Annotated in this window: 52 protein-coding genes, 1 tRNA gene and 1 pseudogene; 23 read left to right on the top strand and 31 right to left on the bottom strand. The window is 61.4% G+C overall.

The features are described from left to right. Together B0E42_RS31445 and B0E42_RS09005 are read left to right on the top strand one after the other, a co-directional pair. Positions 1–96 (top strand): annotated as a pseudogene (locus B0E42_RS31445) (IS110 family transposase); the annotation flags it as partial. Between the two features lie 163 nt (positions 97–259). Beyond that, positions 260–1,570 (top strand): sorbosone dehydrogenase family protein, encoded by a 1,311-nt coding sequence (locus B0E42_RS09005; RefSeq protein WP_018610394.1) that lies wholly within the window; start codon positions 260–262, stop codon positions 1,568–1,570. A gap of 145 nt (positions 1,571–1,715) precedes the next feature. On the opposite strand, the gene B0E42_RS09010 is transcribed toward B0E42_RS09005, so the two are convergent. From B0E42_RS09010 to B0E42_RS09030, 5 genes are all read right to left on the bottom strand, one after another. After that, the gene (locus tag B0E42_RS09010; protein WP_018610392.1) at positions 1,716–2,252 is read right to left on the bottom strand and encodes a C40 family peptidase; all 537 of its coding nucleotides are present in this window, start codon (positions 2,250–2,252) and stop codon (positions 1,716–1,718) included. Between the two features lie 164 nt (positions 2,253–2,416). Next, the gene (locus tag B0E42_RS09015; RefSeq protein WP_053189704.1) at positions 2,417–3,043 is read right to left on the bottom strand and encodes a C40 family peptidase; all 627 of its coding nucleotides are present in this window, start codon (positions 3,041–3,043) and stop codon (positions 2,417–2,419) included. 212 nt (positions 3,044–3,255) lie between these two features. Next, entirely contained in the window at positions 3,256–3,960 is a 705-nt protein-coding gene (gene hda, locus B0E42_RS09020; protein ID WP_003178999.1) for a DnaA regulatory inactivator Hda, read from the bottom strand. A 169-nt stretch (positions 3,961–4,129) separates the two neighbouring features. Next, positions 4,130–5,203 (bottom strand): AI-2E family transporter, encoded by a 1,074-nt coding sequence (locus tag B0E42_RS09025; protein ID WP_077506241.1) that lies wholly within the window; start codon positions 5,201–5,203, stop codon positions 4,130–4,132. Between the two features lie 32 nt (positions 5,204–5,235). After that, positions 5,236–6,294 (bottom strand): DUF2066 domain-containing protein, encoded by a 1,059-nt coding sequence (locus B0E42_RS09030; RefSeq protein ID WP_077506242.1) that lies wholly within the window; start codon positions 6,292–6,294, stop codon positions 5,236–5,238. Between the two features lie 366 nt (positions 6,295–6,660). Between B0E42_RS09030 and purM the strand changes: the two genes are divergently transcribed. From purM to B0E42_RS09055, 4 genes are all read left to right on the top strand, one after another. Continuing rightward, positions 6,661–7,719 (top strand): phosphoribosylformylglycinamidine cyclo-ligase, encoded by a 1,059-nt coding sequence (gene purM / locus B0E42_RS09035; protein WP_018610352.1) that lies wholly within the window; start codon positions 6,661–6,663, stop codon positions 7,717–7,719. Beyond that, positions 7,719–8,369, top strand: a complete 651-nt coding sequence (gene purN / locus B0E42_RS09040; protein WP_018610350.1) for a phosphoribosylglycinamide formyltransferase — start codon at positions 7,719–7,721, stop codon at positions 8,367–8,369. The genes purM and purN overlap by 1 nt, the downstream gene beginning before the upstream one ends. 8 nt (positions 8,370–8,377) lie before the next feature. Beyond that, positions 8,378–9,091 (top strand): DUF3108 domain-containing protein, encoded by a 714-nt coding sequence (locus B0E42_RS09045; protein ID WP_018610347.1) that lies wholly within the window; start codon positions 8,378–8,380, stop codon positions 9,089–9,091. 383 nt (positions 9,092–9,474) lie between these two features. Next, complete coding sequence (locus B0E42_RS09055; protein ID WP_053181103.1) at positions 9,475–9,669, top strand: hypothetical protein; 195 nt, start codon at positions 9,475–9,477, stop codon at positions 9,667–9,669. Positions 9,670–9,856: 187 nt separating this feature from the next. Here the strand turns inward: B0E42_RS09055 and B0E42_RS09060 are convergent, their stop codons facing one another. The 5 genes from B0E42_RS09060 to cysM form a co-directional block, all read right to left on the bottom strand. After that, positions 9,857–10,396: a DUF2058 domain-containing protein gene (locus B0E42_RS09060; protein ID WP_003204668.1), complete on the bottom strand. Its 540-nt coding sequence runs from the start codon at positions 10,394–10,396 to the stop codon at positions 9,857–9,859. Between the two features lie 26 nt (positions 10,397–10,422). Next, positions 10,423–11,256 (bottom strand): nucleoside triphosphate pyrophosphohydrolase, encoded by an 834-nt coding sequence (mazG, locus tag B0E42_RS09065; RefSeq protein ID WP_018610342.1) that lies wholly within the window; start codon positions 11,254–11,256, stop codon positions 10,423–10,425. Positions 11,257–11,458: 202 nt separating this feature from the next. After that, positions 11,459–13,705 carry a GTP diphosphokinase gene (gene relA / locus B0E42_RS09070; protein ID WP_014339754.1) on the bottom strand — a complete coding sequence of 749 codons (2,247 nt, stop codon included), beginning with the start codon at positions 13,703–13,705 and terminating at the stop codon, positions 11,459–11,461. A 100-nt stretch (positions 13,706–13,805) separates the two neighbouring features. Next, positions 13,806–15,176, bottom strand: coding sequence for a 23S rRNA (uracil(1939)-C(5))-methyltransferase RlmD (gene rlmD / locus B0E42_RS09075; protein ID WP_077506243.1), 1,371 nt, complete (start codon positions 15,174–15,176; stop codon positions 13,806–13,808). Continuing rightward, on the bottom strand, positions 15,176–16,078 hold the full coding sequence (cysM, locus tag B0E42_RS09080; protein WP_003204682.1) for a cysteine synthase CysM: 903 nt from the start codon (positions 16,076–16,078) through the stop codon (positions 15,176–15,178). The genes rlmD and cysM overlap by 1 nt, the downstream gene beginning before the upstream one ends. Positions 16,079–16,896: 818 nt before the next feature. On the opposite strand from cysM, the gene B0E42_RS09090 reads away from it, so the two are divergent. The 4 genes from B0E42_RS09090 (at position 16,897) to B0E42_RS09105 (ending at position 21,860) form a co-directional block, all read left to right on the top strand. Continuing rightward, positions 16,897–19,647, top strand: coding sequence for a response regulator (locus B0E42_RS09090; RefSeq protein WP_018610335.1), 2,751 nt, complete (start codon positions 16,897–16,899; stop codon positions 19,645–19,647). A gap of 191 nt (positions 19,648–19,838) precedes the next feature. Continuing rightward, the gene (locus B0E42_RS09095) at positions 19,839–20,828 is read left to right on the top strand and encodes a 2-hydroxyacid dehydrogenase (protein WP_046062522.1); all 990 of its coding nucleotides are present in this window, start codon (positions 19,839–19,841) and stop codon (positions 20,826–20,828) included. A gap of 193 nt (positions 20,829–21,021) precedes the next feature. Next, the gene (locus tag B0E42_RS09100) at positions 21,022–21,456 is read left to right on the top strand and encodes a hypothetical protein (RefSeq protein ID WP_024619740.1); all 435 of its coding nucleotides are present in this window, start codon (positions 21,022–21,024) and stop codon (positions 21,454–21,456) included. Continuing rightward, positions 21,456–21,860, top strand: coding sequence for an META domain-containing protein (locus B0E42_RS09105; protein WP_018610330.1), 405 nt, complete (start codon positions 21,456–21,458; stop codon positions 21,858–21,860). The genes B0E42_RS09100 and B0E42_RS09105 overlap by 1 nt, the downstream gene beginning before the upstream one ends. Before the next feature lie 124 nt (positions 21,861–21,984). On the opposite strand, the gene B0E42_RS09110 is transcribed toward B0E42_RS09105, so the two are convergent. Then, on the bottom strand, positions 21,985–22,452 hold the full coding sequence (locus B0E42_RS09110) for a TlpA disulfide reductase family protein (protein ID WP_018610328.1): 468 nt from the start codon (positions 22,450–22,452) through the stop codon (positions 21,985–21,987). Between the two features lie 114 nt (positions 22,453–22,566). On the opposite strand from B0E42_RS09110, the gene arsC reads away from it, so the two are divergent. From arsC to B0E42_RS09125, 3 genes are read left to right on the top strand one after another with little or no spacing between them, the layout of a single operon-like run. Continuing rightward, complete coding sequence (gene arsC / locus B0E42_RS09115) at positions 22,567–22,920, top strand: arsenate reductase (glutaredoxin) (protein ID WP_018610326.1); 354 nt, start codon at positions 22,567–22,569, stop codon at positions 22,918–22,920. Then, positions 22,917–23,522, top strand: a complete 606-nt coding sequence (gene wrbA, locus B0E42_RS09120; RefSeq protein ID WP_003204695.1) for an NAD(P)H:quinone oxidoreductase — start codon at positions 22,917–22,919, stop codon at positions 23,520–23,522. The genes arsC and wrbA overlap by 4 nt, the downstream gene beginning before the upstream one ends. Continuing rightward, positions 23,515–23,940 (top strand): DUF2069 domain-containing protein, encoded by a 426-nt coding sequence (locus B0E42_RS09125; RefSeq protein WP_077506244.1) that lies wholly within the window; start codon positions 23,515–23,517, stop codon positions 23,938–23,940. Before wrbA ends, B0E42_RS09125 begins: the two co-directional genes overlap by 8 nt. A gap of 99 nt (positions 23,941–24,039) precedes the next feature. Here B0E42_RS09125 and B0E42_RS09130 read toward each other — a convergent pair whose 3' ends face one another. After that, on the bottom strand, positions 24,040–24,714 hold the full coding sequence (locus B0E42_RS09130) for a DNA-3-methyladenine glycosylase I (RefSeq protein ID WP_018610318.1): 675 nt from the start codon (positions 24,712–24,714) through the stop codon (positions 24,040–24,042). 67 nt (positions 24,715–24,781) lie between these two features. Beyond that, a complete protein-coding gene (ttcA, locus tag B0E42_RS09135; protein WP_003178962.1) occupies positions 24,782–25,606 on the bottom strand; it encodes a tRNA 2-thiocytidine(32) synthetase TtcA in 825 nt (274 codons plus the stop codon). Positions 25,607–26,020: 414 nt separating this feature from the next. Between ttcA and B0E42_RS09145 the strand changes: the two genes are divergently transcribed. Further along, positions 26,021–26,623: a Yip1 family protein gene (locus B0E42_RS09145; RefSeq protein ID WP_018610315.1), complete on the top strand. Its 603-nt coding sequence runs from the start codon at positions 26,021–26,023 to the stop codon at positions 26,621–26,623. Positions 26,624–26,797: 174 nt separating this feature from the next. Next, positions 26,798–27,292: a SprT family zinc-dependent metalloprotease gene (locus tag B0E42_RS09150; protein ID WP_077506245.1), complete on the top strand. Its 495-nt coding sequence runs from the start codon at positions 26,798–26,800 to the stop codon at positions 27,290–27,292. A gap of 119 nt (positions 27,293–27,411) precedes the next feature. Here B0E42_RS09150 and B0E42_RS09155 read toward each other — a convergent pair whose 3' ends face one another. Then, positions 27,412–28,593: a CaiB/BaiF CoA-transferase family protein gene (locus B0E42_RS09155; protein WP_077506246.1), complete on the bottom strand. Its 1,182-nt coding sequence runs from the start codon at positions 28,591–28,593 to the stop codon at positions 27,412–27,414. Between the two features lie 314 nt (positions 28,594–28,907). Next, complete coding sequence (locus tag B0E42_RS09165; protein ID WP_077506248.1) at positions 28,908–30,260, bottom strand: dicarboxylate/amino acid:cation symporter; 1,353 nt, start codon at positions 30,258–30,260, stop codon at positions 28,908–28,910. 333 nt (positions 30,261–30,593) lie between these two features. Here B0E42_RS09165 and B0E42_RS09170 point away from each other — a divergent pair, with 333 nt between their 5' ends. Then, positions 30,594–31,592, top strand: coding sequence for an AraC family transcriptional regulator (locus B0E42_RS09170; RefSeq protein WP_077506249.1), 999 nt, complete (start codon positions 30,594–30,596; stop codon positions 31,590–31,592). Between the two features lie 189 nt (positions 31,593–31,781). Here the strand turns inward: B0E42_RS09170 and B0E42_RS09175 are convergent, their stop codons facing one another. The 3 genes from B0E42_RS09175 to B0E42_RS09185 all read right to left on the bottom strand — a co-directional run bounded on the left by B0E42_RS09175 (position 31,782) and on the right by B0E42_RS09185 (position 34,507). Next, positions 31,782–33,128 (bottom strand): ATP-binding protein, encoded by a 1,347-nt coding sequence (locus B0E42_RS09175; protein WP_018610300.1) that lies wholly within the window; start codon positions 33,126–33,128, stop codon positions 31,782–31,784. Next, the gene (locus B0E42_RS09180; protein WP_014339772.1) at positions 33,125–33,802 is read right to left on the bottom strand and encodes a response regulator; all 678 of its coding nucleotides are present in this window, start codon (positions 33,800–33,802) and stop codon (positions 33,125–33,127) included. The genes B0E42_RS09175 and B0E42_RS09180 overlap by 4 nt, the downstream gene beginning before the upstream one ends. A 105-nt stretch (positions 33,803–33,907) precedes the next feature. Continuing rightward, positions 33,908–34,507, bottom strand: a complete 600-nt coding sequence (locus B0E42_RS09185; RefSeq protein WP_018610295.1) for an outer membrane beta-barrel protein — start codon at positions 34,505–34,507, stop codon at positions 33,908–33,910. A gap of 144 nt (positions 34,508–34,651) precedes the next feature. Here B0E42_RS09185 and B0E42_RS09190 point away from each other — a divergent pair, with 144 nt between their 5' ends. Both B0E42_RS09190 and B0E42_RS09195 read left to right on the top strand, forming a co-directional pair. Beyond that, positions 34,652–35,440 (top strand): dienelactone hydrolase family protein, encoded by a 789-nt coding sequence (locus B0E42_RS09190; protein ID WP_053181156.1) that lies wholly within the window; start codon positions 34,652–34,654, stop codon positions 35,438–35,440. Positions 35,441–35,643: 203 nt separating this feature from the next. Next, entirely contained in the window at positions 35,644–36,369 is a 726-nt protein-coding gene (locus B0E42_RS09195; RefSeq protein WP_216598580.1) for a 4'-phosphopantetheinyl transferase, read from the top strand. Positions 36,370–36,501: 132 nt separating this feature from the next. Here the strand turns inward: B0E42_RS09195 and B0E42_RS09200 are convergent, their stop codons facing one another. Both B0E42_RS09200 and B0E42_RS09205 read right to left on the bottom strand, forming a co-directional pair. After that, complete coding sequence (locus B0E42_RS09200; protein WP_077506250.1) at positions 36,502–38,112, bottom strand: ATP-binding protein; 1,611 nt, start codon at positions 38,110–38,112, stop codon at positions 36,502–36,504. After that, positions 38,109–38,831, bottom strand: a complete 723-nt coding sequence (locus B0E42_RS09205; protein ID WP_018610287.1) for a response regulator transcription factor — start codon at positions 38,829–38,831, stop codon at positions 38,109–38,111. Before B0E42_RS09205 ends, B0E42_RS09200 begins: the two co-directional genes overlap by 4 nt. 890 nt (positions 38,832–39,721) lie before the next feature. Here B0E42_RS09205 and B0E42_RS09210 point away from each other — a divergent pair. Then, entirely contained in the window at positions 39,722–42,613 is a 2,892-nt protein-coding gene (locus B0E42_RS09210) for a ribonucleoside-diphosphate reductase subunit alpha (RefSeq protein ID WP_018610285.1), read from the top strand. 266 nt (positions 42,614–42,879) lie between these two features. On the opposite strand, the gene flgE is transcribed toward B0E42_RS09210, so the two are convergent. From flgE to B0E42_RS09240, 6 genes are all read right to left on the bottom strand, one after another. Then, complete coding sequence (gene flgE / locus B0E42_RS09215; protein WP_018610283.1) at positions 42,880–44,178, bottom strand: flagellar hook protein FlgE; 1,299 nt, start codon at positions 44,176–44,178, stop codon at positions 42,880–42,882. 28 nt (positions 44,179–44,206) lie between these two features. Further along, positions 44,207–44,929, bottom strand: coding sequence for a flagellar hook assembly protein FlgD (gene flgD / locus B0E42_RS09220; RefSeq protein ID WP_053181162.1), 723 nt, complete (start codon positions 44,927–44,929; stop codon positions 44,207–44,209). 15 nt (positions 44,930–44,944) lie between these two features. Then, the gene (gene flgC, locus B0E42_RS09225) at positions 44,945–45,388 is read right to left on the bottom strand and encodes a flagellar basal body rod protein FlgC (protein ID WP_014339780.1); all 444 of its coding nucleotides are present in this window, start codon (positions 45,386–45,388) and stop codon (positions 44,945–44,947) included. Positions 45,389–45,391: 3 nt separating this feature from the next. Beyond that, positions 45,392–45,799, bottom strand: a complete 408-nt coding sequence (flgB, locus tag B0E42_RS09230) for a flagellar basal body rod protein FlgB (RefSeq protein WP_018610277.1) — start codon at positions 45,797–45,799, stop codon at positions 45,392–45,394. A 358-nt stretch (positions 45,800–46,157) separates the two neighbouring features. Then, positions 46,158–46,985, bottom strand: a complete 828-nt coding sequence (cheR, locus tag B0E42_RS09235; protein ID WP_018610275.1) for a protein-glutamate O-methyltransferase CheR — start codon at positions 46,983–46,985, stop codon at positions 46,158–46,160. Between the two features lie 58 nt (positions 46,986–47,043). After that, complete coding sequence (locus B0E42_RS09240) at positions 47,044–47,970, bottom strand: chemotaxis protein CheV (RefSeq protein ID WP_018610273.1); 927 nt, start codon at positions 47,968–47,970, stop codon at positions 47,044–47,046. A gap of 78 nt (positions 47,971–48,048) precedes the next feature. Here B0E42_RS09240 and flgA point away from each other — a divergent pair, with 78 nt between their 5' ends. The 4 genes from flgA (at position 48,049) to B0E42_RS09260 (ending at position 50,657) form a co-directional block, all read left to right on the top strand. Beyond that, positions 48,049–48,813 carry a flagellar basal body P-ring formation chaperone FlgA gene (gene flgA / locus B0E42_RS09245; RefSeq protein ID WP_018610271.1) on the top strand — a complete coding sequence of 255 codons (765 nt, stop codon included), beginning with the start codon at positions 48,049–48,051 and terminating at the stop codon, positions 48,811–48,813. A 172-nt stretch (positions 48,814–48,985) separates the two neighbouring features. Further along, on the top strand, positions 48,986–49,303 hold the full coding sequence (gene flgM / locus B0E42_RS09250; protein ID WP_018610269.1) for a flagellar biosynthesis anti-sigma factor FlgM: 318 nt from the start codon (positions 48,986–48,988) through the stop codon (positions 49,301–49,303). Between the two features lie 47 nt (positions 49,304–49,350). Next, a complete protein-coding gene (locus B0E42_RS09255) occupies positions 49,351–49,818 on the top strand; it encodes a flagella synthesis protein FlgN (protein WP_018610267.1) in 468 nt (155 codons plus the stop codon). 92 nt (positions 49,819–49,910) lie between these two features. After that, on the top strand, positions 49,911–50,657 hold the full coding sequence (locus B0E42_RS09260; RefSeq protein ID WP_053181165.1) for a flagellar brake protein: 747 nt from the start codon (positions 49,911–49,913) through the stop codon (positions 50,655–50,657). A 61-nt stretch (positions 50,658–50,718) separates the two neighbouring features. Here the strand turns inward: B0E42_RS09260 and B0E42_RS09265 are convergent, their stop codons facing one another. The 5 genes from B0E42_RS09265 to B0E42_RS09285 form a co-directional block, all read right to left on the bottom strand. After that, entirely contained in the window at positions 50,719–52,086 is a 1,368-nt protein-coding gene (locus B0E42_RS09265; protein ID WP_018610264.1) for an MFS transporter, read from the bottom strand. A gap of 70 nt (positions 52,087–52,156) precedes the next feature. Next, positions 52,157–53,398 carry a glutamine synthetase family protein gene (locus B0E42_RS09270; protein ID WP_168188503.1) on the bottom strand — a complete coding sequence of 414 codons (1,242 nt, stop codon included), beginning with the start codon at positions 53,396–53,398 and terminating at the stop codon, positions 52,157–52,159. Between the two features lie 341 nt (positions 53,399–53,739). Further along, positions 53,740–54,432 carry a sensor histidine kinase KdpD gene (locus B0E42_RS09275; RefSeq protein WP_077506252.1) on the bottom strand — a complete coding sequence of 231 codons (693 nt, stop codon included), beginning with the start codon at positions 54,430–54,432 and terminating at the stop codon, positions 53,740–53,742. Then, on the bottom strand, positions 54,425–56,032 hold the full coding sequence (locus tag B0E42_RS09280; protein WP_018612623.1) for a tetratricopeptide repeat-containing response regulator: 1,608 nt from the start codon (positions 56,030–56,032) through the stop codon (positions 54,425–54,427). The genes B0E42_RS09275 and B0E42_RS09280 overlap by 8 nt, the downstream gene beginning before the upstream one ends. Before the next feature lie 351 nt (positions 56,033–56,383). Continuing rightward, a tRNA-Arg gene (locus tag B0E42_RS09285) sits at positions 56,384–56,460 on the bottom strand. Positions 56,461–56,775 lie beyond the last annotated feature (315 nt).

Genomic DNA, 56,775 nt, shown 5'->3' on the forward strand with positions numbered 1-56,775 from the left:
ACAACCGAAGCATTAGTGGCACTGGCCCGCAAGCTTGCCCGAGTGGTATTCGCCCTGCTGAAGAACCAGAGCGAATACTTACCGAAAGGCATTTAAGGGGTAGCCCCGTACCATAGAATCTCCCACACTGGATTTTCAGCAGACACAAAATCCATATGCATCACAGGGACCTGCCTGGCTGACAGTCCTACCCACGGTTGAACCATCACGCGTCTATGCTCCTCTATGATTAACTACATGCATTCATAGGGAAGCCCGCATGCTCAAACCCACCCATCTTTTGATCGTCACCGTTGCCGCAGGACTTGTCGCTTGTGGCGAGTCGTCCACCTTGCAAGTCTCCGACGGCACCGGCCCAGCGCCGAAACTGCCCGAACCGAACAAGACCCTGATCCCCACCCTCAACATCGCCGAAGCCGTCGGCTGGCCGCAAGGCGCCAAGCCAACCCCGGCCCCGGGCCTGCAAGTGGGCGCGTTCGCTGAAGGACTGGACCATCCGCGCTGGCTCTATGTACTGCCCAATGGCGATGTGCTGGTGGCCGAAACCAACGCCCCGCCCAAGCCGGACGACGCCAAGGGCATCCGGGGCTGGGTGAAGACAAAAGTCATGGACCGCGCCGGCGCCGGCGTGCCCAGCCCCAATCGCATCACCCTGTTGCGTGACGCCAATCACGACGGCATCGCCGAAACCCGCACGGTGTTCCTGGAAAACCTCAACTCGCCGTTCGGCATGACCCTGGTCGGCAATGACCTCTACGTGGCCGATACCGACCGGCTGATCCGCTTCCCCTACAAGGACGGTGATACGCAAATCCAGGCGCAGCCGACCAAGGTCGTTGATCTGCCCGGGGGCACACTCAACCGTCACTGGACCAAGAACGTGATTGCCAGCCGCGACGGCAGCAAGCTGTACGTCACCACCGGTTCGAACAGCAACGTCGCGGAAAACGGCATGGAGGCCGAAGAAGGTCGCGCCGCCATCTGGGAAGTGGACCGTGCCAGCGGCAATCACCGCATCTTCGCCTCAGGCCTGCGCAACCCCAACGGCCTGGCCTGGGAGCCCCGCAGCGGTGCGCTCTGGACAGCGGTGAACGAGCGGGATGAGATCGGCAGCGACCTGGTGCCGGACTACATCACGTCGGTCAAGGACGGGGCCTTCTATGGCTGGCCCTACAGCTACTACGGGCAGAACGTCGATGTCCGGGTCGAACCACAGAACCCGGCCCTGGTGGCCAAGGCCATCGCCCCGGACTACGCTGTCGGCCCTCACACCGCCTCATTGGGCCTGACCTTCGCCGAGGGCAGCAGCTTGCCTGCACCGTTTACCGAAGGGGCTTTCATCGGCCAGCACGGCTCGTGGAACCGCAAGCCCCACAGTGGTTATAAAGTGATTTTCGTACCGTTCAACGGCGGCAAGCCGGTGGGACAACCCGTGGATGTGCTCACCGGCTTCCTCAACGCCGACGAAAAAGCCCTGGGGCGGCCAGTGGGCGTAGTGATCGACAAGCAGGGTGGGTTGTTGGTGGCCGATGATGTGGGGAACAAAATCTGGCGTGTTTCAGGTAAATAAGACCGACACACCTGTGTGGCGAGGGGATTTACTCCTGACCTGTGGGAGCAAGGCTTGCCCGCGATGAAGGCGATGCGGTCTTTCAGAGATCGAGGTGCCTGTTTCGCGAGCAAGCTTTGCTCCCACAGATCAGGGCAACAACAACTCAGGGATTGCGCGCCAGGTGTTCCGGCTGCAACACACGCTTGGCGCCCAGATAGGCCTTCTGCCAATAAGCCTTGGACAGGCTATCGAGCTTGACCGTACCACCCGTGGCCGGCGCGTGAACAAAACGCCCCTCGCCGACATAGATCCCGGCATGGCTGACCTGGGAACCGCCGTTGGTGGCGAAGAACACCAGGTCACCGCTCTGCAGCGCGTCCTTACCCACTTCAGGGGCCCGCATGCTGATCATTTCCCGCGTGGAACGTGGCAGAGCAATACCCGCAGCGTCGCGGTACACATAGCCAATCAGGCCACTGCAATCAAAACCCGAATCTGGCGTGTTACCACCCCAGCGATAAGGCGTGCCCACCAGGCCAAGCGCCCGGAAGAGTACATCTTCGGCGGCCGGGGAAAAGGGTTGCGCGGGAGCAAAGACTATCGGAGCCCGCACTGGAGCAGGCGGCGGTGGCGTGCGGCTGGCGCACGCGCTGAGCAGCGCGGCGAGAAACATGAGAGCGAGGCGGGCCGACGTCGACATATGCAGAACAATCCTGATCTGGATGCGGCTTTTCTGCCGTGGGCATGAAAACAAATCCGCCTGCGGAGTACGCAGGCGGATTGCCATCAAACAATGATCAGGATTCTAGCGACTATATGGCAAACTTCAAGTAAGACTTTAAGTTTGCCTTACAAACTGTGTGCTTACTTGCGAGCAGTAACCACAGTCGGTGCCATGGCGAGGGCGCGCTTGGCTTCGATGAAGGTCTTGTTCCAGTAGCTGTCGCCCAGGCTGTCGATCCGCACGCCACCGCTGCGGCGGCTGCTGGAATGGATGAACTGGTTGTCGCCCAGGTAGATACCGGCGTGGCTGACACGACCGCGACGACCGTTGGTGCTGAAGAACAGCAGGTCACCGGGTTCCAGTTGGTTGCGAGCCACCAGTGGGGCGTTCACGTTGATCATTTCGCGAGTGGAACGCGGCAAGTTCATGCCGGCCTCTTCGCGGAACAGATAACCAATGAAACCGCTGCAATCGAAGCCGGCTTCAGAGGTACCACCAAAACGGTAGCGGGTACCGATCAACGACATGCCGCGTTCCAGGATGCTGTCAGCCAGTACTGGAAGCTGGTAAGGCTTGCTGCCGGCGAAGGCTGCGAGCTCTTTGTCGGAGGCCATTTCTTCCTGGAACGCAACGGAGGAAGACTGGGCGGTAACGGTATTCTTGACCTGAGGTTGTGGCGCTTGCTGGGTCACTGGAGAGTGGGCAGCGCAACCAAACAACAGGGTAACGAGTGCGAGAGGCACGAGGGGTGCGAAGCGATTTAGCATGGGCACGACCGTGGCTGAAGTAGTAAAGATGGCGAGACTATGCCTTCTATCAACCTCATTTGCAAATTCAATCGATGCAAATGTGACTTCTCGGTTTTACGTTTACATCTAAGCGCTTAAGCCCATTTTGAACGTCACGTGGCCTGCCGCCCAGCAGGACCGCGGGTTTCGCCGCGCCCAGAGCAGGCGAAGAGCCACTACTTGCAACGGTTCTACCAGCCCAAAGTTTCTTTCAAAAAAGGAATAGTCAGCTTGCGCTGGGCCTGGAGTGAGGCCTGGTCGAGGCGTTCGAGCAGTTCGAACAACGCGCTCATGCTGCGGGTGCCCCGGGTGAGGATGAAATGCCCGACTTCGTCGGTCAGGTGCAGGCCACGCCGGGACGCACGCAGCTGCAAGGCACGAAGTTTGTCTTCGTCGGACAGCGGGCGCATCTGGAAAATCAGCGCCAGGGTGAGACGGGACTTGAGGTCCGCCAGCTTAACCGGCAGCTCCCGTGGCGACGTCGACGCGGCGATCAGCAAGCGCCGACCGCTGTCGCGCAACCGATTGAACAGGTGAAACAGCGCTTCTTCCCAGTCAGCCTTGCCGGCCACGGCCTGGAGATCGTCCAGGCAGACCAGTTCGTACTGCTCAAGGTTGTCGAGGATCTCAACACCGCGGTCGAGCAACTCGGCCAACGGCAGGTACACCGCCGGTTCGCCCAATTGCTCGAACCGCAGGCACGCGGCCTGCAACAGATGCGTGCGCCCTACCCCGTCCTTGCCCCACAGATAGATCAGGCTTTCGGTCCAGCCGGCGTCGGCTTCGCAAAGCCGCTCGACATAGCCGAGTGCTGCGGCATTGGCGCCTGGGTAGTAATTGATAAAGGTGGCGTCATCACGCAGACGCACACCTAGGGGCAGCTGAATCGGTTTCATGCTGACTGAACAGTTCCCAAGGAACCGTTAGTGGCCTCTGTGTAAAGTGCGCAAAGTTTATACCCGTGGCGCGGACCGCACAATGCGCCGGACCACGAGCAAAATCAAAGGTTTGCAGCGGTAAGACAGCGGAGCGGCGGTTTCCCTGACGCTCCGCCCGACATTCGCCCTACAGATCAGGGTCTCCGGCGCCACTATAGATGTCCGAATCCTTGTACAAATCGTGCATATGACGCACCAGCACCATGATCACCGCCGCCACCGGCAGCGCCAGCAGGATCCCGGTGAAGCCGAACAACTCGCCCCCCGCCAGGATCGCGAAGATCACCGCCACCGGATGCAGGCCAATGCGGTCGCCCACCAGCAGCGGCGTCAGCACCATGCCCTCCAGGGCCTGACCGACCATGAACACCGCGACGATGCCCACCATCGGGTACAGGTCGCCGCCGAACTGGAACAATCCGGCGATCAATGCCGCGCCAATACCAATCACAAAACCCATGTACGGCACGATGGCGGCCAGGCCGGCGATCAGGCCGATCAACAGGCCCAGCTCCAGGCCCACCAACATCAGCCCTGCCGCATAGATGAAACCCAGGGCCACCATCACCAGCAGTTGCCCGCGCACGAACGCCCCCAACACTTCGTGGCATTCGCCGGTCAGGGTCATGATGCGTTCTTCACGGTGACGCGGCAGCAGACTGCGAATCTTCGCCATCATCAGGTCCCAGTCCCGCAGCAGATAGAAGGCCACGACCGGAATCAGCACCAGGTTCGCCAGCCAGCCGATCAACGCCAGGCTCGAGGCCGTGGCCTGGCTCAACACCACGCCGACGATGTCGGTGGTCTGGCCCATGTGCTCGCTGATAGCCGCCTTGACCTTGTCAAACTTCCAGAAACCGTCCGCCAACCCCAGCTTCGACTGCACCCACGGCACCGCGCTGTGCTGCAACCAATCGAGCATCTGCGGCGCCAGTTCGTACAGGCGCAGCAGTTGCTTGGCGAGCATCGGGATCAGCACCAGCAACAGCGCGCCCACGATCAAGGTGAACAGCGCAAACACCGCCACCACGCCCCAGGTCCGCGACAGGCCGAGTTTTTCCAGGCGATCCACCACCGGGTCGAACAGATAGGCCAGCAGCAGCGCAACCAGGAACGGCGTAAGGATCGGATGCAGCAAATAGATTAGCGCAATCAGCAGGGCAACCCCGCCCAACCAGAACCAACGCCGCGTATCGCCCATGAACCACTCCTAGCTATATAAAGAAAGAAAACCTACCAGCGGAACCGCAGATTGGCTGCCGGCGCCGGCACAGGTGCTGCAACCGGGGCCGAGCCATCGGCGGCGGGCGGCGCCACGGGCACTGGCGCGACGGCCTCGCCGGGCGGGATCTCCTGCAGTTTCGCCAGGGACAACTGCGCCTTCAGTTGTTCGGCACTGCCGTTGACCCGATAGACGATCCGGTCGCCTTCGACCCGCTGCAACTGCCCACCAAATGGTTCGAGCAAACGCCCAAGCGCCGCATACCGCTCAAGGTTCATGCCCTGCACCTCCAGCAACTGTTCAGTCGCCACGCCCGGCTTGGCGACGAAGCGTGGCGCCAGGCGCTGGTTCACCGCCAGCATCACCGCGTCAGCCAGTGCGGCCGGATCGGCGCCCTGGGCAGTGCCCTGCTCACGCTGCTCGCCCAGCCACAAGCGCCAGGTGCCGTGCCACTGTCCACCCTCTTCCTTGGCATGGACCGCCAGCAAGGCGTCTGTCGCGTAGCGCTCCGAGGCATCGCGCAAAGGCGCCGGGTCGCTGCCTTCCAGGTTGGGTGCGGTGGCAACGATCTGCTCGCTCAAGTCCGCCAGCGGCAGGTGCAATGCCAGCCCCCGATGCTGGGCGGCACGCCGCAATGGCGTGGCGCTGGCCTGGCCATCGCCCACCAGGCTGGAGCCCTCGGCTGAGTCGTTCAGCCACCAGCCCAGGATCGATGGCCGGTTCGCGCTCCACAGCGACAAGCCTGCCGAACGCAATGCCCGGTCGGTGCTCGCCGGGTCGAAGTCCACCTTGAGGCTTTCCGGCGGGCCGGCGTCGTAGCCATATTGAAGAATGATCTGTTGCGGGTCCTTGCGAATCGCCGCCAGGCCAGGATTCTGGGCAGCCTTGGCGTCGCCGGTCAGGCGCAGCACCAGCGTGTCCAGGGCGCGCAGCGTCGCCTGGTTGCGCTCCTCCGGGGTCTGGCTGGCGACCGGTTCGAGCACCTGATAGAGGCCATTGACGGTTTCGGCATGGCTCGCCAGGCTGATCAGCGACAAGCAGCTCACGGACAAGAATTTGAACAAACGCATGGAAGATTCCCGGACATAACGGCTGGAACAGGCCGTGTGAAGAAGATTGAGCATGGCTGTGACCACAGCAACCGGCAAAACATTCACACGCCCGGTGGAAGTTTCGCACGGTCATCACCATAACCGGTTACCGCTACACCTTATACAGACGCGCTACGCAGTACCAATATAAGAAATATCGGTTTTTTTCCGTGGATATGTCCCTGCCCGTCGGCGCGAGGATGGCCGCTGCCCCTCAAGCCTGATAAAATCGCGCGCCTTCGCAGACCGGCAATGGCTGGGCTCCCGGAATAATTCGTACAACGGTTATTCAATGGCCCCGGCGTCGGTCGTTACCCAGAAATCCCCCCCCTAAAGGCCTGGATCATGAGCAAGCAACCCTCCCTGAGCTACAAGGACGCCGGTGTAGACATCGACGCCGGTGAAGCATTGGTCGAACGCATCAAGAGCGTCGCCAAGCGCACTGCGCGTCCGGAAGTCATGGGCGGCCTGGGCGGTTTCGGCGCCCTCTGCGAGATCCCGGCCGGCTACAAGCAACCGGTCCTGGTCTCGGGCACCGACGGCGTCGGCACCAAGCTGCGCCTGGCCCTGAACCTGAACAAGCACGACAGCATCGGCATCGACCTGGTGGCCATGTGCGTGAACGACCTGGTGGTCTGCGGCGCCGAGCCGCTGTTCTTCCTCGACTACTACGCCACCGGCAAGCTCAACGTCGACACCGCCGCCCAGGTCGTGACCGGCATCGGCGCTGGCTGTGAGCTGTCCGGCTGCTCCCTGGTCGGCGGCGAAACCGCTGAAATGCCTGGCATGTACGAAGGCGAAGACTACGACCTGGCCGGCTTCTGCGTCGGCGTCGTGGAAAAGGCCGAGATCATCGACGGCTCGAAAGTCGCCGCTGGCGATGCCCTGCTCGCCCTGCCGTCCTCCGGCCCGCACTCCAACGGCTACTCGCTGATCCGCAAGATCATCGAAGTTTCGGGTGCCGACATCGAAAACACCCAGCTCGACGGCAAGCCACTGGCCGACCTGCTGATGGCCCCGACCCGCATCTACGTCAAGCCGCTGCTCAAGCTGATCAAGGACACCGGCGCCGTCAAGGCCATGGCCCACATCACCGGTGGTGGCCTGCTGGACAACATCCCGCGTGTGCTGCCAAAAGGCGCCCAGGCCGTGGTCGACGTGGCGAGCTGGACCCGCCCGGCGGTGTTCGACTGGCTGCAAGAGAAAGGCAATGTCGATGAAACCGAAATGCACCGCGTGCTGAACTGCGGCGTGGGCATGGTCATCTGCGTGGCCCAGGAGCACGTCGAGACGGCCCTGAACGTATTGCGTGAAGCTGGCGAGCAGCCTTGGGTCATCGGCCAGATCGCTATCGCGGCCGAAGGCGCTGCACAGGTCGAGCTGAAAAACCTTAAGGCGCACTGATGTCCGCAACCTGTGACGTGGTGGTGCTGCTGTCCGGCACCGGCAGTAACTTGCAGGCCTTGATCGACAGCACACGGACCGGCGACAGCCCGGTCCGTATCCGCGCGGTGATTTCCAACCGCGCCGATGCCTACGGCCTGCAACGCGCCAAGGAGGCGGGTATCGACACCCGCGTCCTGGATCACAAGGCGTTCGAGGGCCGCGAAGCCTTCGACGCCGCGCTGATCGAGCAAATCGACACCTTCAATCCGCAACTGGTGGTCCTCGCTGGCTTCATGCGCATCCTCAGCGCTGGCTTCGTGCGTCACTACCAGGGCCGCCTGTTCAATATCCATCCCTCGCTGCTGCCCAAATACAAAGGGTTACACACTCACCAGCGGGCGCTGGAGGCCGGAGACACGGAGCACGGCTGCTCTGTGCACTTTGTCACCGAGGAACTCGATGGCGGACCACTGGTCGTACAGGCAGTAATACCGGTAGAGTTGCACGACACGCCGCAAAGCCTGGCGCAACGGGTTCACACCCGCGAGCACCAGATCTACCCGATGGCCGTGCGTTGGTTTGCCGAAGGAAGGCTGACCCTCGACGATCGCGGTGCCTCACTGGACGGCCAGTTGCTCGCCGCCAGCGGCCATTTGATTCGATACTAGGAGATTTTATGCGTCGCGCCCTGCTCTTCGCTTGCGCTCTGCTTGCCTTGCCCCTGGCACAGGCCGCAGACCTTCAACCGTTCTCCGCCAGCTACACCGCCGACTGGAAACAGTTGCCCATGAGCGGCACTGCCGAGCGCAGCCTGACCAAGGAAGCCAACGGCACCTGGAAGCTGAGCTTCAAGGCTTCGATGATGATCGCCAGCCTGACCGAAGAAAGCACCCTGACCCTGGACAAGGACACGCTGCTGCCACAGTCCTACCACTTCGAACGCGGTGGCCTGGGCAAAGCCAAGAAGGCCGACCTGGACTTCGACTGGAACACCAAGATGGTCACCGGCACCGATCGCGGTGACGCGGTCAAGCTGCCGCTCAACCGTGGCATGGTCGATAAATCCACTTACCAGTTGGCCCTGCAGCACGACGTGGCGGCAGGCAAGAAAAGCATGAGCTATCAGGTCGTCGATGATGGCGAAATCGATACCTATGACTTCCGCGTGCTGGGATCGGAAAAGGTCGACACCAAGGCCGGCCAGATCGAGGCGATCAAGGTCGAGCGCGTGCGCGACCCGACACAAAGCAAGCGCATCACCGTGCTCTGGTTCGCCAAGGACTGGGACTACCTGCTGGTGCGCCTGCAACAGGTCGAGACCGACGGCAAGGAGTACAACATCATGCTCCTGGACGGTACGGTCAACGGCAAGGCTGTGAAAGGCAGCTGATTGACGCCGATAACAAGAAGCCCCGCCGATGCGGGGCTTTTTATTTGCCAGGACTTCATGACCACCCAATGACCCTGTGGGAGCGGGCTTGCTCGCGAAAGCGGTGTGTCAGACAAAGCAGCTCCATCTGATACACCGCTTTCGCGAGCAAGCCCGCTCCCACAGGGGGTTTGCGTTCACTCAAGGATTGGCGCTGCCACATGAAACCTTTTTCATGAACGCCACCTGCGACCGAATGCCGCGCACTGCCTGGCCTGCAGGATTGCTGCGCTTTCCATGAAAATTTCTTAACACGCCGAAGCATTTACTTAGCACGCTACTAAAATCTATAACAAAGCCCTGCACACGCCTTGCTGCAGATAACAGAGATTGGAGCTTGCAAGATGACTGTGAAAGTAACTGAACGCGACGACGCTCACATGTCCCACGAAGGCATTGCCGCCGGTATCCGGATCTGGGATGTGCATCAACAGGATTTACTGGTGGGGATGTTCCACTCCGAAACGGACGCCCACAGCTACAAGGCCGAGCTGGAGTGTGAGGAGCGGCAGCGCTCGCGTGAGATAGCAGAATCCTGAACAACACAAACCCCTATGGGACTTGTGCCTGTGGGAGCAAAGCTTGCTCGCGATAGCACTGTGTCAGACAGAAAAATATTGCCTGATACTGCGCTATCGCGAGCAAGCTTTGCTCCCACAGGCTCCCACAGTTTTTCTGGAGGCCTCTGCAGATGCTCCAAGTTGTGCGTTTAGCTTACAGCCCCGCTTACCACATCAAATCATCAGGAATCTGATACGCCGCGTACGGATCATCGGCATCCACTTCTTCGGTCTGGGTGTTGAGCTGGACGATGCGCTGGGGGTCGCGCTCCTGGATCTTCAGGGCCGCCTCGCGCGGGATCACTTCGTAGCCGCCGGCATGGTGGACAATCGCCAGCGAGCCACTGCTCAGCTTGTTGCGCATCAGGGTGTTGACCGAGATGCGCTTGACCTTCTTGTCGTCGACGAAGTTGTAATAGTCCTCAGTGGTCAGCTTCGGCAGGCGCGAGACTTCGATCAATTGCTTGATCTGCGCGGCCCGAGCCTTCTGCTCGACCTTTTCCTGCTGCTGACGGTTGAGTTCCTGGTCGCGCTTGACCTTTTCGGCCATCGCTTCCTGAGCGGCGCGCTGCTGGGAGTCATCCAGTTCGATCTGGCCTTTGTGGGCCAGGCGTTGCTGCTTCTGTTTCTCTTTGCCGACCTGCTTGGCCTGCTTTTGGTTGACCAGCCCTGCTTTGAGCAACTGGTCGCGAAGGGAAAGGCTCATGGTGCTTACTCACTTAGGCAACGGCCTCAGCCACAGCTGGGCAAATTCTTTTCCTGACGTTTGGCTTCGCCCCACAAGGCGTCCAACTCTTCGAGGGTGCAATCTTCCATGGGACGGTGGGTGTCGCGCAATGCCTGTTCGATAAATCGGAACCGCCGCTCGAATTTTCCGTTGGCGTCGCGCAGGGCGGTTTCCGGGTCGACCTTGAGGTGGCGAGCCAGATTCACCACGCTGAACAGCAGGTCACCGATCTCGTCGCTGATGGCCACCGGATCATTGTCGGCCATGGCTTCGAGCACTTCGTCCAATTCCTCCCGGACTTTGTCGAGCACCGGCAACGGGCCTGGCCAGTCGAAACCAACCTGGGCCGCACGCTTCTGCAACTTCGCCGAACGGGACAACGCCGGCAGCGCCCCCGGCACATCGTCGAGCAACGACAACTGCTCGGGCGCCGCGGCTTTCTCGGCCCGCTCCTCTGCCTTGATTTCTTCCCAGCGCTGCTTGACCTGTTCTTCGCTCAGGCGCGGGATATCCATGGGCGCATACAGATCACCGGTAGGAAACACATGGGGATGGCGACGGATCAGCTTGCGGGTGATGCTGTCGACCACGCCGGCAAATTCGAAGCGGTTTTCTTCCCGGGCCAGTTGGCTGTAATACACCACCTGGAACAACAGGTCGCCCAACTCGCCCTGCAAGTGATCGAAGTCGCCGCGCTCGATGGCATCGGCCACTTCGTAGGCTTCTTCCAGGGTATGAGGGACGATGGTCGCGTAGGTTTGCTGGATGTCCCACGGGCAGCCGTACTGCGGGTCCCGCAGGCGGTTCATCAGGTGGAGCAGGTCTTCAAGGCTGTACATTAAATCCGTCTCATCACACAAAGCCCTGTGGGAAATAATCCATAGGAGCAGCCTGTGGTGAGAGAGCCTGTGGGAGCAAAGCTTGCTCGCGATTGGGGCTGTGGACCCAACCTATATAGAGGCTGACCCACCGTTATCGCGAGCAAGCTTTGCTCCCACAGGTCAGCCCCCACAGGCTTTCTCCCACATTAGTGGTTAGGGATCACCCCGGCGTCCGGTTACGCCGGGTCTCGATGATGTTCGGCAACTGGGAAATCCGCCCCAGCAACCGCCCCAGCGCATCCAGCCCCGGAATCTCGATGGTCAGGGACATCAGCGCGGTGTTGTCTTCCTTGTTCGAACGGGTGTTGACCGCCAGCACGTTGATCCGCTCGTTCAGCAACACCTGGGACACGTCACGCAGCAGACCGGATCGGTCGTAGGCGCGGATGACGATGTCCACCGGGTAGGTGAGCACCGGCACCGGGCCCCAACTGACCTGGATGATCCGCTCCGGCTCTCGACCGGCCAGTTGCAGCACCGAGGCACAGTCCTGGCGGTGAATGCTCACACCACGGCCCTGGGTGATGTAGCCGACGATCGCATCCCCCGGCAATGGCTGGCAGCAGCCGGCCATCTGGGTCATCAGGTTGCCCACGCCCTGGATCTGGATATCGCCGCGCTTGCCTGGCTTGTAGCCGGTGGCCTTGCGCGGGATCAGCTCCAGTTGCTCGTTGCCCCGCTCCGGCTCCACCAGTTGCTGGGCCAGGTTGACCAACTGCGCCAGGCGTAGATCGCCGGCACCGAGGGCGGCGAACATGTCCTCGGCGGTTTTCATGTTGGCTTTTTCGGCCAGCTTGTCGAAATCCACCTGCGGCAGGCCCAGGCGCCCGAGTTCACGCTCGAGCAAGGTCTTGCCGGCGGCGACGTTCTGGTCGCGAGCCTGCAACTTGAACCAGTGGACGATTTTCGCCCGTGCCCGCGAGGTGGTGATGTAGCCCAGGTTCGGGTTCAGCCAGTCGCGGCTCGGCGTACCGTGCTTGCTGGTGATGATCTCGACCTGTTCACCGGTCTGCAGGCTGTAGTTGAGCGGCACGATGCGCCCGTTGATCTTGGCGCCACGGCAGTTGTGGCCGATCTCGGTATGGACCCGGTAGGCGAAGTCCAGCGGCGTCGCGCCCTTGGGCAGGTCGATGGCGTGGCCGTCGGGGGTGAAGATGTAGACCCGGTCCGGTTCGATGTCGACACGCAGCTGTTCGGCGAGGCCGCCGATGTCACCCAACTCCTCATGCCACTCGAGGACCTGACGCAGCCAGGAGATTTTCTCTTCGTAATGGTTGGACCCGGACTTGACGTCGGTGCCCTTGTATTTCCAGTGGGCGCAGACGCCCAGTTCGGCCTCCTCGTGCATGGCATGGGTGCGGATCTGCACTTCCAGTACCTTGCCCTCGGGGCCGATCACGGCGGTGTGCAACGAGCGATAGCCGTTTTCCTTGGGGTTGGCGATGTAGTCGTCGAACTCCTTTGGAATGTGCCGCCACAAGGTGTGGACGATCCCCAGCGCGGTGTAGCAGTCGCGCATTTCCGGGACCAGTACACGAACGGCGCGAACGTCGTAGATCTGGCTGAATTCCAGGCCCTTGCGCTGCATTTTTCGCCAGATCGAGTAGATGTGCTTGGCCCGGCCACTGATGTCGGCTTCCACGCCGGTGGCCTGCAACTCTTCGCGCAGTTGGGTCATCACATCGGTGATGAAGCGCTCGCGATCCAGCCGCCGCTCATGCAACAGCTTGGCGATCTGCTTGTACTGATCGGGCTCCAGGTAGCGGAAGGACAGGTCCTCCAGCTCCCACTTGATGTGACCGATGCCGAGACGGTGGGCCAGGGGTGCATAGATGTCGAACACCTCCCGGGCGACGCGATTGCGTTTTTCGTCATCGGCAGACTTCACGGCGCGGATGGCGCAGGTGCGTTCGGCCAGCTTGATCAGCGCGACGCGCACGTCGTCGACCATCGCCACCAGCATCTTGCGCAGGTTTTCCACCTGGCCCTGGGTGCCCAGCACCATCGATTGGCGCGGGCTGAGGCTGGCGCTGATGGCGGCCATGCGCAGCACGCCGTCGATCAGCTTGGCCACCACCGTGCCGAAGCGCTGGCTGACCACCGGTAGCTGGATCTGCCCTTCGCGCACGCCGCGGTACAGCACCGCCGCCACCAGGGAGTCCTGGTCGAGCTTGAGGTCAGCGAGAATTTCGGCGATCTCCAGGCCCGTCTGGAAACTCGAGGTGCCTTCGGACCACAGGTTCTTCGCCGCGTTGTGTTGCTGCTCCGCCTCGCGAGCGAACTCGCAGGCGGCTTTCAAGGCTTCGCGATCCAGTGCCATGTCGACGCTGACCGCATGATCGAGCCAAGCCTCGAGATTGATACTGCCGTCAGTGTTGATCGGCTGGTGTGCTCTCACCTGTACCATCTTTACTTACCTTCCCTACGACGCAGATTCAATGCGTCAACTTCGCTGACCTTCATGCCCGTGTTTGCGCCCAGGACTGTGGCGGGTTGGCACGAACGGGTCAGTCGGACAAGCCATCCTGGCTCGCTTCAAATAACGCCATGGCCTCGACATGTGCCGTTTGAGGAAACATATCGAGAATCCCGGCACGTTTTAACCGGTAGCCCTGCTTGATCAGTTCGACCGTATCCCTGGCCAAAGTTGCCGGGTTGCACGATACATAGACCAACCGCTTGGCACCCAGGGACGACAGCTTGCGCACCACCTCGAAAGCACCGTCACGGGGTGGGTCCAAGAGTACCGCAGAAAAGCCTTCGCCGATCCATTCGGCATCGGCCAGAGGCTGGGATAAATCAGCCTGAAAAAAGGCAGTGTTGTTCAAATTGTTGCTGACGGCATTGGCCGCCGCACGCTCCACCATGGTTTGCACGCCTTCGACGGCCACTACCTGGCGCACGCTTTGGGCCAGCGGCAAGGCAAAATTGCCCAGGCCGCAGAACAGATCCAGCACCCGTTCCTCGGGGCGCGGCGCCAGCCATTGCAAGGCTTGGGCGATCATCGCTTCATTGACCCCGGCGTTCACCTGGATGAAGTCCCCCGGCCGGTACGCCAGCTCAAGGTCCCAGGCATCGAGGCGAAACCCCAGGGCCTGCCCGGGCTCGACCGGTTGCGGCTCACCTTCACCGTGCAACCACAACTGGGCTTCATGGAACGCGCAGAAGTCCTTGAGGATCGTCAGGTCGGCCTCCGACAGCGGCGCCATGTGGCGCAGCAATACCGCGAGGGACGAACCGGCGAACAACTCCACATGCCCCAGCGCCTGGGGTTTGCTCAAGCGACGCAGCATCTCCGGCAGGCGGCTCATGATCGGCTGCAAGGGCTGTACCAGCACCGGGCAATCACCGATGGCAACGATGTCCTGGCTGCCGACGGCACGGAAACCGACTTCGAGTTTTTTCGCCTTCTGGTCCCAGCGCACCGCCACCCGGGCGCGACGCCGATAACCGAACTCCGGCCCGCTCAGGGGAGCGGCCCATTCCTCTGGCACCACCCCGGCCACCCGCGACAACTGCTCGGCGAGCATGCGCTGTTTCAGGGCGAGTTGTTCGTCATGGGGCAAATGTTGGACGCTGCAACCGCCGCAGCGACCGGCATGAACACACAGCGCCGCACGCCGCAGCTCACTGGGCAGGAACACCCGCTCGGTGCGCGCCTCGACCACTTTGCCATGGGCACCGAGCACCCGCGCCTCGACTTCTTCGCCGGCCAGGGCGCCGATGACAAACCAGGTGCGCCCCTCGACAAAGGCGATGCCGCGGCCATCGTTGGCCAGGCGCTCAATGGTCAAGCGCTGCTTTTTACCGGTGGGCACTTGCGGGGCCCGGCTTCCGCCGCTGGGCTGGAAGCGCAAGCCTCTTTCTTGTTTGGCCATCAGTTGGGCGCGTCGAAAATGCCGGTCGACAGGTAACGGTCGCCACGGTCGCAGATGATCGCGACGATCACCGCATTTTCAACTTCCTTGGACAGGCGCAGCATCCCCGCCACGGCACCGCCCGAAGACACGCCGCAGAAGATGCCTTCTTCGCGAGCCAGGCGACGGGTCACGTCCTCCGCTTCGCTCTGGGCCATATCAATGATGCGATCCACGCGCTCGGCCTGGTAGATCTTCGGCAGATACTCTTCGGGCCAGCGACGAATGCCGGGGATGGCCGAGCCTTCCATCGGCTGCAGGCCGATGATCTGCACGTTCGGGTTCTGTTCTTTGAGGTAGCGCGAGGTGCCCATGATGGTGCCGGTGGTGCCCATCGAGCTGACGAAATGAGTGATGGTGCCGTCGGTCTGGCGCCAGATCTCAGGGCCGGTGGTGGTGTAGTGGGCCTCGGGGTTGTCGCCGTTGGCGAACTGATCCAGCACCTTGCCACGGCCCTCGGCCTGCATGCGCTCGGCCAGGTCCCGGGCGCCTTCCATGCCCTCCTCCTGAGTCACCAGGATCAACTCGGCGCCATAGGCCGTCATCGCCGCCTTGCGTTCGGCGCTGGAGTTGTCGGGCATGATCAGGATCATCTTGTAGCCCTTGATCGCCGCCGCCATCGCCAGGGCAATACCGGTGTTGCCGGAGGTCGCCTCGATCAGCGTATCGCCGGGCTGGATCTGCCCGCGCAATTCGCCACGGGTGATCATCGACAGCGCCGGCCGGTCCTTGACCGAACCCGCCGGGTTATTCCCTTCGAGCTTGAGCAAAAGCGTATTGGTGGTCACGCCGGGCAAGCGTTGCAAACGGACCAGCGGAGTGTTGCCGACGCAATCGGCGATGGTTGGGTACTGCAGAGTCATGGCGTATTCGCAATCCGGACTGCGGGGGCGCCTATCATACCGGCAAACCTGGCGCGGCCATATCACGCAAAGTAAGGGGGTTATGGCTTATGGGAATAAGCGAAGCGTGTGCTGCGTTGCGGGGGAGCTTGTCTACTCGCCACCGGATCCTCGCTTGCGCATGATGCTCAAGCCCCACGTAGTCGCTTCTGTATTCCACACAATCCTTTTCCTACAGATCTGAACGCTCAAATCGTGCATGCATATCTGTTGTAAGCACCGTCTGTAAGCACTCTTCCTGTCTGTTTGTGGGTTCGTTCCTTTTGTATTGGTGACCAAGCGGTCAAGGGTATCTGGCTTTACACCGTGTTCTTTACAGTCGCACCGCTAAACGTACGAGCAAGATGCAGAGCAATAACGATGGTCAACGCGAAACAAAAAGATCCACAGACCAGCGCCCGACAGGCCTGCGGGCAACGCTTGCGCAACCTATTGGAAGAGTACGACATCGCCCCGTCGGCTTTTGCCGAGGTACTACGTGTTAGCCCTCAATGCCTGACGAACTGGAGCGTGCGGGGTGTGCCTCGGTTGCGGATGGCGCAATTGGCGCGCTTGCTGAGTGTCAGTGAAGTTTGGCTGGCGATTGGGGAGGGAGAACGGACATGTGACCTCCATCGGGAGGTAGAGCAGGATCGAACGGGTTTCCAGGGTTGAGACTGGTGATGCACGGCGGACACGAATTTTACAAAGATCCCCCGCCCGCAAATCGCTACACTGCGCAGGTAATGCGTGCCGGATGCGCGCACCGCTCAATCAGACGCTGGATGCAGGAGACAAGTGTGCTCAAGAAACTGGGAATCAAAGGCCGCGTGCTGTTGCTGACCCTGTTGCCGACCAGCCTGATGGCGCTGGTCCTGGGCGGCTATTTCACCTGGATGCAGCAATCGGACCTGCACGCCCAATTGCTGCAACGTGGCGAGATGATCGCCGAACAACTGGCCCCGCTGGTCGCCCCGGCCATGAGCCGCCAGGACACCGATCTGCTGGAGCGCATCGCCACCCAGTCCCTCGAACAGGCGGACGTGCGCGCCGTAACCTTCCTCGCCCCCGACCGCATACCGCTGGCCCACGCCGGCCCGACCATGCTCAACCGGGCGCCGGAGGGCAACAGCACGCAGCTACTGCAACGCACCGGCAACGACGCCACGCGCTACCTGCTGCCGGTATTCGGCAAGCACCGCAACCTGGCGGGCGAACTGATTCCCGAAGAAGCCGACCGCCTGTTGGGCTGGGTCGAGTTGGAGTTGTCCCACAGCGGCATGTTGCTGCGCGGCTATCGCAGCCTGTTCGCCAGCCTGCTGCTGATCGGCGCCGGCCTGTGCCTGACCGCGTTGCTGGCCCTGCGCATGGGCCGCACGATCAACCGTCCACTGAGCCAGATCAAGCAGGCCGTGGCGCAACTCAAGGACGGCCATCTGGAAACCCGCCTGCCGCCGCTGGGTAGCCAGGAGCTGGATGAACTGGCCTCGGGCATCAACCGCATGGCCAGTACCTTGCAGAACGCCCAGGAAGAATTGCAGCACAGCATCGACCAGGCCACCGAAGACGTGCGCCAGAACCTGGAAACCATCGAGATCCAGAACATCGAGCTGGACCTGGCCCGCAAGGAAGCCCTGGAAGCGAGCCGTATCAAATCCGAATTCCTGGCGAACATGAGCCATGAAATCCGCACGCCGCTCAACGGTATCCTCGGCTTTACCCACCTGTTGCAGAAAAGCGAACTGACCCCGCGCCAGCTCGACTACCTGGGCACCATCGAGAAATCCGCCGACAGCCTGCTGGGGATCATCAACGAGATCCTCGACTTTTCGAAGATCGAGGCCGGCAAGCTGGTGCTCGACAACATTCCGTTCAACCTGCGCGACCTGCTGCAGGACACCCTGACCATCCTCGCCCCCGCCGCCCACGCCAAGCAGCTGGAACTGGTGAGTCTGGTCTACCGGGACACGCCGTTGTCGCTGGTGGGCGATCCGCTGCGCCTCAAGCAGATCCTCACCAACCTGGTGAGCAACGCCATCAAGTTCACCCGCGAGGGCACCATCGTCGCCCGGGCCATGCTCGAAGACGAGCACGAAGACAGCGTGCAGTTGCGCATCAGCATCCAGGACACGGGTATCGGCCTGTCCAACCAGGATGTGCGAGCGCTGTTCCAGGCATTCAGCCAGGCCGACAACTCGCTGTCGCGGCAACCGGGTGGCACCGGGCTGGGCCTGGTGATTTCCAAGCGCCTGGTGGAACAGATGGGCGGGGAAATCGGCGTCGACAGCACACCGGGCGAAGGTTCGGAGTTCTGGATCAGCCTGCGCCTGCCCAAGACCCGTGACGATGCCGAAGACCTGCCAGGCCCGCCGCTGCTGGGCCGGCGCGTGGCGGTGCTGGAGAACCACGAACTGGCCCGCCAGGCGTTGCAGCACCAGCTCGAAGACTGCGGCCTGCAAGTGACGCCGTTCAACACCCTGGAAAGCCTGACCAACGGCATCACCGTCGCCCACCAGACCGATCAGGCCATCGACCTGGCCGTGCTGGGCATCACCAGCAACGACATGCCACCGGAGCGCCTCAACCAACACATCTGGGACCTTGAGCACCTGGGCTGCAAAGTGCTCGTGCTGTGCCCCACCACCGAACAGACCCTGTACCATCTCTCGGTTCCCAACCCTCACAGTCAGTTGCAGGCCAAACCCGCTTGCACCCGCAAGTTGCGCCGCTCGCTTTCCGACCTGGTCAACCCACGCCCGACCCGCAGCGAACCCCATGAACCGGTTTCCAGCCGCGCCCCGAAAGTGCTGTGCGTGGACGACAACCCGGCCAACCTGTTGCTGGTGCAGACCCTGCTCGAAGACATGGGCGCCAAGGTGCTGGCGGTGGAAAGCGGCTATGCGGCGGTCAAGGCCGTACAGAAGGAAACCTTCGACCTGGTCTTGATGGACGTGCAGATGCCCGGCATGGACGGTCGCCAGAGCACCGAAGCGATCCGCCAGTGGGAAAGCGAGCGGCACTGCACGCCGCTGCCGATCGTCGCCCTCACCGCCCACGCCATGGCCAACGAAAAGCGCGCCCTGCTGCAAAGTGGCATGGATGATTACCTGACCAAACCCATCAGCGAGCGGCAACTGGCCCAGGTGGTGCTCAAATGGACCGGCCTGGCCCTGCGCAACCAATCGCCGGAGCGCGGCGGCGACGCCCAGGGCAGCAGCGAACTGCTGGTGCTCGATCACGAAGAAGGCCTGCGCCTGGCCGCCGGCAAGGCCGACCTGGCGGCAGACATGCTGGCGATGCTGCTGGCCTCCCTGGAAGCCGACCGCGAAGCGATCCGCCAGGCCTGCGAGGCCAACGATCACAACGCACTGATCGAACGCGTCCACCGCCTGCACGGCGCCACCCGCTACTGCGGCGTACCGCAATTGCGGGCGGCCTGCCAGCGCAGCGAAACCCTGCTCAAGCAACAGGATCCCAAGGCCGCCGCCGCCCTGGAAGAATTGGAGCGGGCCATCAACCGCCTGGCGAGCGAGGCGCGTATCAGCGCCTGATCCAGGGCAATACCCTTGGAACCGGAATCCCTGAAAATCCATGCTCCGACCCCGGACCGTAGGAGCTGTCGAGCGAAGCGAGGCTGTGATCTTTTGATCTTTCGCTTGCGACTCAATTGTCAGCGTAAAGATCGCAGCCTCGCTTCGCTCGACAGCTCCTACAGGCTAGTTTTTTCTGCCAGGAGGCCGCCATGCGCGTGATTTTTTTCAGCAGCCAGACCTACGACCGCGACAGTTTCACCCAGGCCCCGACGCCCGCGGGCCTTCAATTGCAATTCCAGCCCGCCCGCCTGAACCTCGACACCGTGGCCCTGGCCGAACGGCATGAAGTGGTGTGCGCCTTCATCAACGATGACCTCAGCGCCCCGGTGCTGGAGCGGCTGGCCGAAGGCGGCACACGGCTGATCGCCCTGCGCTCGGCCGGCTACAACCATGTCGACCTGCTCGCCGCCAAGCGCCTGGGCTTGAGCATCGTCCGGGTGCCGGCCTACTCGCCCCATGCCGTGGCCGAACATGCCGTGGCGTTGATCATGGCCCTCAATCGCTGCCTGCACCGCGCCTACAACCGCACCCGGGACGGCAATTTCAGCCTCCATGGGCTAACCGGGTTCGACTTGGTGGGCAAGACCGTCGGAGTGATCGGCACCGGGCAGATCGGCGCTACCTTCGCGCGGATCATGGCCGGCTTCGGCTGCCAGTTGCTGGCCTACGACCCCTACCCCAACCCGCAGGTCGAAGCCTTGGGCGCCCGCTACCTGCCCTTGGCCGATCTGCTCGCGCAAGCGCAGATCATCAGCCTGCATTGCCCGCTGAACGAACAGAGCCGGCATCTGATCAACGCTCAATCGCTTGCCGCGATGCAACGCGGCGCCATGCTGATCAACACCGGACGCGGCGGCCTGGTGGACACACCGGCCTTGATCGAGGCGCTGAAAAGCGGCCAGTTGGGCTACCTGGGCCTGGATGTCTACGAGGAAGAGGCCCAGTTGTTTTTCAAGGACCGCTCCGACCTGCCCTTGCAGGATGACGTGCTGGCACGGCTGTTGACCTTTCCCAATGTGATTGTCACCGCCCACCAGGCGTTCCTGACCCATGAAGCGTTGGCAGCGATTGCCATGACCACCCTGGACAACATCGCCGCCTGGGCGGCCGGCACGCCGCAAAACCTGGTAGACAGCTGATCCTCCCAGTCCCCCCTGTGGGAGCGGGCTTGCTCGCGAAGGCGGTGTTTCAGTTAGCCTATGTGTTGCTGACACACCGCCTTCGCGAGCAAGCCCGCTCCCACATTAGGGATGGAGTTTCGTCGGCAAGATTCGTGGTTGACCATCCCAACCCATGCCCCGTGCTAGCATGTCGCGCCTATTTGGAGGACCCATGGCCGAACACGATTTCCGCTACACCCTGATGAACCCCCAGCACACCTTGACCGAAGTCCGCGCGCTGGCGCCGGGCCGCTACCAGGTCACCGGCAATGGCGGTTCGATCCAGGCCAATGATGTGTTGCTCGTCACGCTCAAGGGCAGCAAGGACTTGTCCATGCGCCTGACCGTGGACACCGTGCGGCACCTGCTCAAGCCCATGGGCCAATGGACCGCCATGACCACCGGCCCGGTGTTCGGCGAACTGGCGATCCACACTTGGCAGGTCAACTGCGACAGCTGCGCCAAGGAACTGAGCTTCGAATTCGCCGTTGATGCCAAGCTCGGCGTCAAGGCCCAGAAACCGGCCGCCACCGCACGGATCGCCGAACTGGGCTGGACCACCGTGGGTGAAAAACACCTATGCCCGAAATGCCAGGAAGCCGCCTGATGAAACGTTTGGCCCTGTCCGCGTCGATCGGCATGAGCCTGATGGGGTGTGCCGCTGAACCTGTGCAGTTGCAACACAACCGCAGCTACATCCTGGAGTGGATCGGTGAACGACCATTGATGGACTACAGCCACCTGACCATCACCCTTGGGGATGACGGTCGTGCCTATGGCAACGGCGGCTGCAACCACTGGTTCGCGCCCTACACCCAGGAGGGCCACCGCTTGAGCTTCGGCAAGATCGGCAGCACGCGCAAACGCTGTGCCCCGGCGGTGATGGAGCAAGAAACGCGCTTCTTGCAGGCCCTGGAAAAGGTCGAACGCTGGGACATCTCGCCCATCGACCAAATGCGCTTCTGGCCGGCCCAGGGCAAGCCGCTGCGTTGGTGGCTGGAAGAGGGCTGAGCACCGGCCCCACTTGATCGTTCCCATGCTCCGCGTGGGAACGCCTCTGGGGACGCTCCGCGTTCCGCTTTTGGGACGCAGAGCGTCCCGGGCTGCATTCCCACGCAGAGCGTGGGAACGATCATCACTTGAGCGCCTGCAACGCCTCAAGCTTGGCCATCACCCCCGCCGCCGTCTGCTCCCCCAGCAACTGCTCGCGCACCTTGCCTTGGTTATCGATGATGTACGTCACCGGTAGCCCTTCGCTGCGAGGCAGGTCGAAGATCTCGGCCGGATCCCGGGCCAGCACCGTGAAGCGAATCCCCATCTTGTCGCTGGCACTCTTGAGTTCTTCGCCCTGTACCTGGTCGAAGTTGACCCCGAACACACCGATGTTGCGCCCCTTGAGCTGTTCGGCCAAGGCATTGAATTCCGGGATTTCGGTACGGCACGGCGCACACCATTCGGCCCAGTAGTTGAGCACCACCCATTGTTTGTCCAACCGCTGCGAGGCAATGGCCTGGCCGTTCTGGTCCACGCCGTAGTCGTTCCCACAACCGGCGAGCAACAAAATGCCGATGAATGTCAGTGCCGCCGTCAATCGCCTTGCCATGTGCCAATCCTTGTCTGAATGTGAACGCTGCTGCGACCCGTCGCCTCTCTCAGGTGCTAGGGGCTTCGCGGCACAGTAGAATAGCCGCCACCTTACGCAAGATGCGACCCACTCATGACCGATCTGACGCTTTATCACAACCCGCGCTGCTCGAAATCCCGCGGTGCGCTGGAACTGTTGGAGGCCCGCGGCCTGACGCCCACCGTGGTCCGCTATCTGGAAACCCCACTCGACGCCGCGCACCTGGAACGCCTGCTGGGCAAGCTCGGCATCACCGCCCGGCAGTTGCTGCGCACCGGCGAAGACGAATACAAAGACTTGAACCTGGCCGACGAAAGCCTCAGCCAGGCCCAGTTGATCGCCGCCATCGCCGCCCACCCGAAGCTCATGGAACGGCCGATTCTGGAAGCCGGGGAAAAGGCCATGATCGGCCGTCCGCCGGAGAAAATCCTGGAGATCCTGCCGTGACCACGCCGTACATCCTGGTGTTGTATTACAGCCGCAGCGGCTCCACCAACGAAATGGCCCGGCAGATCGCCCGTGGTGTCGAGCAGGCCGGGCTGGAAGCCAGGTTGCGTACGGTCCCGGCGATTTCTGCCGAGTGCGAAGCGGTTTCCCCGGACATCCCGGAGCAAGGCCCACTCTACGCCAGCCTCGATGACCTGAAGAACTGTGCCGGCCTGGCCTTGGGCAGCCCGACCCGGTTCGGCAACATGGCCGCGCCGCTCAAGTACTTTCTCGACGGCACCAGCAACCTGTGGCTGACCGGCGCGCTGGTGGGCAAACCGGCCGGGGTATTCACCTCCACCGCGAGCCTGCACGGCGGCCAGGAAACCACCCTGCTGTCGATGATGCTGCCGCTGCTGCACCACGGCATGCTGATCACCGGCCTGCCCTACAGTGAATCGGCCTTGATCGACACCCAGGGCGGCGGTACGCCCTACGGCCCGAGCCATCACGCCGGGGCCGACGGCAAAAGCGGCTTGAACGAACATGAGGTCGCCCTGTGCCGCGCCTTGGGTTTGCGCCTGGCGAAAACCGCCCTGTTGCTGGAGAACGGCCGTGGCTAAGAAGCCGAAGATCCTGCCTTCCATCCAATGGCTGGAACCGCGCGTACGCCTCGCCCGCGTCCTCAGCCTGCTGTGCTTTTTCGGCCTGGTGGGGTTGCTCAGCGCGTACTACCTGCTGATCGCCGATCTGCACGGCGCGCGCCCCTGGGTGATTCTGCTGATCGAACTGGTGCCGCTGCTGCTACTCGCCCCTGGCATGCTCACCGGCAGCGCCCGCGGACACTCGTGGATGTGCTTCGTGGTGAACCTGTATTTCATCAAGGGCGCGCTGGCGGCCTATGACCCGAACCGGCAACTGTTCGGCGTGCTGGAAATGGCGGCGAGCGTGGCGGTGTTCTGCTCGGCGTTGCTGTATGTGCGTTGGCGGTTTCAGTTGAATCGGCGGTTGGCGGGAGAAGGTGAACCCTCCGTTGCCTGATAGGCCGCTATCGCGAGCAAGCTCGCTCCCACAGGGGATTTTCGGCGTTCACAAATCCAGTGTGGGAGCGGGCTTGCTCGCGATGAATTCACCACGGTTTCAATGATTAACGGTGTAAGCCAGCATCATCGAAATCTGCGACATCGGCCGCCCCCCACTCTCTTCATGCCACTGGTTGAAGGCATTTTGCACCGTCGCCAGGTCCCGCAGGCTGGTGGGGACTTTGTCGATGATCTCCTGAGCATTGAGCGCGGCCACGACGTCATAGCTGGGCACGAAGGTGTCCTTGCCCATCATCCGCAAAAAGCGCGGCGCTGAGAGGCCGCCCAGTTGATGGCCGTGCTTTTTCAGGTAGGTCCACAGGCCGACGATGTCAGTCACCGGCCAGTCGGCAACCAGCGCGCCGAAGCTGCCCTTTTCATGGGCCACGTCCAATATCAGCTGCGCGTTGCGCGGCACGCTCTTGAGCTTGCCCAGGTGGCGGATGATCCGCGCGTCCTGCATCAACCGCTCCAGGTGCTCGGCGCTCATCAGCACGACTTTCTCCGGGTCGAACTTGAAGAACACCTCTTCAAAGGCCGGCCACTTGGCGTCCACCAGGCTGTGCTTGAGCCCGGCGCGGAACACCCGCAGCGCCATGGTCGAGAGGTAACGGTCGTCGCCGATCTTGCGCAGTTGCGCCGCAGTCTTGGGCACCGGCAGGTGGGCTTCCAGCTCAGCCGCCGAACCGAAGCGGTTCAGGCAGTACTCGTGCAGCCACTTGTAATCGCGCATGCCCTCTCCTGGGGTCGGAAATGAAAACGGCGCTTGCGAGCGCCGTGAATATAAGCCCTTGCCCTCGTCAGAGGTTCACCACATTGACGAACCGCGGCGTGGCGTTTTCGTCGATGCGCAGGTTGGTGAAGTCGAACAGGTTGCGGTCCGCCAGTTGCGACGGAATGACGTTCTGCAAGCCGCGGAAAATGCTCTCGGTACGACCCGGGGTCTTGCGTTCCCATTCCTGGAGCATCTCCTTGACCACCTGGCGTTGCAGGTTTTCCTGGGAGCCGCACAGGTTGCAGGGGATGATCGGGAACTGCTTGAAATCCGAATAGGCCTGGATGTCTTTCTCGTTGCAATAGGCCAGCGGGCGGATCACCACGTTGCGCCCGTCATCGGCGCGCAGCTTGGGCGGCATGGCCTTGAGCGAGCCGTTGTAGAACATGTTCAGGAAGAAGGTCTCGACGATATCGTCGCGGTGGTGCCCCAGGGCCATCTTGGTTGCGCCGATCTCATCGGCGAAGGTGTAGAGCGTTCCGCGCCGCAGGCGTGAGCACAGCGAACAGGTGGTCTTGCCTTCGGGGATCAGTTCCTTGACCACCGAATAGGTGTCTTTCTCGACGATGTGATATTCCACGCCGAGCGACTCAAGGTAGGCCGGCAGCACATGCTCGGGGAACCCGGGCTGCTTCTGGTCCATGTTCACCGCGACGATGTCGAACTTGATCGGCGCAACTTTCTGCAGATGCATCAGCACATCGAGCAAGGTGTAGCTGTCCTTGCCGCCGGACAGGCAGACCATGACCTTGTCGCCGTCCTCGATCATGTTGAAATCGGCGACCGCCTCACCGGCCAGGCGGCGCAGGCGCTTTTGCAGTTTGTTCTGGTTGACCGTAAGAGTGCCCATGACGCGAAATCCGTGAGGTGTGACGAAAGGCCGGCATTTTACGCAAAAACCGGCTTTCGGCGAAGAGTTGATGCACCACTGTTGTGGTCAGGGTTTGTGGGAGCAAAGCTTGCTCGCGAAACAGACGCCTCGGTTTCTGAAAGACCGCATCGCTTCCATCGCGGGCAAGCCTTGCTCCCACAATCGCCTCGCTACAAGGTGAATTTCTTTGCCAAGGGTTGTGTACAGACCCATCGGCGATTAGCACCACGGCCGACAGCGCGATTTGCTCTAAGCCCCCCATCCCCCTCGGGGTGACTCCTTTCTATACTGCGACATAAGGTCGCACACACTTACAGACCTTCACTTACCCGGCCATTTGGCCCGTAGGCGCTCCGTTGGGGGGCGATGGCAATAACAAAGGAGTGACTGACTATGATCCATCATGTCGTGGGGCTCTTTACCCACCCTGATCAAGAATGGAAAGAAATCCGTGGCGATCAGGAGGAAAGCATCAGCCACATGTACCTCACCCACACGCTGATCCTGGCGGCTATTCCCGCGGTATCGGCATTCATCGGCACCACGCAGGTGGGATGGGTCATCGGCAATCGTCCGCCGGTCATGCTCACCCAGGAAAGTGCGCTGTGGATGACCGTCATGTCGTACCTGGCCATGTTGGGCGGGGTGGCAGTGATGGGTGCCTTCATCCACTGGATGGCCCGTACCTACGACGCCAACCCGAGCCTGGCCCGCTGCGTCGCATTCGCCACCTACACCGCGACACCTTTGTTCATCGGCGGCCTGGCGGCGCTCTACCCGCACATGTGGCTGGGAATGATCGTCGGCACGGCGGCGATCTGCTACACGGTCTACCTGCTGTATGTGGGCCTGCCGACGTTCATGAACATTCCCCAGGACGAAGGTTTTCTGTTTTCCAGTTCGGTACTCGCCGTCGGCCTCGTGGTGCTGGTGGCCATCATGGCGTTCACGGTCATCGTCTGGGGGCTGGGCGTCGGCCCGGTCTATACCAGTTGAAGGATTGAAACCGTCCCGATAGTACCCTCCAATAAAAAAGCAGGATCTGCCGACACAGGCCGCCGCAAGGCGGCCTTCCTGTGTTTGAGCCGCGCGAAACGACCACTGAGCGCCTGGACGATTCGCAACGGCCGACGCTTGCGGCATACTCGGGCTTCTGGAGACCCGTAAAGCATGCTCGAGCAACTCAATACCCGCGTCGAAGAGTGTTACCAACAAGCCGAATCCTTTTTCAAACGTCCTTTCAAACGCCCGGTGGTCAGCTTCAAATTGCGTGGCCAGAAGGCTGGTGTCGCGCACCTGCATGAAAACCTGCTGCGCTTCAATCCACAGTTGTACCGGGAAAACGCCGAAGACTTCCTCAAGCAGACCGTCGCCCATGAAGTCGCGCACCTGATCGCCCATCAACTGTTTGGCGAACGCATCCAGCCCCATGGCGAAGAATGGCAACTGATCATGCGCGGGGTCTACGAACTGCCGCCCAACCGCTGCCACACCTACGAAATCAAACGCCGCAGCGTGACCCGCTACATCTACAAATGCCCCTGCGACGGCAGCGACTTCCCGTTCTCGGCCCAGCGCCACAGCCTGGTGCACCAGGGGCGGCGGTATTTGTGCCGGAGCTGCCGCAATACCTTGGTGTTCAGTGGGGAGACCAGGGTGGAATAGCAGGTTTTTGTGCTATCTGGGCCGGCCCCTTCGCGAGCAAGCCCGCTCCCACACTGGATCTTCGGTGTTAACAAATCCCTGTGGGAGCGGGCTTGCTCGCGAAGAGGCCCCAAAGGGCACTACAAAATCACCTTGGCATCCCGCAATTGAGCAATTCGCTGCGCACTAAACCCCAACTCCCCTAACACCTGATCCGTATGCGCCCCCAACTCCGCGCCAATATGCCGAGGCTCGGGCAACCCTTCGGAAAATCTCAACGGGCAAGCCATCTGCGCCTGGCTCGAACCATCTCCCCGGGGCACCTGTGTCACCAGCTCGCGAGCCTGCAACTGCGGATGCCGCACAGCCTCCTCCAGGCTCAGCACCGGCTCGACGCACGCATCGATCCCGGCAAACAGGCTGCACAGCTCGGCAAAATCGTGTTTTTCAAACTCGGCTTGCAGTGCCTGCTTAAGAGCGTGTTGTTGTTCAGGCTTGGGTGACAACCCCAGGGCCGCCAGCTCCGGCCGCCCCAAGGCCTCGCACAACGCCTGCATGAACACCGGCTCCAGGCTGCCCACCGACATCCAGCGACCATCGCGGGTGCGGTAATAGTCATAGAAGCTGCCGCCGTTGAGCATCTGCTTTTCCCAACCCGGCTCGACACCGCAGGCCAGGTAACCGGCACCGGCCATGGCGTTGAGGCTGAACACACAGTCAGTCATGCTCACGTCCAGGTGCTGACCCTGCCCGGTTTGCTGACGGGCGATGACCGCCGCCAACAGCCCGATCACCCCGTGCAACGAACCACCGGCGATGTCCGCCGCCTGGATCCCCAGCGGCAACGGACCGCTGTCGGCACGGCCGGTGTGGCTGGCCAGCCCCGCCAGGGCCAGGTAATTGATGTCGTGACCGGCGCGGTCCTTGTAGGGCCCGGTCTGGCCGTAGCCGGTGATCGACACATAGATCAGCCGCGGATTGATCGCCTTCAAGGCCTCGTAACCCAGGCCCAGTCGCGCCATCACGCCGGGGCGGAACTGTTCCAGCAGGATGTCGTAGTCCGCCAGCAACTGCGTGACCACCGCCAACGCTTCCGGCTGCTTGAGGTCCAGGGCCAGGCTGCGTTTGTTGCGGTTGAGGTAGGCGTGGCTGGCCGATACCCCCTGGTCATGGGGCGGCAGTACCCGCAGCAGATCCTGGCGGGTCGGCGACTCGATGCGCAACACCTCGGCCCCCATGTCCGCCAGCAACAGCGAGGCGAACGGCCCGGGCAGCAGGGTCGAGAAGTCCAGAACCTTGAGCGATGCCAGTGGGCCTTGCATGAGCGATCTCCAAGAGGGTGATGGTTGGAGACTAGGCAGGGATGGGGGGTGGGGCAATTACCGCAGGTGTCACTTCGAATGACGATTGCGCTCAAGGCTGGCGCAGATCCTTTGTGGCGAGGCTGGGCTGTGGGAGCAAAGCTTGCTCGCGAAACAGGCGCCTCGACTTCTGAAAGACCGCATCGCCTGCATCGCGGGCAAGCCTTGCTCCCACAGAGTGTGGGATACATCCCCTCGCCACAAAAAGCATGTCCGTCTTGAAATTGAGTGCAAAAAAAACCCGCCGAAGCGGGTTTTTCATTACAGCCTGAAGATTACTTCACAGCGCCTGGAGCAGAGGATTCAGCCGCTGCAATCTGCGCCGCCGCGATCTGCTCGTCATCTTCACGGACATCGGAGATACCACGACCACCGGAAGCCAGCTCGGTCTGCAACTGGTCTTCGTCCAGCTCCTTGACCCACTTGGCCACCACGATCGTGGCGACGGCGTTGCCCACCAGGTTGGTCAGGGCGCGGGCTTCGGACATGAAGCGGTCGATACCCAGGATCAGTGCCAGGCCGGCCACCGGCAAGGTACCCACGGCCGACAGGGTGGCCGCCAGTACGATGAAACCACTACCGGTCACGCCAGCAGCACCTTTGGACGACAGCAGCAGCACCAGCAGCAGGGTGATCTGGTGAGTCAGGTCCATCGGGGTGTCGGTGGCCTGGGCGATGAACACCGCGGCCATGGTCAGGTAGATCGAAGTACCGTCGAGGTTGAACGAGTAGCCAGTCGGGATCACCAGGCCTACGACCGACTTCTTGGCACCCAGGCGTTCCATCTTGATCAGCATGCGAGGCAGGGCCGATTCCGACGAGGAAGTACCCAGCACGATCAGCAGTTCTTCACGGATGTAGCGGATCAGCTTGACGACGCTGAAGCCGTGGGCGCGGCAGATGGCGCCCAGTACCACCAACACGAACACCACGCAGGTGATGTAGAAGCAGATCATCAGCTGGCCCAACTGCACCAGCGAACCGACACCGTAGGCGCCGATGGTGAAGGCCATGGCACCGAACGCACCGATAGGCGCCAGTTTCATGATCATGTTGATGATGATGAACATGACGTGGGCGAAGCGATCGATGAAGTCCAGTACCGGCTTGCCGTAGGCGCCCAGGCGATGCAAGGCGAAACCGAAGAGCACCGAGAACATCAGCACCTGCAGGATGTCGCCGTTGGCGAACGCACCGACAATGGTGTTCGGGATCACGTTGAGGATGAAGGCGATGATGCTCTGGTCTTTACCGGCATTGATGAAACCGGCGATCTTGCTGGTGTCCAGGGTTGCCACGTCGATGTGCATGCCGACGCCCGGCTGCACGACGTTGACCACGACCAGGCCGATCAGCAGGGCGATGGTGGAAACGATTTCAAAGTACAGCAGCGCGTAGCCGCCAGTCTTGCCGACCGACTTCATGTTCTGCATGCCGCCGATGCCGCTGACGACGGTACAGAAGATGATGGGGGCGATGACCATTTTGATCAGTTTGATGAACCCGTCGCCGAATGGCTTGAGGGCAACACCGGTCTGCGGGTAGAAGTGGCCGAGCAAAATACCGATGGCAATGGCTACGATCACCTGGAAATACAGGGATTTGTACAGTGGCTGACGAGTCGTCATGGCAAACCTTCCTCAAGAGTCCCGTTTGACGACATCCACCTGTCGTCCACGGCACCTCAATTGCGAACCCTCCTGCACTGGAGGGATTTGTTTTTTGTCGGCTGCACGCGGCAGACCTGTGTGCTGTATCGCAAGGCTCGTGCCATTTTTCAAAAAAACCCTACAAGCACTGTTGCAGAAGGGTCCTGGAATTATTCACGGGTTAAACACCGACGTGGAATATGGCGGATTTCCGCCCACGGGGCGTTTATCACTCCGGGATTTGGCGGATATCCGCCTTGTCGGGCTGCAGTGCCCTGCTACCATCGCCCGCTAAACGGACGGACTTCAGCCATGCGTCAACGCACGATCGCCAGCCACTTCGCCCGCGCAGCCCTGGGCGGCGCGCGTCGGCAAGGCTTCGACTATGTTCCTCTACTGCAACAGCTGGGCATCAGCCCAGAGCTGTTGGATGAGCCGCGCGCGCGGATTGCGCCAGAGCAGTTCGCCCGCCTGTTGCAGGCGCTGTGGCTGGCATTGGGGGACGAATACCTGGGATTCGGCAGGGCGGCGAGTAAACCCGGGACGTTTGCCATGATGTGTCACGCGTTGATCCACTGTCGGACCCTGGGCAAGGCCCTTCAACGCGGCTTGCTGTTCTACAGTTTGTTCCCCGACGCCCCGCGCCTGACCCTGGAAGCCGAAGGCGAGCGAGTGCGCCTGGTGCTGGACGATTCGACGCTGCGGGACCCGGATCACTTCCTGACTGAAAGCCTGCTGGTGGTCTGGCATCGCCTCGCCAGTTGGCTGATCGGCCAGCGTATCGGCCTGGAACAGGCGACCTTCGGCTACGCCAAACCCGCCCACGGTGCCGAATACGACCTACTGTTTCCCTGTCCGCTGATGTTCGAAGCGCGCAGCAGCAGCCTGTTGTTCCACAGCCGCTACCTGGACATGCCGCTGCTGCAGGACGAACGCACCCTCAAGCATTTCCTCGAACGCTCCCCCGCCGACCTGCTGTCGCGCCCGGACGATGGCCACAGCCTGAGCAGCCAGCTGCGCCGCTTGCTCAGCCGCGACACCGCGCGCTGGCCCGACCTGGACACCGTCGCCGCCCATTTGCACATCAGCCCGCAGACCTTGCGCCGGCACTTGCGGGAGGAAGGCACCAGTTTCCAGGAACTCAAGGATCAGCTGCGGCGGGATATCGCCATCTACCACTTGGGGCGTGCGGACTTGTCGTTGCAGCAGATTGCCGAGCAGTTGGGGTTCTCAGAGCCGTCGGCGTTTCACCGGGCGTTCAAGAAGTGGACGGGGCTGACGCCGGGGGCTTACAGGGAGTTGGAGAACTGAGTGGTGACATCCAACTTCTGAGGTGTGCTATCCCTGTGGCGAGGGAATTTATCCCCGCTGGGCTACGCAGTAGCCCCAAAGGGGTGGAGGTGGTGTGTCAGACAGGATGCAGGGGGCCGCTTCGCGGCCCAGCGGGGATAAATCCCCTCGCCACAAAGGCCCGCAAACACATACCGAAAAATATTCCAGTCAAACCACCGGAAAATGAATCCGGAACGCCGCCCCGCCCAACTCTGAGTCCCCCAGGGTCAACTTGGCGCCGTAGCTATCGATGATGTCTTTCACCACCGCCAGGCCGATGCCCTGCCCCGGATGCTGGCGATCCAGTCGCTCGCCCCGCTGGAGAATCCGCGCACGTTGATCCGGTGGCACGCCCGGCCCGTCGTCCTCGACACTCAACTCCGTGCCGCCGAGGGTCTGGTGCACACTGATGCGCAACTCGCCCAGGCACAGCCGATAGGCGTTCTCCAGCAGGTTGCCGAGCATCTCCAGCAAGGCACCCTGTTCGATCGGCACCTGGCAGTGCTCCGGCAAATCGAAACTGACATTGACCCGTTTGTCGCGATAGACCTTGTCCAAGGTGTCGCACAGGCTTTGCAGCACCGGGCGCAAGGGCACCTGATGGCGTACCAGCCCGCTTTTGCGCAGACTGGCGCGCTGCAACTGGTAACCGATCTGCTGGCTCATGCGCTCGATCTGGGATTGCAGCACCCAGGCCTGTCCACGGTCCTCGGGGCGCCGGGCCATGTCCTCGCTGACGCCCTGCAACACCGCCAGCGGGGTCTTCAAGCTGTGGGCCAGGTCATCGAGGGAGTCGCGATAACGGCTGCGCTGCTCGCGCTCGCTGTACAGCAAACGGTTGAGGGAACCGGTCAGGCGCAGCAGTTCCCGGGGATGCTCGGTGCTCAGGCTTTCCCGGGCGCCACTTTCGATTTCGTCGAGCTCCTGGCTCAGGCGCCGCAGCGCCCGAAGCCCCCAGGTCAGGCCGATCCACAACAGCGCCAGCAACACCAAAAGGGCCGCGCCAAAGCCCAGGTAGAGATTGTCCCGCAGCCCCTGCAGGGTCACTTCGTAGTCGCGCACCGGTTGCAGGGTGACGATGCTGAACGCCGCGCTCTGACCGCCGAGCAACTTGATCTCGACGTCATAGACAAAAAACTCCTGGCCGTCGTTTTCGCGAATGCGCGCGAACTGGTTGCCCTGGCCGTCGTAGCGCGGCGTGTAGTTGATGTTTTCTTCCTGGGTGGCCTTCGACCGCCAGACCAATCGCCCCTCGCGATCATAGATGTAGCCCAGCAGGCGGGCATCGGCGAGGTTGAAACGCTCATCGGGCAATTGCGCTGGCATCTTCAAGCGGTTGTTTTCCACCCGGGCGGCGGAAATCAGCGTGGTCACGTCCGAGGCCAGGCGTTGCTCGATGGATTCCTGCAATGCCAGGCTGAACGCGCCTTGCATGGCCGGCAACAAGGCCAGCATGAACAGCACCGCCAGGGTCATGGCAGCCAGCATCAGCCGCAGGCGAAGCGAACGAATCACTGGCAGCGCTCGTTGAACAGGTAGCCCAGGCCACGCACGGTGTCGATGGGTTTGAAGCCGGCCGGGGCTTCCAGCTTACGGCGCAGGCGCCCGACCAGCACTTCGATGACATTGGGATCACGCTCGTCGTCATCGGGGTAAAGCTGCTCCATCAAGCGGTCCTTGGCCACCACTTGCTGGTGATGGCGCATGAGGTATTCGAGGATGCGGTATTCGTAGGCGGTCAACGCCAGCGGTTCCTCATCGAGGGACGCCTGCTTGCGATTGAGGTCGAGCAGCAACGGGCCGGCGACGATGGTCGACTGGGTAAAGCCGCTGGAACGACGCAACAAGGCGTTCAACCGGGCCTCCAGCTCTTCGAACTGGAACGGCTTGACCACGTAGTCATCGGCACCGGCGGCCAAACCTTCGACCTTGTCCTGCCAGTTGCCGCGGGCAGTCAGGATCAGGATCGGAAACGTCTTGTCCTGTGAGCGCAGCCGGCGGATCAGTTCCAGCCCGCTGATGCCCGGCAGGCCCAGGTCGATCACCGCCAGGTCATGGTTGAATTCCCGGACCTGGTACAAGGCCTCTTCGGCATTGGCCACGGCCTGCACCACATGGCCGCTGTCGGTGAGACGGGTTTGCAGGTGGTGACGCAACAGCGCTTCGTCTTCGACGACCAGTAATTTCATGGAGCCTCTCCCCAGGCAAATCAAACAATCCAGTGCGGCGCACCTCAACGAAAGGCGCCGGATCGTCTTCGACCGATCCGGCTGGATACGCTCACCATCGACCGTTTAGAACGTGTAGTTGGCGGACAGGTAAGTCTGGGCGCTGCTGGTCAGGTCCAGCGAGCCGACCTTGTCGCCACCGTGCGGGCTCATCTCGGTGCTGGCGTTGCTGCGCAGGTAACGGTAACCCAGTTCAACCGAGGTGTTTTGCGAAATTTGTTGCAGCACGCCCCCTTGCAAGCCCACGGCGTAGCCGATGTCGCTGTCGCGGCTGAAGCCAGGAGAATCCTGGGTCAGCTTGGTCAGGCCCGCCGTACCGCCACCGAACAGTTTGGTGCTGCTGGTGACCGGATAGAACACATCGTAGCTGCCCAGCAGGTTTTCCTGGCGCAGCTTGATGCCGTTGTGGCTGCCCGAGACATTGTCGTAGGTGGCGTAGTAGCGGCCCTGGTCGTTTTGCTTGCCCAGTCGCAGGCCATACGTGGTGTCCTTGCCGATGATGCCGTCGGCGTTCGGGTGGTTCAGGGCGCTGTCCAAGGCGTCGGATTTCTTCACCTTGTCGCTGGTCTGGCCGAGGGTCAGGCTGGCGAAGTTGTCATCGGCGTGGGCCATGGCGCTGGCGCCCAGCACGGTGAAAGCCAACAGCAGTTTTTTCATAGCAGTCATGGTCAAGTTCCTTTGCAGCGTGGATGTTTTGTGAAGTCGTGGTCACCTTAACCAGCCGTCCCTGAACACCCCTTGAACGTTCTCTGAACCTGCGCTGAATGAATCGGCTAATCTGTGCGGACCACTTTTATAAGGAGATCCGTCATGCGCAGGCTGCTTGCTGTTGTACTTCTGGCCATGAGCGGCGTGAGCCACGCCGCCATCCAGACCCAGGAACTCCCCTACACCAGTGCCGACGGCACCCAGCTGATTGGCTATTACGCGTATGACGACGCCGTCAAAGGCCCGCGCCCAGGCGTGGTGGTGGTGCATGAATGGTGGGGGCTGAACGACTACGCCAAGCGCCGTGCCCGTGACCTCGCCGGCCTGGGCTATAGCGCCCTGGCCATCGACATGTACGGCGACGGCAAGAACACCGAACACCCCAAGGACGCCATGGCCTTCATGCAGGCGGCGCTCAAGGACGGCAAGGCGGCCAGTGCCCGCTTCCAGGCCGGTCTCGACCTGCTGAAGAAACAGCCTCAGACCGATCCGGACAAACTCGCTGCCATCGGCTACTGCTTCGGCGGCAAGGTGGTGCTCGATGCGGCGCGCCAGGGTGTGCCGCTGGCCGGTGTGGTGAGTTTCCACGGTGCGCTGGTGACCAACACCCCGGCAACGCCGGGCAGCGTCAAGGCCAAGATACTGGTCGAGCATGGCGCCCTGGACAGCATGGTCACCCAGGACAACGTCACCGCGTTCAAGAGCGAGATGGACAAGGCCGGCGCCGACTATAAATTCGTCAACCTCGAGGGTGCCAAGCACGGCTTCAGCAACCCCGAGGCCGACCGCTTGAGCCACGGCGAACATGGCGGGCCGGACATTGGCTACAACAAGGAAGCCGATGAAAAGTCGTGGGCGGATATGCAGAAGTTCTTCAAGAAAATCTTCTAGTACATCCCCCTGTGGCGAGGGGATTGTGGGAGCAAAGCTTGCTCGCGACCCAGGCGACTCGATTTCTGGAAGACCACATCGCCTTCATCGCGGGCAAGCCTTGCTCCCACAGCAAGCTCCCTCGCCACAAAAGCCAACCGCTCTTCTATTCAGAAGACTTGCGCCACTACCCAGCCTTCCAGCAACCCGGCAAAATGCCCGGCATGAACACACTCCCTACCCTGCCCGCCTGCTGCTCGCCTTTGGATGAACATTGGCTCTTGCCCGATGCCCTGCCCGATACGGTGCTGCTGAGCACCCGCTTCGACCCGTTGTTGCTGGTGAACGCCGACTTCTCAAGCAGTGCCATCGAGCCCCCGGCGAGCATCCAGCGCTCGGTCGCCAAGCGCCAGGCAGAATTCCTGGCCGGGCGGATCTGCGCCCGGGCGGCGTTGCAACGGCTCGACGGCCAGGCCTGCGTGCCGGCCATCGGCGAAGACCGCGCCCCGGTGTGGCCGGCGCATGTCAGCGGTTCGATCACCCACAGCACCGGTCGGGCAGCGGCCATCGTCGCGAAAAAAGATCACTGGCAAGGGCTGGGCATGGACGTGGAAAACCTGCTCGACCCCGAGCGCGCCGAACGCCTGGCCGGCGAAATCCTCACCTCGCCAGAGTTGCAGCGCATGACCCGTCTCACGCACGATGACCGGGCCTTGCTGGTGACCCTGACCTTTTCCGTGAAGGAAAGCCTGTTCAAGGCGCTGTATCCGATCGTCAGGCAGCGCTTTTATTTCGAGCATGCCGAGGTGCTGGACTGGACACCCGATGGACAGGTGCGCCTGCGTTTGCTGACGGACCTGTCGACCGAGTGGTGCCATGGCAGTGAGTTGCAGGCGCAGTTTGGGGTGAAGGATGGGCAGCTATTGAGCCTGGTGGGGATCAAGGCCTGAGAGCTGTGCTGCTTTTCAAGGCCTCATCGCGGGCAAGCCTTGCTCCCACAGCAAACCACACTTAAATCAGGGAGCACTGATCTGTGGGAGCAAGGCTTGCCCGCGATGGCGGTCGATCAGGCACCCCACCTATCAAGACCTGTCCTGATGCCGCGGCCAACTCAAGCTGAAGCACGCCCCACCCAGACTCTTGCTCTTGCCGATCAGTGCCCGACCGTCGTGCCAGTGGATGATCCGTCGCACGATCGACAGCCCCAACCCATGGCCGCCCGACGCCCGGGCACGGCTGTCGTCCAGGCGCAGGAAGGGCTTGAAGATCCGCTCCCACGCCGCTTCCGGCACACCAGGCCCGTCGTCTTCCACATCCACCCGGCAGCGCAACTGGCCCACCTGGTAGCTGACGGTGACTCGGGAACTGGCGTGGCGCATGGCGTTGCCCACCAGGTTCTGCAGAGCGCGATGCAGAAAGCGTGGCTCGGCCTCGACCCAGGCGCCGTCGCAATCGGCGGCCGACAGGCATAGACCGCGCTCGACCGTGATCCCGGCCCGCAACGGCCCCAGCTCATCGATCACTTGATTGACCAGCGCATCCAGGTCCACCCGCTGGAAATTCAGGGCCGGCGACCCCTGTTCCAGCCGCGCATAAGTGAGCATTTCGTCCACCAGCCGATCCAGGTCTTCGATGTCGTGGTCCATGCCCGCCAGGTATTTGTCCCGGGCCTGGGACGTGGTGGCGCTGCCGAGCATTTCCAGGCCGAAGCGCAGGCGCGCCACCGGGGTACGCAATTCGTGGGATACCGCCCGCACCAGCTCACGCTGGATCGCCAACAGTTGCTGCAGGTGCTCGGCCATGCCGTTGAACGCCGCGGCCAGTCGCCCGACCGAGTCGGCGCCTCGGGCCGGCACCCGGGTTTCCAGGCTGCCCTGGGCGATCTGGGTGGCGGCCGACTCCAGGCCACGCAAGCGCCGCTCCAATTGGCGCACCAACAGGTAGACGATCAAGCCGATCAGGCTCAAGCCCAGTGCCGCGATCAGCACCAGCCATTGCGGCGGATAAGGGTTCATCTGGTACAGCGGACCGATCTCCAGCACCCACGGCGTGCCGACCATCCCGGCGAAGACCCGGATGGAGTCGCCGCCCTTGCCCAACGTCATCACCGTATCGCCCTCGGACACACGACGGCGCTGGTCTTCGTCCATGTCGGCCTGCTCGGCGGTCATGAGCCGCAGGTCGAAACCGAAACCTTTTTCCTGCGCCAATTGGGCGAGCCGCTGGGGTTGCTCGGCTACCGGGTAACGCACCAGCTCGTCGGCCAACAGGTAGATGGTCGCGCGGGCCAGTTGTTCGCTGATCTGCTGGACTTCCCCCACCAACATCAGTTGTTCGCCATCGCTGACCAGCCGATAGACTTTCGCCGCGTGCGGCCCGGTCTGCTCGACCAACGCCTGGCCGCGCAGTACGCGGGTGCGCTGGCCAAGGTCGAGGTCGGTCTGGGTGAAGGTCTGCAACGCCAGGGGAATGCCCAGCAGGCGCTCCCACACCGCCAGCGCCCGGCGGCGCTCGGTGTCGTTCATCGGCCGCAGGTTGTCGGCCATCAACGAAAACGTACCGTGGGCCAGGCGCTCGCGGTATTGCTCGCTGCGGGTCTGGTTGAGCAGGTGCAAGGCCAGCACACCGAGGACCGCCACCAGCACCAGTGCCGCACACATACCGCCATAAATACGCAGGAAGATCGAATTCACGGTGCGAGGTCTACGCAGGCTTCAGGAACGAACAGGTAGCCTTTGCTGCGAATGGTCTTGATCAACCGTGGATGGTCCGGGTCGTCGCCGATCTTGGGGCGGATACGTGAAATGCGCACATCGATGGAACGGTCCTGGCCGTCATAACCAATGCCGCGCAGGGCGGTAAAGATTTCTTCCCGAGACAGGATGCGCCCGGCATTGGACACCAGCAGCCACAGCAGGTCGAATTCGGCGCTGGTCAGCTCGATACCGTTGCCCTGCAACCAGGCTTCGCGCAGGGCGTCGTCGACCACCAGCGGGCCGAATTGCAGGCGTCGCGGCTTCTGCGCGACGTTCGGCTCCGGTTCGCTGCGCCGCAGCAGGGCCTGGATGCGCGCCAGGAGCAAACGCGGGCGAACCGGCTTGCAGACGTAATCATCGGCGCCCAGGTCCAGGCCCTGGATCTGATCGGTGTCGTCGGTGCGGGCGGTGAGCATCAGGATCGGCCCGTCATAGTGCTCGCGCACCTTGCGACAGATGCTCAGGCCGTCTTCGCCGGGCAGCATCAGGTCGAGGACCACCAGGTCCGGCTGCTCGGCAATGATCCGCGCCGCCGCCACCGCGCCGTCGCCTTCGATGGCGACACGCAATCCGTTGCTTTCGAGGTATTCCCGGGTCAGCTCGGCCAGACGCTGGTCATCCTCGACGATCAATACCTGCCAGGCTTCTTGTTCCACTAGGGCCTCGTCTTGCTGCGAATATAAAAGGAAGGATCAGCACAAACCCCTGTGGCCAGGTTGCTCACGCAGAGTTCTGTAGGAGCTGCCGAAGGCTGCGATCTTTTGATCTTTTGATCTTTTGATCTTTCACTTGAGATTCAAGTGTCTGGGAAAAGATCGCAGCCTCGTTGCACTCGACAGCTCCTACGCAGCTCCACAGATCCGCCCATCTTTTTGTCATGTTAAAGGAGGATAAACACACCCACGCATGGGCCGATTGTATAAACGTCGCCTGCGCGGAAAACAAGCGGACAAATGCGTTTCGATCGAGTGGGTTTTATGTGGTAATGTCCGCGCCCGCAAAAACCACCGGGCTGTTTTCGGATCGTCGAAATCGACGAAAAAAGGTCCACTCCAGCTAGGTCGCGGCCTACAGAGCAGTTCCACGTTTCGCACACAAATTACGCACAGGCTTATCCACAGGTAGTACGTTGCATACCCCCCAAAAACGCATTATCTTGTAGCCCGCCGCGCAAAAAACCCTACATGTAGGGTTTCAGGCCAAAAACCAAACACAAGTCGGGCAGAGAATTCAAGCGCTTTTCTTGCTTCTGTCCAGCTGAAACACCGAATTCCCCCAAGCCCAGACCGCCCCTGCGGATGGCAACTGTTTCAAGGTCGAAAACGACCGAAACGGTACGGGTGTTGCAGTCAATTGCTGCCACCCCGGCAACCCGGTTTCGAGCCTCGCTCGCAACCTGAGAACTTCGGATGGAAGCGGCATTAAACGCCTGCTTCCTACTGTCCCGAAGTTGTTATGCCCGGCGCCAGTCGGTTGTAGTGCTTCAGGACGGAACGGTGGGCACCGTGATGGTGCCCAAACAAACATAGAGAACGTGGAGACACCCATGCACACCGACACAACTCGCGAGAACCCGCAGGGCACCGCGCCGCTGGCCGCCGATTCGAACCCGGATCTGTCCGCCACCGCGCCGGGCCAACTGCGTGTGATCAAGCGTAACGGCACTGTCGTTCCTTACACCGATGACAAGATCACCGTCGCCATCACCAAAGCGTTTCTCGCAGTTGAAGGTGGCACCGCTGCCGCTTCGTCGCGAATCCACGACACCGTGGCCCGCCTGACCGAACAGGTCACCGCGACCTTCAAGCGTCGCATGCCCTCGGGCGGCACCATCCATATCGAAGAAATCCAGGACCAGGTCGAACTGGCCCTGATGCGTGCCGGCGAGCAGAAAGTGGCCCGCGACTACGTGATCTACCGTGACTCCCGCGCCAAGGAACGTGCTATCCGCACCCCGGCCGACGCACCGGTCCAGGCCCACCCATCGATCCGCATCGCCCGCGCCGACGGCAGCCTGGCGCCGCTGGACATGGGCCGCCTGAACACCATCGTCACCGAGGCCTGCGAAGGCCTGGAAGAAGTCGATGGCGACCTGATCCAGCGCGAAACCCTGAAGAACCTCTATGACGGCGTCGCCCTCAAGGACGTCAACACCGCGCTGGTGATGACCGCGCGGACCCTGGTGGAACGCGAGCCGAACTACTCCTTCGTGACCGCCCGCCTGCTGATGGACACCCTGCGTGCCGAAGGCCTGAGCTTCCTGGAAGTCGCCGAGAGCGCGACCCACCACGAAATGGTCGACCTGTACGCCAAGGCCTTGCCGGCCTACGTCGCCAAGGGTATCGAGTTCGAATTGCTGAACCCGGTCCTGGCCGAATTCGACCTGGAAAAACTCGGCAAGGCGATCAACCACGAGCGCGACCAGCAGTTCACCTACCTGGGCCTGCAAACCCTGTACGACCGTTACTTCATCCACAAGGATGGCGTGCGTTTCGAACTGCCGCAGATCTTCTTCATGCGCGTGGCCATGGGCCTGGCGATCGAAGAGAAGCAGCGCGAAGACCGTGCGATCGAGTTCTACAACCTGTTGTCGTCCTTCGACTACATGGCCTCGACCCCGACCCTGTTCAACGCCGGTACCCTGCGTCCACAGCTGTCGAGCTGCTACCTGACCACCGTTCCAGATGACCTGTCGGGCATCTACGGCGCGATCCACGACAACGCCATGCTGTCGAAATTCGCCGGTGGCCTGGGCAACGACTGGACTCCGGTTCGCGCATTGGGCTCGTACATCAAGGGCACCAACGGCAAATCCCAGGGCGTCGTGCCGTTCCTCAAAGTGGTCAACGACACCGCAGTCGCGGTCAACCAGGGCGGCAAGCGCAAGGGCGCGGTCTGTGCCTACCTGGAAACCTGGCACATGGACATCGAAGAGTTCATCGAGCTGCGCAAGAACACCGGTGATGACCGTCGTCGTACCCACGACATGAACACCGCCAACTGGATCCCTGACCTGTTCATGAAGCGCGTCTTCGATGACGGCAAGTGGACCCTGTTCTCGCCATCCGAAGTGCCGGACCTGCACGACCTGACCGGCAAGGCTTTCGAAGAGCGCTACGAGTACTACGAAGCCCTGACCGAGTACAACAAGATCAAGCTGTTCAAAGTCGTCCAGGCCAAAGACCTGTGGCGCAAGATGCTCTCGATGCTGTTCGAAACCGGCCACCCATGGCTGACCTTCAAGGACCCGTGCAACCTGCGCAGCCCGCAGCAGCACGTGGGCGTGGTCCACAGCTCGAACCTGTGCACCGAGATCACCCTGAACACCAACAAGGACGAGATCGCGGTCTGCAACCTGGGCTCGATCAACCTGCCGAACCACATCGTCGACGGCAAGCTGGACACCGCCAAGCTGCAACGCACCGTGAACACCGCCGTGCGCATGCTCGACAACGTGATCGACATCAACTACTACTCGGTGCCACAGGCGAAGAACTCCAACTTCAAGCACCGTCCGGTCGGCTTGGGCATCATGGGCTTCCAGGACGCCTTGTACCTGCAGCACATCCCGTACGGTTCCGATGCCGCGGTCGAGTTCGCCGACAAGTCCATGGAAGCGGTCAGCTACTACGCGATCCAGGCTTCCTGCGACCTGGCCGACGAGCGTGGCGCCTACGAGACGTTCCAGGGTTCGCTGTGGTCCCAGGGCATCCTGCCGCTGGACTCGCAACAGATCCTGATCGCCCAGCGCGGCCAGAAGTACATCGACGTTGACCTGAATGAATCCCTGGACTGGGCACCGGTTCGTGCCCGTGTACAGAAAGGCATTCGTAACTCCAACATCATGGCCATCGCACCGACCGCCACCATCGCCAACATCACTGGCGTGTCGCAGTCGATCGAACCGACCTACCAGAACCTGTATGTGAAATCGAACCTGTCGGGCGAGTTCACCGTGATCAACCCGTACCTGGTTCGCGACCTCAAGGCCCGTGGCCTGTGGGACTCGGTCATGATCAACGACCTGAAGTACTACGACGGTTCGGTGCAGCAGATCGAACGCATCCCGCAAGAGCTCAAAGAGCTCTACGCCACTGCGTTCGAAGTGGACACCAAGTGGATCGTCGACGCCGCCAGCCGTCGCCAGAAGTGGATCGACCAGGCTCAGTCGCTGAACCTGTACATCGCCGGTGCTTCGGGCAAGAAGCTGGACGTGACCTACCGCATGGCCTGGTACCGTGGTCTGAAAACCACTTACTACCTCCGTGCCCTGGCCGCCACCAGCACCGAGAAGTCGACCATCAACACCGGCAAGCTGAACGCTGTTTCCAGCGGCGGCAACCACGGTGACGATTCGGTCCTGGCTGCTCCAGCAGGCCCAGCGCCAGTGCCAAAGGCCTGCGCGATCGACGAGCCGGATTGCGAAGCTTGCCAATAAGCTGAGCGGGTGGGCGCGTAAAGGCGCCTGCTGAAAGAAGCCCCCGATAGACTGCTGGTTTATCGGGGGTTTTCTTTTGCCTGGAGAAAAGTCGGTGCCTGGACTGGCCCCATCGCGAGCAAGCTCGCTCCCACAGGGGTAAGCATTCCAATGTGGGAGCGAGCTTGCTCGCGATGGGGTCAGGCCAGGCACCACAAAAATCACCGCCCATGAAAAAGCCCCTCTTGCGAGGGGCTCCTTGTGCAGCCTTCAAACAACCATCGACATCAAGCCATCTGAATGATGGTCTGCATGATGGTGCTCTGTGTGGAGATGGTCTTGGCGTTCGCCTGGTAGTTGCTTTGCGCCTTGATCAGCTCGACCAGTTCGTTGGTCAGGTTGACGTTGGACTCTTCCAGGGAGTTGGAGACGATCGAACCCAGGGTCCCGGTTTCCGGAGCATCGTAGCCCGGGATGCCCGAGGCGAAGGTTTCTTTCCAGCTGGTGCCGCCTACCGGCTGCAAACCCTGCTCGTTGGTGAAACTGGCGAGGGCGAGCTGACCGATCGGCTTGGTCTGGTTGTTGCTGAAGTTGGCCAGCAATACACCGCTGCCGTCGATGGTCAGGTTGGTGATCTGGCCAGTGGCGTAACCGTTCTGAGCCGGGATCGAACGCGCGGTGTCGGCGTTGAACTGGGTGGTATTGCCCATGGAGATCGTGATGGTTGGTGCACTGGCGGCGCCGTTGGCGGTCCATGTCCCGTTGGTCACGGTGCCAGGAACCCAACCGGTCAATACCAGATCGCTATTGACCGTCGCTGGCGGAGTGGTGACCGTGGTCAACCTGCCGCTCGAATCGAAGTTCATGGTCGAAGGAACAGGCGCGGTCACACCGGTCGTGGTCGGCGCGGTGCCGTTGAGGTTACGACCATCGATCAAGGTATAGACGTTCCAGGTGTTGCCGGCAGTCTTGACCATGTACTGGTCCATGGAATGCTGGTTGCCTTGGGTGTCATAGACCGGGGTGGTGAATTGCTTGGTGAACGTGGCGGTGTCGGCCGGATTGAACGCCGCGGTGATCGGCGTTGCCGTCGAGTTCAGGTTGATCGTCGAGGAAACCAGGCTGGTGGCATTCGGCGGCAGGTTCGAGGTATCGATGCGCAGGTCGGTCAGGATACCGTTCTGGATCTTGCCGTTGGCATCCACGCCATAGCCTTGCAGGCGCGAAGTGCCGTCGCTGTTGGTGATGAAGCCTTCCTTGTCGGTCTTGAAGGTACCGGCACGGGTGTAGCTCAGGGAGCCGTCGTTGCTCAGGACAAAGAAGCCCTGGCCCTGGATGCCCATGTCCAGCACGTTGCCGGTGTTGTTCACGTCACCCTGGCCGAACTGCTGGGAAACGTTGGCCAGGCGCACGCCGTTGCCGACGGTCTTGCTGCCCGAACCCAGCTTGGTGGCCGAGTAGACGTCTTCGAATTCCGCGCGGGACGATTTGAAACCGGTGGTCGCCACGTTGGCGATGTTGTTGCCGGTCACGTCCAGCTGTTTGTTGGCTGCATAGAGACCGCTAAGGCCGATGTTGAAAGACATGTTGACTCCTTTTGCCGGTTAGTCGGCTCTACATACCAATAGTTTGTACTTTGGACAGGGCAATGCTGCCCAGTCCGGCCAGGTTGAGCATCAGTTCACCGCCCGTCTGGCTGATCGTCACGCTGCTGACCGTGGCCGGCAGGTTGGTGATCAACGACGTGGCCTTGCCGTCGATGGTGGTCGAGGCCGCGAAGGTGTAAGTGCCCGATTCAACGACCGTGCCCGCATCGTTCTTGCCATCCCAGATGAACGCGGAATTGCCGGCGTTCTGGCTGCCCAAGTCGATGGTGCGAACGGTCTTGCCGTCCTTGTCCACGATCTTGACGGCGACAGAAGACACCGATGTCGGTACCACCACCGTGCCGTTGAGGCTCTTGGAGGTATCGACCACCGCCTTGTCACCCGGGGCAATGACCGAGCGGCCCACCAGCGACGAGGCCTGCAAGGCCTGGGACGAGTTGTAGTTGCCGGCGATGCCGCTCACCGTCTCGTTGAGGGTGGTGATGCCTTCCAGGCTGCTGAACTGCGCCAACTGGGCAACGAACTCGCCGTTATCCTGTGGCTCCAGCGGGTTCTGGTTTTTCAGCTGGGTCACGAGCAACTGCAGGAACGCATCCTTGCCCAATTCCTTCTTGCCGGTCGCCGAACCAGTCACCGTGCCCAGGGAATCAGTCGTGGTGTTGGTCTTGACCGAGGAGTTGGCCAGAATCTCGTTGAGGCTCAAACCACTTGTCGTATTGGTAACGCTCATGTGACTCGCCCCTTATCACTGACCGAGGGTCAGGACCTTCTGCATCATGGTTTTGGCGGTGTTCATCATTTCGACGTTGGTCTGGAACGAACGGCTGGCGGAAATCATGTCGGCCATTTCTTCGACGACGTTGACGTTCGGGTAGTAGACGTAGCCCTTGGCGTCGGCAGCCGGATGGTTTGGCTCATAACGGGCATCGAGGTTGCTCTGGTCTTCGACCACGCCAAGCACTTGTACGCCCTGCCCGGCCGCGTCCTGCTCCTGGAACAGCGAATCGCTGCCGCCGGACTGGCCGCCCTGGAACATGGTGGCGAATACCGGGTGGCGGGCGCGGTAGGTCTGGTCGATGCTCGACGAAACGGTCTCGGCGTTGGCGATGTTACTGGCGACGGTGTTCAGGCGAGTGGTCTGGGCACTCATGGCACTGCCGGCAATGTTGAATACGCTAGCAATCGACATGGCTTACTCTCCGCGCAGGGCCGATACCAGCCCTTTGAACTTGCTGTTGAGCAGGGTGAAGCTGGCCTGGAAGTTCACGGAGTTTTCCGTGTAGTTGGACTGTTCCAGTTGAGCGTCCACGGTGTTCTGGTCGATCGACGGCTGCATCGGCGTGCGATACATCAGCGATTCGTCGCCATTGCCCAGGCCTTCGGCTTCGATATGACGGGTGTTGGTCATGTTCAGGGCGAAGTGGCCGTTCTTGGTCTTCTCGCTCTGCTCGGCGAGCACCTTGGAGAAGTCCAGGTCACGCGCCTTGTAGTTCGGGGTGTCGGCGTTGGCGATGTTGTTGGCCAGGACTTCGGCACGCTGGGCGCGGAAGCTCAGGGCCTGTTCGTGGATACCGAGCGCTTTATCGAAGCTGATGCTCATGGCGGAAACCTTTGGGTGACCAGAATGTACGTACGACGGCTAAAGCAAGCGCCGTGCCATTTTCAGAAACCCCATAAACCGGGGCTTTGCGGGCACCGGCAACGCGGCAATGCCAGAAAAGCGGCAACGGGTTTCCGCCGGCTGCCGCTTTTCTGCCGCTTCTGCAGGATGAATGCGTTCCATTGTGGGAGCGAGCCTGCTCGCGATAGCGGTGTGTCAGTTCACATTGATGTCGCCTGGAATACCGTATCGCGAGCAGGCTCGCTCCCACAGGAGACTGTGGTGGATTGGGGGAAACTGGCAGGCAAAAAAAACGGGAGCCCCTTGGGACTCCCGTTTTTTTGACAGCTCAAGCCAATCACTTTGCCTGGTAGATGATCCCCGGGCTGCATTGGACCATCTGGTAATGATCCGGCAAACCGTTCAACGCCTCGGAGGCGCCGAGGAACAGGTAACCACCCGGCTTGAGCGTGCTGTGGATGCGCAGCAGGATGTCTTTCTTCACTTCGGCAGAGAAGTAGATCAGCACGTTGCGGCAGAACACGATGTCGAACTTGCCCAGGCTGGCGTAGCTGTCCAACAGGTTGAACGAGCGGAACTCCACCCGGCTCTTGATCGGCGCCTTGACCACCCATTTACCCGGCCCTTTCGGATCGAAGAACCGTTGCAGGCGATCCGGCGACAGGCCACGGCCGATGGCCAGGCTGTCGTACTCGCCGGTCTTGCAGTTGTTGAGCATGGTTCCGGACAGGTCGGTGGCGACGATCTGCACGCCGCCTTTCAACTGGCCGAGGTTGGAGCGTTCGAACTCATCGATGGACATCGACAGCGAATAGGGTTCCTGCCCCGATGAACAGGCCGCCGACCAGATTCGCAGGCGCTGGCCCGGGCTGGCCTTGATGGCTGCCGGCAGCACTCTGTTCTTCAGCACCTCGAACGGATAGGTGTCACGAAACCACAGTGTTTCGTTGGTGGTCATGGCGTCCACCACCATCTCGCGCAAGCCGCTGCGCGGTTGGGTCTGGATACGCTGCACCAGCTCGCCCAATGACTTGAGGCCCTGTTGCTCCATCAATTTATTGAGACGGCTCGACACCAGGTACTGCTTGTTTTCACCAAGCAAGATGCCACAGGCTTTTTCCAGGAAGACCCGGAACTGTTCGAAATCCAAATTACCCGTAGACAAGATACCGCCTCTTTCATCGTGTTGACTTGCCGGGCGCACCACGCGCCCGACCTTTACTTTATTCTGCTGCCTTGATCCGATCGACGACCCGGGAAGCCAGGTCATCGGGGCGGAATTTCGCCAGGAAATCGTCGGCACCGACCTTCTTGACCATCGCCTGGTTGAAAACCCCGGACAACGAAGTATGCAAGATGATGTGCAGCTTTTGCATGCGCGGGTCGCTGCGGATTTCCGAGGTCAGGGTGTACCCGTCCATCTCCGGCATCTCGATGTCGGAGATCATCATCAGAAACTCTTCTTCCGGCTTCTTGCCCTCGTCGACCAGTTTGCGCAGGTAATCCAGCGCCTGCCGTCCATCGTTCAAGGCCACCACCTCGACGCCGATCGTTTGTAGACAACGGGTGACTTGCTTACGTGCCACCGAAGAATCATCAACGGTCAGTACGCGCAGTGAAATCGCCTTGTGCTGGGTTTCGGCATCGACCACGCCCAGGGAAATGGTCTCCGTGGTGGGCGCCACTTCGGCAAGGATCTTCTCCACGTCGATGATTTCCACCAGTTGGTTATCGACCCGGGTCACCGCCGTCAGGTAGTGATCGCGGCCGGTGCCCTTGGGTGGCGGATGGATCTCCTCCCAGTTCATGTTGACGATCCGCTCCACCGAGCGCACCAGAAAACCCTGGGTCTTGGTGTTGTACTCGGTGATGATCACAAACGGATTGCTCTGGTCCAGCAGCCGGCCGGAACCCGTCGCCATCGCCAGGTCGAGAATCGGGATGGTCGCCCCGCGGATATTCGCCACGCCGCACACGACGGGATTGGACTTGGGCATCAGGGTCAGCTTGGGGCATTGCAGCACCTCGCGAACCTTGAATACGTTGATCCCATACATTTGTTGGCCGTCGAGACGGAACAACAACAGCTCGAGGCGATTCTGACCGACCAGCTGAGTGCGCTGGTTTACCGAATCCATTACTCCCGCCATGCCCTGACTCCTACATAACGCTAATGTGTCCGACGCGCATTCATCACTAAACGGCACGGGGCTTGCTATTGAACCGGCATGAACGCACAAACGACATTTTCTCGACGCCTGACCACTCACTGCCGCCACTGGCTCGGTGCACTGCTGGCTGTCTGCTTGTTCGCTTCGGGCGGTCCTGCCCTTGCTGCAGTTCCGGTTACCTTGCCTGATCTACTTATCGGCGTCACTCAGGGCTTTCTTGAATTCACCGTAGAAGACTATCTGGCTACCAGTCAAACCGAAGGTCGTTACGAAATCGAAGTCAACCAGCTCGACCCACGCTTGCGCATGCCCATGTGTGACAAGGAATTGACTGCGTCGCTGGAGAGCCCGGCCCGGCCCCTGGGCCGCGTCACGGTGAAGGTTCGTTGCGACAGCGCCGCGCCCTGGACGGTGTTCGTGCCCGCTCAAGTGCGCCTGTTTCGAGACATTGTCACCACCACTCGTCCGCTTAAACGGGCCGGGATCGTCGAGCCCCAGGACGTGATCTTGCGCGAACGGGACATCAGCCAGATCACCCAGGGCTTCCTGACCTCCGTCGACCAGGCCATCGGGCAGAAACTTGTCCGACCAATGGTCGCCGATCAGGTCGTGACGCTGGTGCACCTGGAGCAGGCCGAGGTGGTCCGCAAGGGCGACCAAGTGGTCATCACCGCCCGCAGCGGCTCCCTGGCCGTGCGGATGCCCGGCGAGGCCCTGTCCAACGGCGGCATGCGTGAACAGATACGGGTAAAAAACCTCAATTCCCAGCGCGTGATCAAGGCGCAAGTGATGGCCCCTGGCCAAGTGGAAGTGGCGATGTAGTGATTGGGTAGAGGAGGTAGAAAGCTGGCGCTTGATCCCGGTGTTCCCTAGACTGTGCCTTACACAAAGGCAAGCGCAGACGTGCGCACGCTCATTGTATAAATGAGCCTAAAGTTTTTTGGGGGATGGCCGAAAACATGGCAAGCGTCCAAATACCCAGAGGTTTTTTACCATGGTCATCGATTTCAATCGTTTAAACAGCTCTTCACCGCTGACAGGCACTACGCGTACCAGCGCCACCAAGGAAACCGCCGAAGCCGGCAAATCCGCGCCGCTGCCTACACCCGCCGAACAAGTCAGCAACGGGGAGTCGGTACACCTCAGCACTGAGGCTCAGCAGTTGCAGAAGGTCACTGACAAGCTGCGCGATCAACCTGTCGTCGACAACGCCCGCGTGGCCGAGTTGAAAGCAGCAATCGCCGATGGCAGCTACAAAGTCGACAGCAACCGCGTAGCCAGCAAACTGCTCAACTTCGAAGCCCAGCGCTAGGCCACCGCCTGCGCCAGGCTTTTGGACGCTAAGACCCAAGGCCAGCCATGCACGACACTCATTTATTGCAACTGATCATCGACGACTTTGTTCCAGCACAACAATTGCTGGAATTGTTGCAGGCCGAATCCGTGGCACTGCACGGTCGCGACATGCCTCTGCTGGAGAATATCCTGGCGCAGAAACAGGCATTGATCATCTTGCTTGACCAGCATGGCCGCAAACGCAGCGAGATCCTCGCCAGCCTCAACCTGCCCGCCAATCATGACGGCCTTGAGCAGTTGGCCAGCCAGTCGACCCTCGGCGATCAGTTGCTGTCCCAGAGCAACGTGCTCAACGACCTGCTCGCCCAATGCCAGGCGACCAACGCCCGCAACGGCCAGTCGATCCTGATGCAGCAGGCCGCCACCGCCAACCAGTTGCGCATTCTCAACGGTGGCGAGATCCCGACGCTGTATGACGCTAGCGGTTCAACGGCCCGAATGGTCAAGCACCGCCCGCTCAGCCAGGCATGAAACGAACAATGCCTTCGCTCTATCAACGCGCGATACATGCTGGCAAAATGCCCGCCTTTCGTAGTCGTATTTTGCCTGGAGATTGACTCACCGTGTTCAATGCCTCAAACGCGGATGATGCTCCGCAGCCGCCCAAGGTCCTCACCACGCCCCTGGAAATCTCCGGCAACCTGCGGATGCTGCAAGAAAGCCACGACCCGCTGATCATTACCTTCCACGAACGCACCCAGCGCTTCCAGAGTTATCTGGTCAACGTCGATCGCGAGACCAACTCCATTGCCCTGGATGAAATGATCCCCCGGGACGGCGAGCGTTTCCTGCTGGCCGGCGAGCCGTTTCGTGTCGAGGGTTTCCATGACGGCGTGCGCATCGCATGGGATGGCAAGGGCCCACTGACCATTGATGAATCCAACGACGGTCGCTGCTATCGCGGCGCCCTGCCCGACGAAGTGGTCTACCACCAACGTCGCAACGCCTTCCGCGCCGCCCTGAAACTGGCTCAACTGGTGAGCGTTGAACTGGGCGGCGACAAGATGAAGTCCCCGGTGGATGGCAAGCTGCTGGACATTTCCGCCACCGGTTGCAAGTTGCGCTTCGAGGGCGACATCACGGAGCGTCTGCAATTGGGCCAGGTGTACGAGCGCTTCATCGCAGCCCTGCCGTTTGGCAACATGACCGCGCCAGTCGAGCTGCGCTACCTGCATTTCGAAGAAAGGATCAACACCACGTTCGCCGGTGTACGCTTCCACAACATCAGCGGCCTGGTGCAACGGCAGGTCGAGCGGTTCGTCTATCAGCTCCAGCGAGAAGCCCGGCGCTTCGATAAAGACGACCTCTGATTTTCGAGGCATAAAAAACGGGCAGTCCCTTGCGGTGACTGCCCGTTTTTTTATGCCTGCTTCAAGGCCTGGCCTGGGTAAAACTCGGTGTCTCAGGCGCCTCGGTTTCTGTTTCAGCCTCGGCCGCAGCCTCAGTGGTCGGCTCAGGCTCCACGTCCGGATTGGCCGGCGACTGCATCTGCTCCTGCACCACCTGCTCATCCACCCGTGGATCAAGGCACGCCACCAAAGGCGAACTCGACATGCTGTCCGGCATTGCCACGTGATGCAGCGGTGCGTCATCGACCTGATGCAGGTTGGTCACCGCTTTCGGCCGGATCCGCCACACCAGCACCAAGGCGAAGAAAGCGAAGAAGGCGTAGAGCATCTGGCTGCCGAACATCTTCATCAGCACACCGGCCACCAGCGGCCCGATACTGGCGCCAACGCCATAGGTCACCAGCAGCATCGCGGTCAGGGACACCCTTCGATCAGCTTCGACGTGGTCGTTGGAAAATGCCACCGCCAGCGGATAGAGGCAGAACTGCACCAGCGAACAGAAGAATCCCGCGACGAACAGCACCTCCAGCGGCACCGTCGGAAGAATTGCCAATGGCAGCGCACAGATCGTCAGGACCAGCGCAAAGCAGCGGATCAGCAGCGCCCGGTCATAACGGTCGGACAGCCACCCCAGCGGCCACTGCACCAACAGTCCGGCAAAGATGCAGCTACCCATGAACAGACCGACCTGCTCGGTCGACAGGCCCTGCTGAGAGGCATACAGGGGCGCCAGGCCATAGAACGAGCCGACGATCAACCCGGAACCCAGCACCGTACTCAATGACTGCGGCACACGCTTGATGAAGAAACGCGGCTCCATGGGCGCCGGATGCAGCGCCGCCGGGTGAATTCGCCGGGTCAGTGTCACCGGCACCAGGCACAAGGCGAAGCACAGCGCCACCAGCATCAACAGCTCAGGCCCCAGGGCCGGGTGCATGACCAGGATCAACTGGCCCAGCACCAGCCCCAGATAGGAGGCAATCATGTAGCCGCTGAACACCACGCCACGCTGCTTGGCGTCGGCCTGTTCGTTGAGCCAGCTCTCGATGACCATGTACTGGCACATCATCCCGAGGCCGACGATCATCCGCAGCACGATCCAGGCCGGCAGCCAGTCCACCAGGCCATGGCCCAGCACGGCCGCCCCGACAATCCCGGCGCAGGCCGAATAGGCGCGGATGTGGCCGACGCGGGCGATCAGCCGGTGGCCGATCTTGCCACCCAGAACCAGGCCGAAATAGTTGGCAGCCATCAGCGCACCAACCCAGAGGCTGTCCACATGGTCGGCGGCCAGGCGCAAGGCCAGGTAAGTACTCAAGAGGCCCGAGCCGATCAACATCATCAGCGAGGCGAAATAAAGCGCTCGAAAAGGTTTCCAGATTTGGCGCATCGGCGTTCCGAGCGGCTCCTTGAGGTGAGTAAGGGCTACCTGTTGAAGATAGCCCGAATGCGACGGTTCGTTATGCCTGGGCCGCGAGGACACGCCGCTCCCAGGGCGTGATTTCATCGAAGAAGCTGGTCAGTTCCAAGGTCTTGGAGGCGATGTAGCCTTCGATGAACTCCGTACCGAACAGTTCCTTCGCCAGATGACTACGCTTCAGACGCTCCAAGGCGGCATGCAAGGTACATGGCAGCGACAGATTATCCGGCACTTCGAATTCGCCCTGGATCGCCGCGCTCGGCTCCAGGTGATGTTCGATCCCATACAGCCCGGCGGCCAGGCTGGCAGCAATCGCCAGATAGGGGTTGGCATCGGCCCCCGGCAAGCGGTTCTCGACCCGCCGGGCCACTGGCGAGCTGGCGGGAATCCGCAACCCGGCCGAACGGTTGTCATGGGACCAACAGGCATTGTTCGGTGAGGCGAACGGGTGGCACAGGCGCTGGTAGGAATTCACATTCGGCGCGAACAACGCGGTGAAATCCGCCAGGCATGCCTGTTGCCCACCGATGAAGTGCCGGAAAGCGGCCGTCGGTTCGCCTGCCTCGTCGCTGAAGACGTTGCGACCGCTGTCCGCCTCGACGACGCTCTGGTGGATATGCATCGAGCTGCCCGGCGTGTGGGCCAGGGGCTTGGCCATGCAGACCACGGTCAGGCCGTGCTTGAGGGCCACTTCCTTGAGCAGGTGCTTGAACAGGAACGTCTGGTCGGCCAGCAACAGCGGATCGCCGTGCAGCAGATTGATCTCGAACTGGCTCACGCCCATTTCATGCATGAAGGTGTCGCGAGGCAGGCCCAGCGCCGCCATGCAGGCATAGACTTCACTGAAGAACGGGCGCAGGCCGTTGTTGGAGCAGACGCTGAACGCCGAATGGCCGTCTTCGCGACGCCCATCCAGGCCCATCGGCGGCTGGAACGGCTGGGTCGGGTCCGGGTTGGGGGCGAACACGAAGAATTCCAGTTCGGTCGCCACCACCGGGGCCAGGCCAAGGGCGGCATAACGAGCGACAACCGCCTTGAGCTGGCCGCGCGTCGAGAGCCGCGAGCTTTCACCGGTCAGCTCGTCGGCGTCGCAGATCGCCAGGGCGCGGGGCTGTTGGCTCCAGGGCAGGCGGTGGATCTGTTTCGGATCGGCCACCAACGCCAGGTCGCCGTCGTCGCTGCCGTAGAAACGCGACGGCGGATAACCGCCCATGATGCATTGCAGCAGCACGCCCCGCGCCAACTGCAGCCGCCGGCCTTCGAGGAAACCCTCAGCGGTCATTACCTTGCCCCGCGGCACGCCATTCAAATCCGGCGTGACACATTCAATCTCATCAATGCCCGTCAGTCGCTGCGCGAGTGAACGCTGGCCATCGGTCGTCATGACGCAATCCTTGTTATGTGCGAGCCGCGAACGGCAACCCGTACAAAATAGGCTTCAGCTGTTCGGAATATCAAGCACCCACAAAAATAAACTACAAGCCTTGGAATACATTGTGGGAGCGAGCCTGCTCGCGATGGCGATGTATCAGTCAACTCAATATTGGCTGAGCCGACGCCATCGCGAGCAGGCTCGCTCCCACAGGGAATTTGTGGTGCCAGGGATCTTTATGAAGGGCACGCTCAGGGCAGATAAAGCCGGAACACCCCACCACCCAACACACCGCCATTGGCAATCTCGGTGCGCCCGCTCACCCCGCCGCGCTGATGCAGCCCGGCGATCCGCGCGGCGAAGTACAGGCCCAGCCCGGTGCTGCCGCTGCTGTGGTTGATGCCCTGCACATACTCGGCCTGACGCTCGATCATCTCTGGCGGGTAACCTTCGCCGTCGTCGTTGATAGTCAGCACCAATTGCCCGGCCTCATCGCTGACACTGATCAGCAGCGCCTGGCGCGCATGGCGAATGGCGTTGTTGATGCAATTGTCGAGCACCGACGCCACCAGCTCACGGTCGAAAAAGCCCAAGGGGCTGAGCGGATCGACGTCATAGGTGACCATGATCCCGCGACTGCGGAACACATCCTGATGGCCGGCCAGTTGCGCCTCGATGAAGTCATCCAGCTCATGGTAGGCCGGGTGCAGCGGCAACTGGTTGACACCGAGCTTGTACAGCCCCAGCAGTTGCACCAGCAAACCATTGAGATGGGCGAACTCGAACTCGATGACGCCTTGCTCCGAGGTCTGGCGCTCGGCGTCGGGCAAGCGCTCGAGCCATTGCGTATGCGCCTGCATGAGCAAGGTCAGGGAGTTCTTCATGTCGTGCACGGTAGACGCGATCACCGTGGAAAAATCGAGGGCCTGTTCGCTGTCATTCATCGCCAAATGCCTTGCTTCGCAGTTTTTGATAACGCGCAAAACGCGCATCGGTGTCGGGCATCATGCCCACCAGTTTCAGGCAGGCGCGGCACTCCTGCAGCAGTTCCGACTCCACACTGGTGTCGGTGCCATGCAGCAGCGATTGCGCCATGTTCAGGGCAATACTGATGTTCTTCGGTTGCATCTTCAGGGCGCGGCGGAACAGCTCCCGCGCCTCCGGCAACGCGCCGGTCTTGTAGACCCGCACGCCTTCGCGGTTCAACTCGGCGGCGGCATTGCCCTGATTGAGGATGTTCGGGTCGTCGGTGAGCTTGGCGATGCCTTGCATCACCGTCGGGTCATCACCGTAGATTTCCGCGCAGTTCTTGAGCATCGACTCGCCGGCGCTGGTCTGGCCAAGCATTTGCAATTGCTTGGCCACCAGCAACGCAGCCTCGGCGCTCATGAACTGCTCCATGCCATCGAGACGCTGCAAGGCCTGTTCGGTGAGCTTCTCGGCGGTTTCGGCATCGTTGAGCAACAGGCTGGTGGCCTTCATCAGCCGCGCCCGAACCTGCAACCCCGGGTCGTTGAGGTTCTCCTTCGCCACGGCGCTGAGAGTCGTGTTGATCTCCAGCCGGGTGCGGGTGTCGAGGCCTTTTTCGCTGCCCTTGCTGATCAACGCATGGGCCAGGCCGAGGTTGCTTTCCGGGTCCTTGAAGCGCGACTGCGCGCCCTGCCCGACCGCCTGGCGATAGGCGCGGGAAGCCGTGTCATAGTCTTCGTTGGTCATCGCCAGCTTGCCCAACAACGATTGGCGGCGCACCGCCAGCGGCGACAGGCGCACCGCCTCTTCCAGCACGTGCTGCGCCTGTTTGGTGTCACCTTCGGCCACCAGCACGTCGGCCATGCCGTCGTACAACGCCGGCATCATTGGAAAGACTTTCAAGGCCTTTTCATAAACGGCCTTGGCCTGCCCCACCTGGCCACGCTTGAACATCAACTTGCCCAGCCCCACGTAGGCCCACGGCAACGGGCGATCCGCGATGATCGAGTTGTACAGTCGTTCAAGGGCCTCGTTCTGATTCAGGTCGCGCAACGCATCAGCCCGATAACGCAGGCACAACGGCCCGTAGCGCGGGTCCTGCTTGCACAAGGCGATGCAGGCATTGAGCACTTCCATCGGCTTGCCACGATCGAGGGCCTGCAGGATTGGCTTGAGCAGGGTCTTGCGCTGCTCGAGCCGCTCCAGCCGCTGGGCCAGGCCGGAGCGGTTGAACGGTTTGGTCAGGTACGCATCGGGCTCATGCTCCAAGGCACTGAGCACCATCGCCTGGCTGGTCTCGGCGGTCACCATGAGGAAAACACTTTCATGGCTGATCAACTTTTCGACCATCAGGTCTTCAAGCACCTGCTGGCCATTCTTGCGCCCATCGCCCAGGTGATAATCCTGCAAGATGAAGTCATAGCGTTTCTGCGAGCACATGCGCAGCGCCACTTCACCGGTGTCGGCGGTGTCCACGTCCTTGACGCCCAGCTCACGCAGCATGGAGCGGATCGAACTGCGAAAATCCGAGAAATCATCGACGATCAGAAAACTTTTTTGGTGGTACGCCAGCATCGAGGATGTCCAGGCAAGTAAGAAAATAACCCAATGGCATAACAACGAAACGCCGTGTCACAGCCCCGAAGCGCGCAGATGATAGCCACCAACCAGCAACGTTCAAGGGATTTCAGCAACCGCTTGGCCTGGCTGAGTCGTGACGCACATTGCGAGCCGAAACGCAGAAGACAACCGGGCTCATCGGGTTATCGGCAGGAGATGGCGTTCCGTTAAGGGGAAACGCGTGGCAGAAACCGAGTGCGAAGGATCAGCTAAACACAGAACCCGTGGCGAGGTTGTTGATCGTTCGGGAGATGGGGATGCGAGCAGGAAAAGTCAGCGGCAATTTCGCTAACCCATTGTTTATAATGGTGTCCCAGGGCAGGTTCGAACTGCCAACCTTCCCCTTAGGAGGGGGATGCTCTATCCAATTGAGCTACTGAGACACGAGTCGACCACGAGAGACGCGGTGCGCAGGACGGCGTGCATGTTAACGACCTGCCCTGCGTTTGTCATGTCGCCCATGGCTTTTTAAGTGTAGGCAAATAGTACTCCCTGTAAGGCTGACAGATCCTGGACGCCGAGCTTGGGCCGCCATTCATCTGTCCTGGCTCACTTATCCTAGTAAATCGGCCATTTGCCACTATCCTGTACAAGACAGGGACGGCACAGGTTTTTGTCCATTTCCGTTATCCGCCAGACGGTATGGCACATAGACACAATCCGACGGTCACAGATGCGAACCTGTTGTTTTTTACCAA

The organism is Pseudomonas sp. A25(2017) (assembly GCF_002001065.1).
GTDB classification, from domain to species: Bacteria; Pseudomonadota; Gammaproteobacteria; order Pseudomonadales; family Pseudomonadaceae; genus Aquipseudomonas; species Aquipseudomonas kilonensis.

Excerpts from the sequence above, each read along its gene's own strand:
- B0E42_RS09005 (WP_018610394.1), top strand. The coding sequence starts at position 260 with ATGCTCAAACCCACCCATCTTTTGATCGTCACCGTTGCCGCAGGACTT.
- B0E42_RS09010 (WP_018610392.1), bottom strand. The coding sequence starts at position 2,252 with ATGTCGACGTCGGCCCGCCTCGCTCTCATGTTTCTCGCCGCGCTGCTC.
- B0E42_RS09015 (WP_053189704.1), bottom strand. The coding sequence starts at position 3,043 with ATGCTAAATCGCTTCGCACCCCTCGTGCCTCTCGCACTCGTTACCCTG.
- hda (WP_003178999.1), bottom strand. The coding sequence starts at position 3,960 with ATGAAACCGATTCAGCTGCCCCTAGGTGTGCGTCTGCGTGATGACGCC.
- B0E42_RS09025 (WP_077506241.1), bottom strand. The coding sequence starts at position 5,203 with ATGGGCGATACGCGGCGTTGGTTCTGGTTGGGCGGGGTTGCCCTGCTG.
- B0E42_RS09030 (WP_077506242.1), bottom strand. The coding sequence starts at position 6,294 with ATGCGTTTGTTCAAATTCTTGTCCGTGAGCTGCTTGTCGCTGATCAGC.
- purM (WP_018610352.1), top strand. The coding sequence starts at position 6,661 with ATGAGCAAGCAACCCTCCCTGAGCTACAAGGACGCCGGTGTAGACATC.
- purN (WP_018610350.1), top strand. The coding sequence starts at position 7,719 with ATGTCCGCAACCTGTGACGTGGTGGTGCTGCTGTCCGGCACCGGCAGT.
- B0E42_RS09045 (WP_018610347.1), top strand. The coding sequence starts at position 8,378 with ATGCGTCGCGCCCTGCTCTTCGCTTGCGCTCTGCTTGCCTTGCCCCTG.
- B0E42_RS09055 (WP_053181103.1), top strand. The coding sequence starts at position 9,475 with ATGACTGTGAAAGTAACTGAACGCGACGACGCTCACATGTCCCACGAA.
- B0E42_RS09060 (WP_003204668.1), bottom strand. The coding sequence starts at position 10,396 with ATGAGCCTTTCCCTTCGCGACCAGTTGCTCAAAGCAGGGCTGGTCAAC.
- mazG (WP_018610342.1), bottom strand. The coding sequence starts at position 11,256 with ATGTACAGCCTTGAAGACCTGCTCCACCTGATGAACCGCCTGCGGGAC.
- relA (WP_014339754.1), bottom strand. The coding sequence starts at position 13,705 with ATGGTACAGGTGAGAGCACACCAGCCGATCAACACTGACGGCAGTATC.
- rlmD (WP_077506243.1), bottom strand. The coding sequence starts at position 15,176 with ATGGCCAAACAAGAAAGAGGCTTGCGCTTCCAGCCCAGCGGCGGAAGC.
- cysM (WP_003204682.1), bottom strand. The coding sequence starts at position 16,078 with ATGACTCTGCAGTACCCAACCATCGCCGATTGCGTCGGCAACACTCCG.
- B0E42_RS09095 (WP_046062522.1), top strand. The coding sequence starts at position 19,839 with ATGCGCGTGATTTTTTTCAGCAGCCAGACCTACGACCGCGACAGTTTC.
- B0E42_RS09100 (WP_024619740.1), top strand. The coding sequence starts at position 21,022 with ATGGCCGAACACGATTTCCGCTACACCCTGATGAACCCCCAGCACACC.
- B0E42_RS09105 (WP_018610330.1), top strand. The coding sequence starts at position 21,456 with ATGAAACGTTTGGCCCTGTCCGCGTCGATCGGCATGAGCCTGATGGGG.
- B0E42_RS09110 (WP_018610328.1), bottom strand. The coding sequence starts at position 22,452 with ATGGCAAGGCGATTGACGGCGGCACTGACATTCATCGGCATTTTGTTG.
- arsC (WP_018610326.1), top strand. The coding sequence starts at position 22,567 with ATGACCGATCTGACGCTTTATCACAACCCGCGCTGCTCGAAATCCCGC.
- B0E42_RS09130 (WP_018610318.1), bottom strand. The coding sequence starts at position 24,714 with ATGCGCGATTACAAGTGGCTGCACGAGTACTGCCTGAACCGCTTCGGT.
- ttcA (WP_003178962.1), bottom strand. The coding sequence starts at position 25,606 with ATGGGCACTCTTACGGTCAACCAGAACAAACTGCAAAAGCGCCTGCGC.
- B0E42_RS09145 (WP_018610315.1), top strand. The coding sequence starts at position 26,021 with ATGATCCATCATGTCGTGGGGCTCTTTACCCACCCTGATCAAGAATGG.
- B0E42_RS09150 (WP_077506245.1), top strand. The coding sequence starts at position 26,798 with ATGCTCGAGCAACTCAATACCCGCGTCGAAGAGTGTTACCAACAAGCC.
- B0E42_RS09155 (WP_077506246.1), bottom strand. The coding sequence starts at position 28,593 with ATGCAAGGCCCACTGGCATCGCTCAAGGTTCTGGACTTCTCGACCCTG.
- B0E42_RS09165 (WP_077506248.1), bottom strand. The coding sequence starts at position 30,260 with ATGACGACTCGTCAGCCACTGTACAAATCCCTGTATTTCCAGGTGATC.
- B0E42_RS09170 (WP_077506249.1), top strand. The coding sequence starts at position 30,594 with ATGCGTCAACGCACGATCGCCAGCCACTTCGCCCGCGCAGCCCTGGGC.
- B0E42_RS09180 (WP_014339772.1), bottom strand. The coding sequence starts at position 33,802 with ATGAAATTACTGGTCGTCGAAGACGAAGCGCTGTTGCGTCACCACCTG.
- B0E42_RS09185 (WP_018610295.1), bottom strand. The coding sequence starts at position 34,507 with ATGACTGCTATGAAAAAACTGCTGTTGGCTTTCACCGTGCTGGGCGCC.
- B0E42_RS09190 (WP_053181156.1), top strand. The coding sequence starts at position 34,652 with ATGCGCAGGCTGCTTGCTGTTGTACTTCTGGCCATGAGCGGCGTGAGC.
- B0E42_RS09195 (WP_216598580.1), top strand. The coding sequence starts at position 35,644 with ATGAACACACTCCCTACCCTGCCCGCCTGCTGCTCGCCTTTGGATGAA.
- B0E42_RS09210 (WP_018610285.1), top strand. The coding sequence starts at position 39,722 with ATGCACACCGACACAACTCGCGAGAACCCGCAGGGCACCGCGCCGCTG.
- flgE (WP_018610283.1), bottom strand. The coding sequence starts at position 44,178 with ATGTCTTTCAACATCGGCCTTAGCGGTCTCTATGCAGCCAACAAACAG.
- flgD (WP_053181162.1), bottom strand. The coding sequence starts at position 44,929 with ATGAGCGTTACCAATACGACAAGTGGTTTGAGCCTCAACGAGATTCTG.
- flgC (WP_014339780.1), bottom strand. The coding sequence starts at position 45,388 with ATGTCGATTGCTAGCGTATTCAACATTGCCGGCAGTGCCATGAGTGCC.
- flgB (WP_018610277.1), bottom strand. The coding sequence starts at position 45,799 with ATGAGCATCAGCTTCGATAAAGCGCTCGGTATCCACGAACAGGCCCTG.
- B0E42_RS09240 (WP_018610273.1), bottom strand. The coding sequence starts at position 47,970 with ATGGCGGGAGTAATGGATTCGGTAAACCAGCGCACTCAGCTGGTCGGT.
- flgA (WP_018610271.1), top strand. The coding sequence starts at position 48,049 with ATGAACGCACAAACGACATTTTCTCGACGCCTGACCACTCACTGCCGC.
- flgM (WP_018610269.1), top strand. The coding sequence starts at position 48,986 with ATGGTCATCGATTTCAATCGTTTAAACAGCTCTTCACCGCTGACAGGC.
- B0E42_RS09255 (WP_018610267.1), top strand. The coding sequence starts at position 49,351 with ATGCACGACACTCATTTATTGCAACTGATCATCGACGACTTTGTTCCA.
- B0E42_RS09265 (WP_018610264.1), bottom strand. The coding sequence starts at position 52,086 with ATGCGCCAAATCTGGAAACCTTTTCGAGCGCTTTATTTCGCCTCGCTG.
- B0E42_RS09270 (WP_168188503.1), bottom strand. The coding sequence starts at position 53,398 with ATGACCGCTGAGGGTTTCCTCGAAGGCCGGCGGCTGCAGTTGGCGCGG.
- B0E42_RS09275 (WP_077506252.1), bottom strand. The coding sequence starts at position 54,432 with ATGAATGACAGCGAACAGGCCCTCGATTTTTCCACGGTGATCGCGTCT.
- B0E42_RS09280 (WP_018612623.1), bottom strand. The coding sequence starts at position 56,032 with ATGCTGGCGTACCACCAAAAAAGTTTTCTGATCGTCGATGATTTCTCG.